The following is a 42,867-nucleotide window of genomic DNA, read 5'->3' as shown; positions in this document are numbered from 1 at the left end:
TTAATCCTAGTAATTTTCGTATACAATAGTCCATGAGAGAAATCCTCCTTTGATTTGTTTTGGTCGACTTAATCATAACCTGGATTTCTCTTTTTTGCATGTAAAAAATCCTGTCGGTGATTTCTCACCAACAGGATTTGTCGAACAACCTTTTTTTATCGAAATAGGTGTAGAATTTCCCTATGTTTGTGATAAAATGATGAAAATGTAATCAAATATGAGTAGTGGATGTGAAGTTATGAATCAATACGGTTATTTACTAAAAACTTTAAGAAAAGAAAAAGGAGTTTCTCAATCAGAATTATCAGAAGGAATTTTATCCAAAAATCATTTATCAAAAATTGAACGTGGTGAAAATGATATCTCTTTTCAAACTTTATTAAAACTATTAGATAGATTAAATATTTCCCTTTTTGAATTTGAATTACTCTTAGATAAGACTCAGAATAACCAATTTACTTTTTTAAAAGACTTATCTATTGCAGTAGTAAATAATGATTTGTACTTATTAAATGAATTATTAACTCGGGAAATTGAATTAAAAAGTAAATCAAATAATATTCGACATAAACATAATGTCATTCTATTGAAGGCTTATATTGATAAATTTTCTAACACTCCATTTAATCATCATGATATTCAAGAAATTATACAGTATATTCTAACTGTTGACGAATGCGGACGATATGAAATAAGTTTATTTGGTAATTTTGTAGGATTTATGTCACCAGATATGAGACATAAATTAGTGAAAATGATTCATCGAAAGAGTCAATTATTTTATTCAGATAAAAATTATACAGAGATTTTTTCTCGAATTTTATTGAATGTTTGCTATGCAGATTTGATGGATAAAAATTTTAATTCTGCAATAGAAGTAATAGACATTATTGAAAAGCATTTAAATCATACAGAATTATATTATGAAATAAATCAATGTAAATTTTTCAAAGGACTCTATTTAATTGGTACACAAAATAAAGACGAAGGTGAAAAATCATGCAAGAAGGCTATCGAATTTTTCTATTTCATGAATGATATTTCAAAAGCTATTGAACATCAGAAAGTGTTGAAAAAGTTTACGGAAGAGAATGTTTAAGTTCTATATCCATAAATTTGATTACATTATAATCTTTTTTCGGAATTACTGATAATATTTAATTGTAAATATAATCTTTATGAGAAAGAAGAGTTATTTTATGAAAATAATTAAAGAATATGCATCATTATTGTTACATTCTAAAAGGTTCTTACTTATAACAGCTACAAATATTATTATCATTTTCTTGGCGTATTTTACTGAATACTTTAAAAATCGAATTCCTAGTCAAATTTATTTACAAATTTTTTATACAGGTTTTGAGCTGTATAGATTAAACAAGGAGAAAAGGAAACAAAATAATAAAAAATAGTTTCTTAAAATAAAAGAAATTCGCTTCTGTTTCCATTTCTACTATCCTATGTTACACTAGCAAAAAATGAATAAGAGGTGATAGAGTTGAAAATTGCAGTAATGGGAGGAACTCCTGTTGATTCAAGATTAGGAAAGGAATTATTAGAAAAGCGTGGATTTGTAGATGTTTTGCCAGTGCCTATTTCGAATAATCCGATTGAACAAACAACTTTTCAATCTTCATCTAGTGAATATCGAATGGCTTTTATGAGAGAAAAGGTTGAAGAACTACGAGCGGAATATGATGCTATTTTTGTTTATTGTAATTCTCTTAGCTCAGTAGTAGATTTTGATCAATTATCTCAGGAGTATGAGATGCCTATGATTACGCCAATGCAAATGTATCGTCAATTAGCAATGGATTATCAACAAGTAGCTGTAATGGCAGCAAACTCTCATGGTTTAATGGGAGTGGAGAATAATTTATATAAAGCTAATCCTAGGTTACAAGTCATCGGAATTACGTTGCTTGAATTAGTCAAATCGATTGAAGCCAATCTCTCACCAAAAGAAATTGCGACTAAGTTTGACTTTAGTAGTTTATTTTCATTTTTCAATGGAAGCAATGTAGAAGCAGTTATTTTAGGATGTACTCATTTTCCATACATCAAAGAAGAATTAGAAAGTTTGACCAAACTCCCAATTATTGACGTAGGAGAATATATGGTCAGAACATTAAAAGAGAAGTTAAAGTAAAAATTACAAATATGTTTTAAAATAATAAGACTTATATGTAGTAGCAAACTATAGGGAAAAATTAAGACCTTAGGCTTAATTTTTAGCAATGAGACAGCGTTAGCTGGCTGCTTGCGACCTTGTTACTACATAACATAGTCTATATATTTTTAGATAATTTAAGGCTATGTAAAGGAGAAATCCCGATACATAGCCTTTTTTATTATATAAAAAATATTTTAAAAATCAGACTAAAGTCCGAGTGTTTTATTATTGACTTACTTTGACCAATATGATAAATTATACATGTGGTTAGCACTCGTCTTAGTCAAGTGCTAAAGAGAGGTGACCAAAATGTTAACCGATAGACAATTGCTAATCTTACAATCGATTATTCAACTATATACGGAAACATTAGAACCAGTTGGATCAAAAAAGTTGATGCAGCAAACGGGTTTAGCAGTTAGCTCTGCAACCATTCGAAATGAAATGATGAAACTAGAAGAGATGGGATATCTTGAAAAGAACCATTCCTCTTCAGGACGAGTTCCATCGAATCAAGGGTATCGCTATTATTTAGATAATATTTTACCCGTTCAGAACAGTCCAGTTTCATTAAGTATTCGAAATCAAATTCGTGAAACTTTCCAACAATCGACCATGGAAATTCAAGATGTATTTAAAGTTTCGGCAGATATTTTGTCGACACTGACGAATTACACAACAATTTCTATTGGACCCGAAGTAAGGAGTGCTACATTATCCGGATTTCGACTCGTTCGACTAGGGCTAAACCAAGTGATGGCAATTTTAGTTATGAGCAATGGTTTAGTTGAAAATAAAGTTTACTCGATTCCAAGTGCGATTGATGATTCTGACTTAGATAAAGTTGTTCGAATCATTAATGAGGAATTGATTGGCTTGCCACTAGAAACAGTTCTCCAACGTTTGAAGTCTGATTTACCAGCTTTAATGAATCGATATATGAATTCTCAAATTCAAATTGTTAAAGTGATTCAAGATATGATGAACCAATTTGAACAAGATAGACTCCATGTTGCAGGAAGAAGATATTTATTAAACTACTTCGACTCACATGCCAATGTCCATCATTTAAAAGAAATTTATCGATTAATGGATGACCAATCGAAGATGCACGAATTAGTGATGCCTTCTAACCGAGATATCCAAATTCGTTTAGGGTCTGAGATGGATGATCCATTATTAGGAGAATTTAGTATTATTACAGCAAGCTATGAAACTCCAAAACACGATAAAGGAATCATTGCTTTATTAGGACCTAAAAATATGCCGTATTCGAATGTCCTATCGATTGTCAAAGGATTACAAGAAGAGCTCACAACAACAATGGAGCAATATTATAAAAATTTATAAAAGGAGATGGAAGCTTGGAAACAAATGAAGAAAAAGACGTTCAACAAACTCAAGAAGTAGAAGAAGAGAAATCTCCTAAAACTGAAGAGTTTGAAGAAACTGTCGAAGAAACCGAAGAAGTTGAACCTTCTGTTGAAGAAAAATTACAACAAGAAGTTTCTCAATTAAATGACCAAGTATATCGCTTATCTGCAGAAATTGCGAATATTCAAAAGAGAAATGCAAAAGAAAGACAAGATGCAGCGAAGTATCGTAGTCAATCTCTAGCACAAAACTTATTGAATGTCATTGATAATCTAGAAAGAGCGATTGCCTCACCTAGTGAATCAGAAGAAGCGAAAAATCTTAAAAAAGGGATTGAAATGGTATATGAAGGTTTCTTATATGCCCTAAAAGAAGAAGGTATTGAAGAAATTGAAGCATTAAATCAACCATTTGACCCTAATAAACATCACGCTGTTCAAGCGATTCCAGCTGAAGAAGGACAAGAAAGTGATGTTGTTGTTCAAGTATTTCAAAAAGGCTATATGTTGAAAGACCGTGTCTTAAGACCAGCGATGGTTATCGTCTCTCAATAAGCCAATTAAAAAATTTAAAATTAAAATTATAGGAGTGTATGAATTATGAGTAAAATTATTGGTATTGACTTAGGAACTACAAACTCAGCAGTTGCTGTATTAGAAGGAAATGAATCTAAAATTATTCCAAATCCAGAAGGAAACCGTACAACACCATCAGTTGTAGCGTTCAAAAATGGTGAAATTCAAGTAGGGGAAGTTGCAAAACGTCAAGCTGTAACAAACTTAAATACAATTTCATCTATTAAACGTCATATGGGTGACGCATCATATAAAGTTGAAATCGAAGGTAAACAATATACACCACAAGAAATTTCAGCAATGATCTTACAATACTTAAAAGGCTATGCTGAAGAATATTTAGGAGAAAAAGTTGAAAAAGCAGTTATTACTGTACCAGCTTACTTCAACGATGCTCAACGTCAAGCAACTAAAGATGCAGGACGTATCGCAGGTTTAGAAGTAGAACGTATCGTGAATGAACCAACTGCAGCAGCTTTAGCATACGGTTTAGATAAAGTAGACCACGAAGAAAAAATCTTAGTATTCGACTTAGGTGGTGGTACATTCGACGTATCGATCTTAGAATTAGGAGACGGCGTATTCGATGTATTATCAACATCAGGAGACAACCACTTAGGTGGGGATGACTTCGATAACAAAATTATTGAATTCTTAGTTGCTGAATTTAAACGTGACAACGGAATTGATTTATCACAAGATAAAATGGCAATGCAACGTTTGAAAGATGCTGCTGAAAAAGCTAAAAAAGATTTATCAGGTGTAACTTCAACACAAATCAGCTTACCATTCATCACTGCAGGTGAAGCTGGACCTTTACACTTAGAAGTAACATTAACACGTGCTAAATTTGATCAATTAACATTAGATTTAGTAGAACGTACAAAAGAACCAGTTCGTCGTGCATTAAGCGATGCAGGATTATCAGCAAGCGAAATCGACCAAGTAATCTTAGTTGGTGGATCAACTCGTATTCCAGCAGTTGTAGAAGCTGTTCGTAAAGAAACTGGTAAAGAACCAAACAAATCAGTAAACCCTGACGAAGTAGTAGCGATGGGTGCTGCAATCCAAGGTGGAGTTATCTCAGGTGATGTGAAAGATATCGTATTATTAGACGTTACTCCATTATCATTAGGGATTGAAACAATGGGTGGTGTATTTACTAAATTAATTGATCGTAATACAACAATTCCAACAAGTAAATCACAAGTATTCTCAACAGCTGCAGATAATCAACCAGCAGTAGATGTTCACGTATTACAAGGGGAACGTCCAATGGCAGCAGACAACAAAACTTTAGGTCGCTTCCAATTAACAGATATCCCACCTGCACCTCGTAATGTGCCACAAATCGAAGTAACATTCGATATCGATAAAAACGGTATTGTAAATGTTCGTGCAAAAGACTTAGGTACTGGTAAAGAACAAACAATTACAATTAAATCTTCATCAGGTTTAACAGACGAAGAAATCGAACGTATGGTAAAAGATGCTGAAGCGAATGCTAAAGCAGATAAAAAACGTAAAGAAGAAGTAGATTTACGTAATGAAGTAGATCAATTAATCTTCACTGTAGATAAAACATTGAATGAAATAGAAGGTAAAGTAGACGCTGAAGAAGTTAAGAAAGCTGAAATAGCTCGTGATGAATTAAAAGCAGCTGTAGAAGCAAATGACTTAGAAGCAATGAAAGCTAAACGTGACGCTTTAAATGAAGTTGTTCAAAACTTATCTGTAAAATTATATGAACAAGCAGCAGCAGCTAGCCAAGCAGCTCAAGGAGCAGCAGGAGCTGAACAAGCAAGCTCTCAACCACAAGATGGCGTAGTAGATGCTGACTTCGAAGAAGTAAAAGACTAATATAGAGCAAGTAAGAGTGGGAGAACTTCTTCCACTCGCTCTTTTGTAAAATGATATGATAAGGAGGGATAATGGTGGCAAAACGTGATTTATATGAAGTACTCGGAGTCTCCAAAGATGCCTCCGATGCAGATATTAAACGAGCTTATCGTAAATTATCCAAACAATACCATCCAGATATTAATAATGAAGCTGGAGCGGAAGAAAAATTTAAAGAAATAGCAGAAGCTTATGAAATTTTAAGCGACAGTCAAAAACGTGCTGCGTATGATCAGTATGGTCATGCCTCATACGATCCAAACTCAGGATTTTCTGGTGGCGGTTTTGGTGGCTTTGAAGGATTTGGTGGATTCGGAGGACAAGGATTCTCTGGAAGTTATACAGGTGGATTTGAAGATATTTTCGATTCTTTCTTTGGTGGCGGCGGAGCTCGTCGTGGAAATCGTGCCAATATGCCACGCCAAGGGGCAGATTTACAATATGTCATGGACTTAACATTTGAAGAAGCAATTTTTGGTAAAGAAGAAGTGATTCATTACCATCGTAATGCAGAATGTGAAACTTGCCATGGTTCTGGGGCAAAACCTGGTACAGACCCTGTAACATGTTCTAAATGTCATGGTGCAGGTGTAATCAATGTTGAAAGAGCTACTCCATTTGGTAGAATGATGTCTCAAACAACATGTGATGTCTGTGGTGGTACTGGTCAAGAAATCAAAGAAAAATGTGAAACTTGTCATGGTCACAAACATGTGGAAGAAACACATAAAGTGAAAGTGAAAGTACCGGCTGGTGTTGAAAATGGAAACCAAATGCCATTACGTGGACAAGGGGAAGCTGGAGTAAATGGCGGCCCTTATGGTGACTTATATGTGATTTTCCGTGTTGGTAAGAGCGATACATTTGAACGTGAAGGGGCAGATATTTTCTATGAACTTCCAATCAACTTTGCTCAAGCTGCATTAGGAGATGAAGTGGATGTTCCAACGGTTCACGGTAAAGTAAAATTAAAAGTTCCTGCGGGAACACAATCTGGTACTGTTCTTCGTTTAAGAGGAAAAGGTGCGCCTAGACTTCGTGGTGGCGGAATGGGTGATCAACATGTAACGGTACGTGTTGTAACGCCTAAGCATTTAACGGATAAACAACGTGAGGCGATGCAGATTTTCGCTAAAGAAGCGGGTACTCATGTTGAGAGTGAAGGCAATTTCTTCGATAAAATGAAGGATGCGTTTAAGGACAGTTTTAAATAATACAAATAGAGTTTCGAATGACTTCCTAACATAGTAGTATTAGGACGGCAGCAGCCTCGTAGAACGAGTCTCATGCCTAAACTTTGAGCCTAAGGTCTCAAAGTTTCCTGTAAGATAAGCCAGACAGGCTTATCTTACTCATACTACTATAGGAAGTCTTCTTTGTTTACGTGACCTGATGAGAGTGCTTATATGATGTGAATGACTTCCTGTTATAGTAGTATTTGGACGGCAACAGCATTGTGGAACGAGTCTTATGTTTGAGTATACTACTATAGGGAGTCTTTTTTTGGTAGTTAGGCTGATTTTTTCACAATGTTATTGTATTTCCCTAAAAAATCCATATAATTGTAATTAGAAGGAGGGTAGCGTTTTCAAGTTTTATTTTAAGAATTACGAAAGATGATTAGGGGGAGTTAACAATGAAATGGTGTAAAAATTTAAAATTTATTTTATTAGCATTCCTTATCTGTTCTGTTGCTCTGTTATCAAGTTGTTCTAAAGAAATAAAATATGCTATAAATCCTTATACGAACCTAACAGTTGACTCTGAAAATGATGAGAGCGATGAATTATTATTTGAACGAGAAGGCGAAATTGATTCAACCTATTTAGAAAGAGCTAAGCAAGTATTTTTAGTAGACTATCCAAAAGAAGAAAAGGAACAATTAGTGGATAAGGTGATAACAATTCGTGAACCATATACTCTTTTTAACAATAATGAGACCACTTCTTATCACTTTACGGTTTATGTAGATGATGAACCGTATGCTTATATTGGTTTAAGAAAAGTTGATGAAGATAAGTTTGCTACATCATTTATGCAAGCGAAATATTTACCTGAGAGATTTCCGATGAAACATGGATGTTATCGTTTTACAGCAGTTAAAAATGGAATGCATATTGAATCTGTGAAGTATGATTCTACAAAAGAATATGGGAATTTGAATCATGTAGTTTATACTTTTGATCCAACAGAATTGTAAGATATTTTTCGAATGACTTCCTGTCATAGTAGTATTTGGACGGCAGTTGCCTCGCAAATGCGAGTCTCATGCTTAGCCTACTACTATAGGGAGTCTTTTTTTGAATAAAAATTTTTTTTCATCGATTTTCTGAAATTATTCTGAAGTTGTTACTCTACAATACATTTATAAAGAGTACGAGGAGTGATTTTATGGAAAATAGTATTGAAATTAAGAATTTATGTAAAGGATATGGACATACGACTATATTGGACGATATCAGTTTTGTGGCAAAGGAAGGGAGAGTTACTGCTTTTTTAGGTCCCAATGGAGCAGGGAAAAGTTCTACCTTAAGAATATTATTAGGATTAGATCAAGCCACTTCTGGTAGTGCAACCATTGCAGGGAAAAACTATAAGGATATCCGTAATCCTTTATTTGTTGTCGGAGCAACTTTTGATGGATTAGGTTCACCAAGTGATCGAACGGTTTATCAACATTTAAGAATCGTAGCTGCCAGTAATGGAATTGAGAAAAGTAGAATTAGCGAAGTACTAGCAATAACGGATATTGCTCATAAAAAGAATGAGTCCATTGGACATTTATCTCTTGGGGAAACACAAAGGGTTAGTCTTGCAACAGCATTACTTGGAAATCCACAATTTCTGATATTGGATGAACCGACAAATGGGTTAGATCCTAGCGGCATTCGTTGGTTAAGAAATTTTATTAAGGAACAATCTGAAGCAGGAAAGACGATATTATTATCCTCACATATTTTGTCTGAAGTTGAAGCAGTGACAGATGATGTGGTATTCATTCATAAAGGGAAAATTATTGCAAATGGTGAATTAAAGAACATCATGAAGAATGCCGCAACTTTAGAAGAAGTCTTTTTCAACTTGATTCAAGAAGGGGGAAAAGAAGATGAAGTTATTTTATAGTGAATTATTAAAGATTAGCTATTCAAAACTTTTCAAGATTGTTTTGTTATTAATTTTTATCGTACAACCATTTTTCGCTTATCTTGGAACAAAGGCTGTCTTAGAGTTTGGTTTACAAGCAACTCCCGAGAATACACCTATATTGGCAGAAGCAATACCTCCAATTGAATATTTAGGATTTGATACAGTTATGCTAGGGCTGATGCCGATGATTATTTTGGGAGCTGTTTATGGAGGCAGTGAGTTTAAAAACCATCAACTGAGAACATCTTTACTAGCCTATAGTGATAAGAAGAGTTTATTCTTTTTTAAATTGATGACGTTAACTATTTTATCACTTGTTCTTTCATTTCTATCGATTATAGTCACAATTGAAGTGACTCATGTTACATTAGGGAATTTAGGACTAAGTGTTTTATTAAGTTCGAAAGTTTGGTATTTTATTTTATTTGCGACACTAGCATGGGTAAGTCTCACGATTTTATCTTACTTTATGGCTTTTCTATTTCGTACAGCCATTGTTTCGTTATTATTTTTAATTCCTCAAGTTTATAATGTTGGAGAGTTTCTCTCTACTCATTTTGAATGGGGAAAGGTTCTTCCAGTTGCTTTGGGAAATCATTTAATTGCATCATCGGATACTAGATTTTCACCTCATCCATTTTGGACGGCTACTTTATTGTTCCTTTGGGTGTTCATTTTGGGAATAATTGCTTATTGTCAATTTGAAAAAAGGGATGTAGGAGGGAAATTTTAATGCTAGGAAATCAGATAAAAAGTGAATATTTGAAAATGATATATTACAAAGGATTATCGGTAACGTTAGTATTTTCTATTTTATTTCTATTAGCAATGTTACTGGTATTAAATCCTTCTTTTCTAATGATTAATGGAGATTTTATAGTGACACAGTTTTTGCAAAGTATCTATTTAGCTCAAACAGTTTTTGTAGTTTTTTCTGCGGTATTTTGGGGAAGAGAGTTTCTTAAAAGATCTTTAAGGACAAGTTTATTATCGACCCCTAGTCATTTGAAATTTTTTTGTATCAAGGTAATCGTAACTTTGTTATCGATTTTATGTTGTTTTTTTATAGCCATTGGAGTGGGGATTGGATTAGTATCGTTTTATTTTAAATTTCAATTAAGTCTAGAATTTCTAAGTATACTATTGTCAAAACTTATTCCACCTATAATTGCTACGATTCAAATTAGTATAATTACATTCTGCTTAACGATACTTATGGAATCGATGATTTCTTCTTTAACAATTGTATTATCCATGATATTAGGACTAGGGCAGTTATTATTACAATATTCTTCTAAGATGAATGTACTTCCGGTATTAGTGACTATGAATAGTTTTTCTATCAAAGAAATTTCAATTTATCCAAGTGTTACAGAAGGACTTTTGATTCAATCATTATGGACAATAGTTTTTATTGGATTAGCCTATTACCATTTGCATCTAAAAAGTGTAAAATGAAAGCAAGATAGGAGTGTTGGGGTATGTCATATAAAATTCTAGTCATTGATGATGACGAAACTATTTTAAGATTAATCAAAAATATATTACAGTTAAATGATTATGATGTTACTACTAGAAATGGTATTGAGGAAGTAAATATCTGTGACTTTGTCGACTTTGATTTAATATTATTAGATATTATGATGCCACTAGATGGCATAGCGATTTGTAATGAAATTAGAGAACAGATTAAAGCGCCAATTCTTTTTATTACAGCTAAAGATATGGAGGAAGATTTAGTGAATGGATTATTAGCTGGAGCAGATGATTATATTACTAAACCATTCTCAGTAAAAGAGTTTTTAGCAAGAATTAAAATGCATCTTAGACGTGAAGAACGAAATAGACAAATTGCCAAACGATTAGAATTTGGTTCGATTTCAATTGATATGAATTTAAAAACAGTTTTTGTTGAGGAAAATGAAATCAAACTAACTAACCGTGAATTTATGATAATACAGTTATTAGCTAGTCAAACATCCAGAATATTTACAATTGAAGAAATCTATCAATTTGTATATCCTAACAGTTCTAATACTCAATTTCGTTCTATTTCTGAATATATGTATCAAATACGTTCAAAATTCAAACCTTATCATTTAAATCCGATAGAAACAATGAGAGGAGGTGGGTATAAATGGAAAATAAAATAAGCTTTAAACAACTTGTTCAAAAGACTTGTCTTAAAATTATAGTGGAGTTTGTGATTGCTATTTTAGTGTTATACCTGCTTCCATTATTGTCTATTTCAATTAAAGTGCCAGGTGAAGAAACAACTTATCCTGTATTTTTAAATATTTTTTCTTGGATCTATATCTGTATTGCTTTATTAGTGATTGTTAGTTTGAATATACGACAATTACTATTAAAAATTCATAAAGAGATGAACATCGTTTACCATAAATCCATGTGGTTAGAATCAACTGATTTAACAGAATCATTAACGATTTTAGAATTTCTTGAGACGAATCAAAAAATTAATCACATGCAACAACAAATTGAAGGGATGCTTGAAAAGGAACGCCGACAAAAGGAAGCATTAGCTTTTAAAGTGTCAGCAGCTTCCCACGATTTAAAAACACCATTAACAGTCATTCAAGGAAATTCTGAACTCTTATCTCAATCAGCTATTGAAGGGAAATATCTTCCTTATATTCAAGATATCCATATAGCAAGCAATCGTATGATTGAATATATTAATCGACTACTCTTGTATTCAAAAACTTACTATGAGAATGAAAATGAATGGAAAGAGTATTCCTTACAAGATGTGATTGAGTCCATTGATCAAGAAATTCATTATTTGCTGAAGGACAAAAGTATTGTTACATTCCAATATGATGAACAGATAGATAATAATGCCACAGTATATTTTCATTTGAATTATGTTTTAAGAGCAGTAATGAATATGATGCAAAATGCACTGGAATATAGTCAGGCAGATAAAAAATCAATCAAAGTGTATTTACAATACACTCATCAACAGATAGTGATAAGCGTTTGGAATAATGGTGCGCATTTAACTAATGAAACATTAAAGAATGCTGATTCATTATTTTACCGGAAGGATAAAAATCGTAATCTGAATGATGCACATTTTGGAATAGGATTAGCATTTGTTAAAAGGGTGTCAGAATTACATAATGGAACTTTAGAAATTAAAAATGAAGATGATGGAGTGAAAGTAACAATTAGTATTCATACAGGATTGAGTAAAAAGTAGTAAGGTAAATTATTGAGGTTCATTTAAAATTAATTTTTTCACAAACATATTGTATTTCCCTAAAATTTCCATATAATTATAATTAGAAGGAGGATAGCGTTTTCAAAGTTGATTTTAAGAATTACGTATCAAGAGAATGATTAGGGGGAGTTAACAATGAAATGGTGTAAATCTGTAAAGTTTATTTTATTAGCTTTACTTGTCTGTTCGGTTGCTCTGTTATCAAGTTGTTCGAAAGAAAGAAAATATTCTATAAATCCTTACGTTAATCTAACGGTTGATTCTGAAAATGATGAGAGTGATGAATTATTGTTTGAACGTTTAAAAGAAGTTGATGCAGATTATTTAGAAGAAGCTAAGAATGTATTTTTAACTCACTATCCTAAAGAAGAAAAGGAACAATTAGTGGATAAGACGATAACAATTCGTGAACCGTATACTCTTTTTTCTCCAAATGACAATTTTAATAAAGTAGCTCTTCACTTTACGGTTTATGTTGATGAAAAACCTTATGCTCATATTGGTATTTTAGACAAAAATAGTAGCGGTAGTTTTGCAACCTCATTTATGGAAGCTAAATCTTTCCCAAATAGATTTCCGATGAAACATGGGTGTTATCGTTTTACATCGGTTAAAAATGGATTTCATATTGAATCTGTGAAGTATGATTCTACAAAAGAATATGGGAATTTGAATCATGTAGTTTATACTTTTGATCCAACAGAACTTTAATATATTTCGAATGACTTCCTGTTATAGTAGTATTAGGACGTAAGCAGACAGCATTCGCTGTCTCATTACTAAACTTTGAGCCTAAGGTCTCAAAGTTTCCTGTAAGATAAGCCAAACTGGCTTATCATACTCATACTACTATGGGAAGTCTTCTTGTTTTACATGACCTAATGCGAGTCTCATGCCTAAGCATACTATTATAGGGAGTCTTCTTGTTATTTGTGTTTTTTTTCAAGCAAAATAATCTTCTAAACAAAGAGATATCTTGAGGGTATCTCTTTTTTTATATCAATAAAATATGGTATACTATGAATAGTATGTTTACAGAATGGAGTGATAAAACGATGGATATGTCCAAAATCATTGAACAAATGGTTGAATCGAAAGATGTCAAAAGAATTAGGGAATTGTTCAACCAGAATTATCCAATCGATATTGCTCTAGGATTGGAAGAAGTTACCGATGAAGTGCTTAAAAACTTCATGTATACCATTTCCAATACACGATTAGCTTCCATTTTGGAAGTTAGTGACCCCGAACTTCAAATTCGAATGTTAGAAAAATTACCATTCCGACGTGTAGGATTATTATTCCAACAAATGTCCAATGACGATGTCGTGGATATTTTAGGAAATCTGCCAATTGGAATTCGTAAAAAATATTTGAATATGATGAAGGGTTCTTCTCAAGATGAAATTCAAACGATGTTAAAATATCCTCAAGATTCTGCCGGAGGGATTATGACGACAGAATTTATTTCCGTGAAGGAACATTTAACCGTTGAAGAAACATTGACAAAGTTAAGAGAAATTTCTCCAAATACAGAAGTCATTCATACGATTTTTGTGACAACATTCCAAAATCAATTAATTGGTTGGATTGATATTCGTGACTTATTTACGAATGAATTAGATGTCAGTTTACATGATTTAATGCATACCAATATTATTTCTGTAGTTCCTGAAGAAGACCAAGAAGAAGTAGCTCGTCTATCTTCAAAATATGACTTATCGGTTGTTCCCGTAGTTAGTACAAAGGGCGTTTTAATTGGGATTATTACAATTGATGATATCGTCCACGTTCTTCAAGAAGAGCATCATGAAGATATGCTTTTAATTAGCGGGGTTGAAGGGTCTGAAAGAATTGGTGGTCCATTTATGGAATCCATTAAGAAACGGACTCCTTGGTTATTAATTAATTTAATTACAGCCTTTATGGCTTCAGCTGTTGTTGGGATGTTCCAATCAACGATTGAACAAGTAGTTGTTCTTGCGGTTGCCATGCCAATTATCACGGGGATGGGAGGAAACTCAGCTTCTCAAACTCTAGCTCTGGCAATTCAAGAAATTGCTTTAGGACAATTATCATTGGAAAAAGATAAAAAGTATGTTTGGAATGAAATTGTTTTAGGCTGTATGAATGGACTTATTACCGGAGTTGTAGCTGCTATTGCGCTATATATTCCTTATCAAAACTTTTATTTATCGATTATTGTAGTTTTAGCGATGGCTATGAATTTAATGGTAGGAGCAATTTTTGGATTCTTTGTACCTTTAGTATTAAAAGCAATGAAATTAGATCCAGCCATTTCATCGACCATCTTTGTAACAACGGCAACAGACGTTCTAGGATTTTTCTTTTTCCTAGGAATTGCTCAAGTCTTTTTACCGTTATTAATTTAGACATGAAGGAGATTATGAATGAATTTAGAAGAAATGAGAAAACGACAAGAGCGCATCAGAAACTTCTCGATTATTGCGCATATTGACCATGGAAAGTCAACTTTAGCAGACCGTATTTTACAAGCAACAGATACTGTAGCAGACCGTGAAATGCAAGATCAATTATTAGACTCTATGGACTTAGAACGTGAACGTGGAATTACAATTAAATTAAATGCAGTAGAGTTAACGTATGATGCTAATGATGGAACAGAGTACATTTTCCACTTAATTGACACTCCAGGGCACGTGGACTTTACGTATGAAGTGAGTCGTAGCTTGGCAGCCTGTGAAGGAGCAATTCTTGTAGTAGATGCTGCTCAAGGGATTGAAGCTCAAACATTAGCGAATGTGTATTTAGCCATTGATAATGACTTAGAAATTGTTCCAGTTATTAATAAAATTGACTTACCTGCTGCTGATCCTGAACGTGTTCGTACAGAAATTGAAGACGTTATTGGAATTGATGCCAGTGAAGCCGTTCTTGCAAGTGCTAAAGTGGGGATTGGGATTCCAGAAATTTTAGAACAAATCGTACAAAAAATTCCTGCACCGACTGGTGATTTAGAAGCTCCTCTACAAGCATTAATTTTCGACTCAGTTTATGATGCTTATCGTGGGGTAGTGTTAAATGTTCGTATTCAAAACGGAATTGTAAAACCTGGTGACAAGATTCAATTAATGAGTAATGGAAAAACATTTGATGTTGTAGATGTTGGTATTTTCTCTCCTAAACCAATTAGTCGTGATTACTTAATGGTTGGGGATGTAGGGTATATTACTGCTTCTATTAAAACAATCCAAGATACTCGTGTAGGGGATACTGTTACATTAGCGAACAATCCAGCAAGCGAACCTTTATCAGGTTACCGCAAAATGAATCCAATGGTTTATTGTGGTTTGTATCCAATTGATTCTTCTAAATATAATGATTTACGTGATGCATTAGAAAAATTACAATTAAATGATGCAGCGTTGCAATTCGAAGCAGAAACATCTCAAGCGTTAGGCTTTGGTTTCCGTTGTGGATTTTTAGGATTACTTCATATGGACGTTATTCAAGAACGTTTAGAACGTGAATTTGATTTAGACTTAATTACAACAGCTCCATCGGTAATTTACCATGTTCAAAAAACTGATGGAACAGAAGTAGTAGTTTCTAACCCCGCAGAAATGCCAGATCAATCAAGTGTTCAATCCATTCAAGAACCTTATGTAAAAGCATCGATTATGGTACCGAATGAGTATGTCGGAAGTGTAATGGATATTTGCCAACGTAAACGTGGAACTTTCGTCACAATGGATTACTTAGATGAATATCGTGTCAATGTTATTTACGAAATGCCTTTATCTGAAATTATTTTTGATTTCTTTGATTCATTGAAATCAAGTACAAAAGGATATGCATCATTAGATTATGATTTAATCGGCTATCGTGAAAGCAAACTAGTGAAGATGGATATTATGTTAAATGGTGAAGTAGTCGATGCCTTAAGTATTATCGTTCATAAAGATTTTGCTTATAATCGTGGTAAAGCCATTACTGAGAAATTAAGAACATTAATCCCTCGTCAACAATTTGAAGTGCCAATTCAAGCAGCAATTGGAAACAAAATTTTATCTCGTACAAACATTAAAGCATTACGTAAAAACGTGTTGGCGAAATGTTATGGTGGGGATGTTTCTCGTAAACGTAAGTTATTAGAGAAACAAAAAGAAGGTAAGAAACGTATGAAACAAGTGGGATCTGTTGAAGTACCACAAGAAGCATTCATGTCAGTACTTAACCTTAACGAAGAAGAGAAATAACCTTTTAATAAACTTTTCTATTGTAGCAATGGAAGGCAGCAGACCTACGGTCTCATGCCTAAAAATTGAGCCTAAGGTCTCAATTTTTCCAGTAAAAGAAGTCAGGAAAGACTTCTTTTACTTGTGCTACAATGGAAAGTTTTTTTGTTTATCATTCATTTATGGAATACGTATAAATACGGTCTTTTGTCATTTTGAAATCTATTTAAAAATATTTTTAAATAACTCTTGCATTTTAATTACAGTAGGAGTATTATCTATTTAAAGAAAATTTTAAATAGAAAGAGATGAGGATATGTCAGTTAATGATATTTTGTCAGCATTATCGGATGAAAACCGTCGTAAGATTTTGGAAATTTTACGACAGGGACGAACGAATACTGGGGACTTAGCACAGAGCTTACAAATCACACCGCAAGCATTGTCGTATCATTTAAAGAAGTTAAAACAGGCGGATTTAATTTATGAAACAAAGGAAAAAAACTTTATTTATTATGAATTAAATTTAACCGTTTTAGAAGAGGCAATTGTTTGGATGAATTCAATTATTGGAGGAAATTAATATGTTAGTTGAACAAAGAAAAATTTATTTATTAGATGTCATTTTAACTTTTTTACCGATTTTACTTGCTTTATGTGTCGTTTGGTATGCACCTGAGACCATCGCATCTCGTTTTGACTTAGAAGGAAATGTTGTTGCAACAGCCTCACGTTGGACGATTCTAATATTACCAATCCTCATACTATTATTTTCAGGTTTGATGAAATGGATTGATGATAAAGAATTAGTTGGAAGTCAAAATAAAGAAATTAGCCGTTATATTTTTAGACTCACATTATTATTGTTTAATGCTATTGCCTATTTTCAATTTGTCTTAATTTTGACAGGAGTTAGCATAGGTACACAAAAGGTACGTTTTCTTGCATTTCTTATAGGGTTATTTATGATATTTATTGGAAATGTTAGTCCTAAAATCAAAGAAACGAATAAACACTTTGGGTTCCGTGTTCCATGGATTATGAATAAAGATGAAGCTTTTCGAAAAACACAACGATTCTTTGGATTTGCGAGTATGGTTTCTGGTGTAATCTTTATCTTAATTTCATTATTTGCGGGGAACAAATTAGCATTGTTTCTTGTAAGTATTGTTTTAGTGCTAACGATTGGCATTACTATGGTGTATTCGTATAAAATTAGCAAATAAAGGATAAATGACTTTTCTTCGTAATAGTTTTGGGCAATATTCTCAATTACTACGGAGAAAAGTCTTTTTTCACATTGATTTTTAATTTAATGAGCAGTATACTATACGTGAAAACGATAACAAGTTGAAGAATGGAGATTATGATGCAAAAAGGACAAAAATTATTAATGGGTATTTCTATTGTAGTAGGTGTAATTTGTATTGAATTAAGTATGTATGTCATACCTTTTATAGAAGAAGTTAAGGAGTTTGAATTCCCTATGTTTATCGTAGGTGTTATTCTTTGCATCATCTCCATTATTTTTGGAATTAGACATCAAAAAAAGTTAAGGAGGGTAGAAGAATTGGGTTACATTCATTTATTTAACAGTAATAGGGGGAGTCTTTATGTTAGGAAAATATAGAGTAGTTAGTATTGTATTGTTAAGTATTTGTTTAGTTTCTTGTGGTCAACAGAAAAATACTCAAGAAACGACGGTTCAAGAAAGTATTACAACGGTGGAACAAAGTAAAACCACTAACTTTCAATTAGGAAAAGGAAGTAATCAGTTTAATACTGTTTCATTCAATGAAACGTTTAGAGATAAGAGTGTAGTTGCTCATTATGCAGAAGAGTATCCAGACTTTATTCCGCAAGTGTTGTCAGATGATGGAAAATTATATGGTAGTGTAAATCATATTGGAATTTTGGAAATTGATTTAAAAACAAATACCCATTCATTGGTTCATGAAATGAGTGATGCAACAGTTTCACATCAATGGGTTCAAGCAGTCGACAAAAATTGGGTATTTTTTGAGGAATATACAGACTCAAAAGAAAATGCAAACTTCTACTTATTGAATCGTGCAACGGGTGAAGTTACAACTGTCAAAGAGAATGAAAAGATGCCACTAGTTCATTACATTATAGCATTCTTTACAGAAGATTCGCAGCTAGTATTTAATATTGTTAAGGATAGTAAAGAAGATACATCTTTAAATATGCTTCATCAATTGGAAACAACAACGATGAAAGATCAAGTCGTTGATCAAAATACTTTTTCACCGATTCAATTCAATGGAAAACTCTATTATATTCGCTACGATGCAGCTACTAACCATTCAGAAGTTGTTCAATACGATATGAAGAGTGGAGAGAAAGAAGTAACGTTGACGCATCAAAGTGCAACAGAACATTTGAATCAATTATTTACGGATCAACATGAATTATATGTTTCACTAGGCACAGATTTAAAGAGTGGAACCATTTACCACGTCAATCAAGCAGAAAAGAAATATGATTGGGTCTATGGATATACAAGCACAGGATTTATCCAACAAAATCACCTTGGATTCATGAGTTTCTCAGCAACTGATACTGAATCAGGACGATACAAAACACCTTATCGTTTGATTGACTTACAACATCAACATGAATATGACTATGATGGAAGCATGGTATTCCTATCAGAAAAAGGCATGGCATGGATAGCTTTCAAGAAAGATACAAAAGACATTCCAAAAGGTGAAACATTCCGAAACGAAAATTCAGAAATTCATTATGTTGAATTTGAATGAAGATGAAAAGTGATATACAACTACAAGCTCCTAGAATGAACTAGGGGCTTGTTTTGTAATTTAAAGCAATTATTCGTATTGATGATTGACTTTTGTTCTTAATAATATTATCTTTTTAAGAGTAAAAAAATTTTAAATTAAAAAAATAAGGAGGTAACTAGTTATGAACATCACACTTTTTGTCTACAGTTTATTGTTATGTATATTAGCATTTTTTGCTTATAAAAATGAGTTAGGAATATCTATTACTTCAATTCTACTAGTAGTATTGTTAACATTATTTGCAGGGATTCATCTGTTATATACACATATCATTATTAAAGTAGTAATTTCCTGTTTGTTGTTATTGATTTCGTTCATGTTTTTTGTGGATAGAAGGAAGAGTCTTAAGGAAGTACATTTGTCGCATCATATTATTAGATTACTGCTTCATTTAGTTTTAATAGTTAATTTATGGGTAGTTTAGATTTAAAGAAAATAGTAGCGTAATGGATCATACTAATGAAATTGGTAGTAATTGGAAAGAGATTCGAAAAGAAATATTCACACAAGAAGAAATTTATAAAAGTGATGAAAGAGTTGCAAGTATTAGTAAAATAATTGAAGAAAAAATGAAAGAACAGCAAAAAAAGATTAGAAATGTCTATAAGTATTTTGTCTGTCTTTTAAAAGAACATTATCAAATTCTTCTATATGCTTATTTATATTACATCGTTTTTGAATTCTTTTAAGATCTATTTTTAATTGATTGCTTGTCACTAATTCTAGCATATTATTCACCAATTACTTCGTTAAATAATTTGTCAATAGAATGGTAAATCTTTGAATGAACTTTGCTATTCATAATCTCTAGCTTCTTGAATCGCTAATTCAGTTTGATGATTATAACGTGGTTGTTTAATTTGAAAAGGAAATCCACCTTCCATTATTGAAGTTCTTAAAAAATATTAATAGCATCAGTTACCGTTATTCCAAAGCTAGAAAATAATTCTTGAGCTTTAATAGACGGTTCAATTCTTAAATTTATATGCATAATTTTTTTAGTCTACTGTAGGTCTTTTTTGTTTGAATTTTTTTGAGATTATGATACAATGAAAGCATAAAAGGAGCCTAGCACCAACTAGACTCCAATGTAGAACCGTTAAAAAGACGGTGGCTTAAGTTAAAGTTTTTTTAATAACTCGTCCTACTCGCCAAAAGTGGGGACGGGTTATTTTTTGTTTTGGTTTTTAAAGATTTTATAGCACAAACCTATCAGTGCGATCACAAATGTACCGAACAAAAATAAAATTTGTACAACTTCAAAGGCTGTCAACTCAAGGCCCCTCCTTTCTATCAGATTTTAAGAATATGCCCATAGGCATCAGCTACTTTCTGAAAAAGAGTAGCCACCGTTTTCACTTTTCTACAATTTTCATTATACAATAAAAATGATTTTTTTCGACTGATAGAAGGACTTACTACAGATTTAATCTATAGTAGGTCTTTTTTGTTTAAGGGGGTTCATTTTGAACAAAATTCTTTGCCTATAGATTTAGGAGGGATAACATTAAATCAATTTTGTGCTTTTTTAAATTCCTGAATATGTGCATTATTATAGTAGCATTTATACATACAGTCAATTTCAAGACAAGAAAGCATTTCAAGGACTAGAGAAGTAAAAATGTATCGGAAGATAACTGGCTTATTTTTGAAAACACGTATGAACCAATCATATGACAATGTGCAAAGGATAAGAGGAAATGTAAAAAAGTATCCTGACGGTTGGGGAGAATATCACCCACTCACAGGACTAATGTATTGTGCAGATTCTGAGAGCAAGATGTATGTTCATAGAAAAAGTAAGTATAAGAATATTTCATATTACACTTGCAGTGTCTATACCAAAATCCCTTGCGGCACACTTTGCTCATCAGCACACAGAATAAAAGCAGAAGCGGTCTTAAACCTTATTAGGGAAACACTAAAAGATATTAAAAAATACCTTGATGAGGATAATGAAGCCTGTTCCATTCAAAATGAAATGAAAGAAAAGGAAAAAAATAGAGATAAAAAAGAAAAAGATAAGATTAACGGAAAGCCAAAACAGAATTCAGGAACTTGAACGACTTATGTGCAGAATTTACGAAGATATAATCCTGAATAAAATACCGAATAATCGCTATGAAATCCTTAATAAACAATATGAAACGGAGCACGTAGCTTTAAGTTAAGAAATTAAGGATTTGGAGCAGTAGGTATCAAGATATGAAAAAGAAACAGACAGAGCAAGAAAATTTATATCTCTTATCAATCGTTATGAAAACTTTGATGAACTTACAACTACAATGATAAATGAGTTTGTAGAAAAAATTATCGTACATGAAAGAGACAGAAAAGGAAGTCAGATATCAAAGCAAAAGATAGAAATTTACTTTAATTTCATAGTAAATTATGAATTGCCATAGGCGGATTTAAGCGAAGAGGAAAAACAAAAACTTGAGGAAGAAGAAAGAAAAATCGAAGAAAGAAAAGACAAGCTACACAAAAATTACCTGAAACGAAAAGTAAGCAGAAAACAGAAAGAGTATGAGGATAAATATAAGGCAAGGAGAGAGCAGAAGAAACGGGAGAAAATAAAGGGTTTGAAAAGAGTTGGGATACCTTTAAGTGAGTATAAAGAGTTAAATACAAAAGAAGCCCTCAATTAGGCTTCTTTATGTATTTAATCAGAAAAATTATTTTTTGCATATTTTTTTATGTCTTTGGGATAAAATCCCTTATATTTTTTGAAGCATGTACTAAATTTACTGTGAGAGGAATATCCTACAGCCTCTGCTATATCTTGAATTTTAAGGGTAGAGTTCAGTAGGAGTAATTCCGCCATATTCATTCGCCGTCTTTGAGTATATTCTGTAATTGTACATTGATATTTTTGCTTAAATAATTTTTTTAGTTTTGTGCCGCTCATAGTGGATATTTTTTCTAAAGTATCCTGTGAGATAGATGTTGCATAATGATCGTCTATATAATTGGCGACATTTTTCAAAGCCTCATCATCGGCAATAGATAGTGGATTGCTGTACTTATTTAAAAAAGAGTCTATTGTAATACTTAACCATTCCTTTACCTTTGACTCAAAAAAGATTTCAGCAGCAGGAGATACCATCTTGCAATTAAGGATATCTTTTGCGATTCTTTCTAAAGGCTTGTTTATTATAGTGCTGGTATTAAAAAATAAATCTTCATAGTTACAGACTTTATTCTTATAAGAGGACAGGCATTGCTCTATCATGGACTGATTGAAATTTATACCGATTCCTAAATAAGGAGAGTTTTTGTGAAGTATAAACCTATAGTCTTTAGAATTTTTTGTATTTATTATATAAAGTGAATTTGAAGAAAGATTTTGATAAGGATTAAAACATTCACCGTTTGCTGTAACTAAATAAGATGAATAAAAGGAATAGAAATTATCTAAACCAGAAAAACTTGTATGGATAATTTCTTTTTTTATGAAAACATCATAAATATCAATAGTGAAATTATCGCCCTCGTAAAACCAATATATGCCTTCTGAATTATCCGTGCTAAAACGGAATTCATGTCCTACAGTGGAGTATTTTGTATTATCGATAGATTCATCTGTAGAAAAAAAGTTTTTAACAAAGTTATAAAAATCACTCATATTATACCTCCGTGCTTTATATTTTATCCCGAATAGACATTATCCCGAATAGACTTAGTTAGCCATATCTAATTGATTGAAATTCTCATTTATTATAAGATAAATAATAGATAGAAACAAGAAAAAAACTATACGTATTGCAAAAGAGTTTGAAAACAAACTTCTAAAATCAGTCTAAAAAGGCTATTTATAAGGTTTGCTAATTTTAAGAAAAAGGAGGAGTTGTTCAGTGAAGAATAAGAAGAAATCAATACTGGAAAGACTAATGCCTTACGGTGGTAAAAAAAGTTTTTTACTCTATATTGCTATGGTTATGTCTGCTATATCAGGTGTCATGGTTTTGATGCCTATGGTATATATTCATAGAATTGTAAATAACTTAATTTTAAATGGGATGGTGAATTTTGATTATGTAAAGGAAAATTCAATTTATGCAGCAGCCTTTGCCGGTTTGGGGCTATTCATATACCTAATAGGTTTAATTTTATCCCATATTTTTGCATTTGAAGTGGAAGATAACATTATTAAGACTTCCGTAACAAAACTAATAAACAAACCGCTTGGGTATTTTGATGACAAAGAAAGCGGAAGGATAAGAAATGTAATTGTGTCCGGAGCGTCTGAAACCCATTCTTTTTTAGCGCATCAACTTCCTGATATGGCGATGACCATTATATCGCCAATCGTTCTGCTTGTATTTTTCTTCGTGTTTAACTGGAAGTTAGGACTTGCCAGTATGATACCGATGATTATCGGTATGACATTGATGTCATCTATGATGACAGCCGAAACAAAAAAAATGAAAGATGAGTATTATGCAGGACTTTCCAATTTATCTTCTCAGACAGTTGAATATGTTCGAGGAATTCCTGTTGTTAAAACATTTGCACAAAGTGTTGAGAGCTTTGATAAGTTATATTCGTTGATCATAAAAATAAAAGACAATGTACTTAAGCTCACTATGAGTTATACTAATAAAATGTCGTGGTTTGAAACTGTTTCTACATCGACGGCATTTTTCTTGGTACCTGTGGCATTACTCTTAATAAAATTTAATGGAAACTTATCTAATGTAGTTGCAGATTCTGTTATTTACTTCCTAATAGGACCGGCATTTGCTACTTTTATTATGAGAACTGCGACGATTACACAATCCAGTTATTTTGCGGAACTTGCTTTAGATAAAATTGAAAATATACTTGAGTTTGATGATTTTGTTTATGGAAATAAAACAAGTTCTGATGTTGGGATAGAGTTTAAAAATGTAAGCTTTTCTTATGAAGATGAAAATGTATTAGACGATATTTCATTTAAGGTGAATAAAGGAGAACGAGTTGCTTTAGTCGGATCGTCAGGCAGTGGTAAAACTACTATAGCAAGGCTTGCTGCACGATTTTACGATATTAAAACAGGTGAAATTTATATTGGAGGAATTAATATAAAAGATTTTGAAAAAGAGGCTTTAATGAGAAAAATTGCTTTTGTTTTTCAAAACTCTAAACTATTTAAAATGAGTTTAAGAGATAATCTTTTAATCGGAAAGCCTGATGCAACTAATGAAGAAATTGACAATGCCTTAATCAATTCAGGGTCTAAAGATATTATTGAAAATTTAGATAAAGGACTTGATACTGTTTACGGAACTAAAGGCACATATTTTTCAGGAGGAGAAGCTCAAAGGATTTCTATAGCGAGAGCTTTTTTGAAAGATGCAGATATTATCATTTTAGATGAAGCTACAGCCTTTGCAGATCCTGAAAATGAATATTTGATTCAAGAGTCTTTTAAGAAGCTATCAAAAAGCAAGACAACATTGATGATTGCTCATAGATTATCTACAGTAATAGATGCGGACAAGATTCTCGTTATTGATAAAGGGAAAATTGTAGAAGAAGGCAAGCATGCAGATTTAATAGATATAAATGGGCATTATAAAAAGCTTTGGGAAGAATATCAAAAATCCGTAAATTGGAAGATAGGAGGTTAAACATATGGTTTCTTATTTTATGAAAAAATATTCGATGTCAGAAAAAGGCGCTCTTAACTTAAGAAAAGCCATATTTTCACACACGCTTGTTAATTTAACTAAATTGTTCGCACCAATGATCGGTTTTATGTTTCTATTCCAGTATATAGGCATTTTAACAGGCATTGAGAGCTACAATTTTACTTCTGTTTATTATATTGCACTAATTGTAGTAATGATGATTGTGATGTTCTTAGTAGCGAGGTGGGATTATGTAAGACTTTACACCAATGTGTACAACGAGAGTGCAAATTCAAGAATTGAGTTAGCGGAAAGGTTAAAGAAATTACCTCTTTCTTATTTTGGTAAAAGAGATTTGGCAGACCTTGCGGAAACCATGATGAATGACATGAACTTATATGAAACAATTTTCTCTCATGCTGTACCTCAGATATATTCAACGGCTATATCCACAAGTATTATTGCTTTAATGCTTATCTTCTATAATTGGAAACTTGCACTTGCAGCCCTTTGGGTAATTCCCATTTCTATTTTGATTATATTTTTATCAAAGAAAAGTCAGAAAAAAATAGTACAGGGCTGGATAGATGATAATCGTAAGGTTTTCGATAATCTACAGGAAAATATAGAGCAGATAGAGCAAATAAAATCTTACAACTTAGAAGATAGGGTGTTAAATGATTTTTTTGAAAAATTAAATGCATCCACAAAACAGAAAACGAAAGGTGAAGTTGTTGCCGGAACACTTACAGGAATAGCTACTGCAATTTTAAAGCTTGGAATTATAAGTGTTGCCGTTATCGGCGTCAACATGCTTATGGCAAGGGAGGTAAGTGTGCTGGTTTATATCGCATTTTTAATGCTTACAGCAAGTATTTATCTTACTATAGAAGGAATAATCACCTTTATGTCAATGATAGTTATTCTTGATGCGGTTGTAGGGAGAATAAAGGAAATAAAGACCATGCCTGTTCAAGAAGGCAAAAAAGATATTGACATTAAAAATTACGATATTGAGTTCAAGGATGTTTATTTTGGATATGATGATTATTCTGTAATAAATGGTGTGAGCTTTACTGCAAAGCAGGGTGAAATCACTGCGCTAATCGGTTCAAGCGGAAGCGGAAAAACAACTCTCACCAAGCTTGCTGCAAGATTTTGGGATATAGATAAAGGAAAGATTTTGATAGAGGGAGAGGACATCGGTAAAATTGATCCGGAAACACTCCTTAAAAATTTCTCTATCGTTTTCCAAGATGTTACTCTTTTTAATTCAAGCATAAAAGATAATATAAAAATCGGTAAAAAAGATGCTACAGATGAAGAGATTATAAGAGCGGCTAAAATAGCTAGATGTTATGAATTTATAGACAAAATGCCGGATGGAATAGATACAGTAATAGGTGAAAACGGACAAAGACTTTCAGGCGGAGAAAGACAAAGAATCTCAATAGCAAGGGCAATACTAAAAGACGCACCAATCATATTGCTTGATGAGGCTACAGCATCTCTGGATGTTGAAAATGAAAGTCTAATTCAAGATGCTTTATCTGAACTTATAAAAGAAAAAACGGCAATTGTTATTGCTCATAGATTAAGAACAATAAGAAATGCAAACAAAATCATTTTATTAAATGCCGGAAAAATAGAAGCGATAGGGACAGATGAAGAACTTTGTAAAAGCTCGGAATTTTATAAAGCAATGCTTAGAAAATCAAATATTCAGTGAAAACTTATTTAGGAGGAAAATATAAAAATGGAAAAATTAAGAATTAAAGATTTAGTTACGATAGGTGTATTTACAGTAATATATTTTGTACTTATGTTTGCTTCGGGAATGATTGGTATTGTACCGATTTTATACTTGGCATACCCTACACTGGCAGGCATTATAACAGGAATAGTTATAATGCTCTTTATGGCAAAAGTTCAAAAATCATGGGGATTATTTATACTTGGGTTGATTTGTAGTCTTGTAGCAATTGCAATGGGAAATACATATGTAATATTGATACATGCTGTAATCAGTATGGCAATTGCGGAACTTTTAAGAAAAAAAGGAGAATATAAATCATTTAAATTTAATATGCTCTCATTTGCCGTATTCAACACTTGGATTTGTGGTTTCCTTATGCAAGTTTTGTTGGCTAAAGACAAGGTTATTAAACTGGCTGAAACAGGCGGTATGGGTCACGATTATATAATGAAGCTCATAGCACTTTTGAATTATCGTAGTATGGTATTAGTATATATCGGTGCTGTTGTCGGCGGGATACTCGGCGCATATATCGGTAAAGTCTTTTTGAAAAAGCATTTCGAAAAAGCGGGTATTGTATAATGCTCGTTTCTTTAGACAATCCATATAATCCCAATCCAATTAGTAAAATTTTAGTAAGTTTTTCACTTGGATTTGCTGTATTTTATAAAGTAAATACCTATTTTGAATGGGGAATTGTGCTTCTTATTTCATTTCTTTTTTTTATGAATGGATTTAAGAAAGAAGCCTTAAAAAACATATCATTTTTTGGGGTTCTTTCTTTGATACCTAATCTTGATGTAATTAGAAATATGAATGCGATTTTAATGATGTTTTTTATGCTATTTGCTGTATGTAAGATGTTTTATCTTCCATTTAGTGCGGGAAGTTTTTTTTTAAAAACATCGGATGTAGGAAGTGTAATATCCTCTATGGATAAAATGAATTTGCCTCGTACTGTTTCTATACCAATTGCTGTAATGTTTAGGTTTTTTCCTTCATTTAGGGAAGAAAGTCACAATGTAAAACTTGCTATGAAAATAAGAGGTATTACATTTAAAAATCCATTTTCATACATCGAGTATGTAATTGTGCCTTTACTTGTTATATCTTCTAATATTTCTGATGATATTGCAAAGGCAGCAGAAACAAAATGTATTGAAAATCCTGTTAAAAAAACAAGGTACATATCCGTCAAAACGAAAATAGTTGATTTTGTTTATGTGCTTTCAATACTGATTATGATTATAGGAGGAGCTTTATGGTAGAAATTGAAAATTTATCTCTATCTTATGGAAATTCTCCTAAAGTGTTAAAAAACATTTCTTTAGATGTAAAAAAAGGCGAATGTGTATTATTTACTGGGAAAAGTGGTAGCGGAAAATCTTCAATTATAAATTCTATCAATGGGTTAGCTGTACGATATGATGGAGCTTATATGTCTGGAACCATCAGGATTGATAATAAAGATATTAAAAACCTCGAATTATACGAAATATCGCTCTTAGTATCAAATGTATTTCAAAATCCAAAGACACACTTTTTTAATATAAATACTACACTTGAATTACTTTTCTATTTGGAGAATATAGGACTTTCAAAAAAACAAATGGATGAAAGACTAAATGATATGTTGGATTTGTTTCCGATAGAACATCTTTTAAATAGAGATATTTTTAAGCTTTCGGGTGGAGAAAAGCAGATTTTATGTATTGCTGCAAGTTATATATCTGGAACGGAAATCATTGTTTTAGATGAGCCTTCATCAAATCTTGATGAAGAAAACATTTTAATCATAAAAGAAATGCTTATAAAACTTAAAGATAAGGGGAAAACTCTTATAATCTCGGAACATAGAATATTTTATCTAATGGATATTGTAGATAGAGTTTTTTTGATTAAAGATGGGGAAATTCAAAAGGAATATACTCAAATAGATTTTATGAAAATACCGTCTGAAAAGCTAAAGAAGTTAGGTTTAAGAAATAATAATAGAGTAAAACTTGCAGTACCCGAAAATCAAAATAAGGGAAATTTAGAAGTAAAAAACATTGAATTTAAGTTTAATGGCATAGATAAAAAATTGCATTTAAAAGACCTCTCTTTTGAAATGGGTAAAATTTACGGCATAGTAGGAACAAACGGACTTGGTAAATCCACTTTGCTCAGATGCCTTATAGGCTTAGAAAGAAAAGCGAAGGATGAAATCTATTTGGACGGCAAAAGACTTTCAAAATCAGATAGGCTAAAAATATCATCTCTTGTAATGCAGGATGTTAATCATCAGCTTTTTACCGATTCTATTGCAAGTGAAGTAGGTCTTGGAATAAAAAATATTGAAAGTAGTTATGTTGAAAATATTCTGAAAAAACTTGATTTATATGAATCAAAAGATCGTCATCCAATGAGCTTGTCAGGTGGACAAAAGCAAAGGGTAGCCATTGCATCTGTACTATGTAAAAAATCTAAACTTATGTTTTTTGATGAGCCTACCAGTGGAATGGATTATTGCAATATGATGAATATATCCCATCTGATCAACGAATGTAAAAGCGATAAGAAAATAATATTTATTGTTTCACATGACCAAGAATTTTTAAATTCGATAGCTGACAATGTTATATATTTGTAAATATCCATAGAGATACTCATATTTGAAAAATCAAGATAAAAGAGATTTAAAGATGTAAGGAGATAAAAATTTGAAATATCATGATATGATAATAGAAAATATAAGTGTATGTGAATTTCTTTTATCGTGTGAAAGTAAGATATTTTGTTTAGGAAAATTTTTATGCGTTATTAAATAATTTAATAGAAAAAGAATACATTTCTAAAAGAGGACTTTTAGGCTCATCGACAAATTCTGTTGGTGGATTAAATGTAACAGCAAATTAAGTCTTTAATTTTAAATGAACAAGGTGGCTGAAAATTAATGATTTAATCAATTTAATAATTAACCACAAACATAACTATGAACGAAATCTAGTTTTAACTTTATAATGAGCAGGGGCATGTTATCCGCGATTAGCGGTTTGGGGGCTGTGAAATTTAATCTTATTTTTCGCTTCCCCCAATTCAACATGCCCATGGAGGCTCATTGTCAAGTTAAAACGACTCTATACAACCTTTCTTAAATCATAATGACTTTCTATTGACCGGGGTAAAGAAACACCCTTTGATAATCTTAATTCTTAATTTCATATTCTCAAAATTTCGATATCCATATGCCACACGTTTAATCACTTTAATTAAATTATTCGTTCCTTCAATAGCTCCGTTGGAATATCCCGTCATAAATGCTTGATAAATCCCATTCTTAAAACGTTTAAACACTTCAAACTTTTTCTTAAATTCATAAGGTAATTGTTTTGGAATCTCTTTTATACATGTCATAAATGCCTCATAATCTTTCTTCTTGTAAGCTTTTCTAAGTTCTTGAATAAAATCATATGCATCTGATAATTCTTCATCAAAATTCAATAATTTTTCTACCAATTGAGCTTGAGTAAGATAGGTTTTGAAGTGATAATTGTACCTTAGTTTTTCTTCATCTAATTCATCACTAGGTTTTAAAAGTACTTTCCAGTAACGTTTTAATGTTTTCTGCTGTGTGGATTTAGCAGAAAATTGCTTCATAATCACAACTCGAAGTTGATTAAAGTTACGATTCATATGTTGAATGATATGGAATCGATCTACTACGATAACAGCGTTTGGAAATACAGTTTTAATAAGATTTTGATAAGAAGCATTCATATCCATCACTAAATATTTCACTTTTAAACGTTGTTTACGGGAAAACTTCATAAAGAAAGAAATCAATTCATGAAGTGTTCTACCTGGTAAAATATCAATTAATTGGCGATTTTCTCCATCTAAACAAATGAAATTCATTTTCCCTTGTTGTGTTTTAACGCCTCTAAATTCATCTAAACAAAGCACTTTAGGTAAATAGTGATACTGATCCATTGTTTTTATTTTAAACTTCTTCATCACTCTTTCAACAGTCTTATCAGAAATTGAAAGAAGTTTAGTGATTGTTTTTCTAGAGAAGTTTTCTTTTAATTACAACATAATTTGACACTCTAAATCATAAGAAATATTACTATTTTTAGGAACAAGAGGGCAATCTACCACCCATGTTTTATGACAAGCTTTACAGATGAATCGTTGTACTTTAAGGTCTAAAATAGTCTTATGTCCAAATAGGTGTGGAATTCTAATTTTATGTTCCATAGGAGAATGTTTAATCACATTTTCGCTAGAACAATATAGACAAGAAGTACAAGTATTTGTCCAAGTTCCATTAATTTTATGAACTGTTTCATTGTTTTCTGTTACGATTTCTAACCAATTTTCATCCGTAATAAAATTTTCTTCTGTTAATCCTAGTAATTTTCGTATACAATAGTCCATGAGAGAAATCCTCCTTTGATTTGTTTTGGTCGACTTAATCATAACTCGGATTTCTTTTTTTTGCATGTAAAAAATCCTATCGGTGATTTCTCACCAACAGGATTTGTCGTACAACCGAATGAACTAGGGGCTTGTTTATGTTATGGGGAATCCTTTTTCAAATGCTTCTTTAGCTTCGGCTAGAGTCATTTTATTTGGTCCTCCGTCAATATTAAATCTTCCAGTATTTTGCCAATGGCAGGTATCGCATATATCGTAAGTTTCTACTAGATTGCCACAAACAGGGCAATGAACGTGCTCCCAACCGTCAATGAATATTAATTCCTGTTTTTCATTCTTACTCATCTTTATCACCCATCAATAGATTTTGGACTTCTATAAATTACTTTTTCAATTTCATCGATTGTAATAGTAATCGTATCCCAATTTTCAGGAGAGTCTCCAATATCAGCTATAAACGTATCTTCACTTAACTTATCTACAATTGCTGCTGTTTGTCCATCTTTTAAAAGAACAGTATCAAATTCTTCTATATGCATATTAACACTGCCTTCATACGTATTTTCAGGCTTATTATATCGTAAATATCTAAATAAAGCATTGTAAAACATTAGCTATAGTTACAATTGAAAAATAAAAATTTTAACTACACCATGGTATTTTCCACAAAGCGCAAAAATAACAAATCATAGAGGCATCTACTGAGAAGTAAGTGTCTTTTTGCATCATTCATTGAAATCGAACATCGACTATGTTAACGTTAAGGTATTAACAAAAGTTAAAGGAAAATGACATGAAAAAGAAAACAACAAGCATCATAGAAGAACAATTACAACGACTAAACCGTTCCCCATTATTTGCCATCTCATTAAGTGGGAAGGAATTATCTCACTCTAATTTTTGGGCATGGTTATTAGAACAAGAAGTTGAAGGAAAACATCCATTTATCGAAGTATTTATCCCTGATTTTTATCAAAATGGATGTACCTTCATATCAGTCGAAAGAGAAAAGAAACATGTGGATTTAACGATTACTTTTAAAAACAAAGCCAATGAAACAGAAGTACTGATTATTGAAAACAAAATCAAATCTATTCCAACAAAAGAACAATTGATGAGATATGAAGAAGAATTAGGAAAACAAGACTTAACGATTACAGGAATTCTAACAGGATTATACGCCTCATTAGATATCCAAGAGCTAGGAAAATGGTCATTCTTAAGTTACCAAGAAATTGCTAAACGAATCATGAATATCCAAGAACTACATGCAACAATGGATTTTGCAGACTATATCAGACAATATGCTGAGGATATCGAAGTACTCTATGACTTATTCCAAAGTAAAATAGAGCAAAATAAAGGAAAATACATTATTGGAGACAAAGACTTAGAAAAAATCCGCTATTCTGATATTTATGTAAAACTTAAAGGATCAGAATTCATGGAAGAAATTAATAAACGACTCAATTTTGAAGCTTACAAAGATTGGGTAAAACCAGTTTGCGGACTTAGCTTCAATCATAAGAAACCAACTCTCAGTATCGTTTTTTCTCAAAGAATCGATGGAGATCCAACAAAAAAAATTGGCATGATTGGTGTACAGATAGAAGGAGACCAATTCAGAATTTATGGAGGAGCTTCGCAAGAAGGCAATTATCATGAGAAAACAGTGATTGAAAAACTATACGATTGCGATTATTTCAAGAGAAATTTTTCAGAAGAAATTATCAAACAAAATCGCACTTCTAAAATGAGAAACAACTATTGTAAGTATGGGAATGTTGCAGCTAAATATTGCCATTGTTACCAATACTGGAAAATAGAGGACTTTAGCTATGATGCCATTATTGATGAGTTGATGAAGCAAATGAGAATTGCGGAAGAGAAGATTAAGGACGGCTTGACGTTTTTGCATAAAAAATAGTTATTCTCTTAAAATACACTATATATTGTAGGCGATGTATTGAAAATAGCTATATACAGTATTATAATTAATGTAATTAGTGTAGAAGTACATTTTATAAATTAAAGAAAGATGAAAATATAACGACAGAAGTGTTATTAAAAATATGCGAGGAGTTTAATTGTGATATATCTGAAATTATGGAATGTATAGATTAGGGAGGAGTTTTATATCGAAAATGAAATATGATATTACAATACCTGGAGATGAGGATGGATTCATTCAAATGAAATGCCCACCATGTGGTGAAAAGTTTATGATTTCTATTGATGATTATGAAAATGAAGATTTAATTGAATTATGGTGTCCTCAGTGTGGCTTGATTCATGAAAGTTATATTGATGATGATATAGAAGAATTAGCAAACAGGATTATAGAAAATTCCGTTAAGGATCTATTGAATGGCTTTTCAAAGGATTTAGAGAAAACTTTTAAAAATAATGAGTTTATGAAAGTTAAAGAGGGGAAAAAATTAAAAAAAGAAGCAGAATTGCCTATTGGAAGAAAGTTTTCGGATTTAACTGTAAAATATTTTAAATGCTGTAATAAAGATGCTAAAGTTTCGCTGCAACAAGAGTTTAGTGGATGTTATTGTCCGTTTTGTGGGGAGTTATATATTGATGAAGATAAGTAAAAACGAATTAAAAAAAATAAGTAGAAAGCTAAGAAAAATTTCATCTGATGTAATAAATGCATATTATTTAGAACAAAATGGCTTTCTTGACGAGCTAATTGCGTATATTAATAATACTGAGTTATTGAAAAATTATATTGATAGTATAGAGTATGATGTAGGTAATTTAGAAAGTAATATGACTGAAATCAATGGCTCTTATGGGCGTATGACATTAGATTTAGGAAGTGATAGTAAAAAAAGAGCCTTTTTGTTATATAAAGCGTTTATAATTATAAAAGAAAATAATTATCCAACTTATAATTTTGGATGGTACTATGCTGGTGGAAATAAATATCAAGATATGGCAAAGGCATTTGGGAATCGATTAGTTTATCCATTTGTTTCTGAGTTAGGAGAGTATATGAAAGATATTGCAACAGATATGGGATATGACGAAAGCAATGTATTGTATAATATCAATGTTAACAGTTCTGGGGTTCAGGTGAATATTGCAGAAAAGAATTCTTCTATTTCAGCAAGTCAAGTAAATAATTGGGCGACACAAGAAGTAGTAGATAATATATCGAAAATAGAGGAAGAAGTATCGAAGATTGAATATCAAGAGTTAAAAGAGAATTTGACAGAAAATTTAGAAATTATAAAAGCTGAATCAATTAAACCTGATGGAAAAAGATTGGAACTGAAACCTATATTGAAGAATATGCATTTTTTAGCTACAACTGTTGCAATGTTGCCAGATTTAGCTCAAGGTATAAAAATGTTAGCTAATACCATAGGTATTAACATATAAATAAGGCGGTATTATGATTAATAATATTGAAAAATCTTATTTTAATGAATTACTCATCAGAGGAGGATATGTACTTGATTTTTCAACGTCATCTTTTGATAAATTTACTTTTGAAAGTATTGGAGTACGATTGTGTGAAAAATATTGTCTTTCTAAAGGGAAGTCCCTAAATGCTTTTATGGATGAAGGATCAAATGAAAAAATAGTAAAGCTTTTGTCGGATCTTTTAGAGTACTATGAAGTTTATTTTCAAGAAGAAATATTAAGTACTCAAAAAAGCTATAGAGGTATGGCATTTTCAGAATTGTATAAAAAATGCAAAAGTATTATCTTGCGTGAAAAAGAAATAGTGACTTCAAATATATGCAGAGAAATTGTTGAAGATGTAAAAGAAAAATTTTCAAGTGAATACTTAAAAAATCAAATTGATTTGATGATGAAAATGTGTGATGAAAGTCCAACTGATGCTATAGGTAAATCAAAAGAATTGATAGAAAGTTGTTGCAAATCTATTTTAAGTAGACTAGGAGAATTTGAAGGAAATACATTAAAAACTTCTCAATTAGTAAAAAGGACAATGAATGCTTTAAATATACCGGATGATACATTGTATTATGATAAAGAAGAGGAAGATACAACTAAAAAAATTATAGGAAGTTTAAATGGACTTTCAAGTAGTGTTAATGAATTGAGAAATCAATATGGGACAGGGCATGGAAAATCTGAAAAATTCAAGTCGTTAAGTAGGCGTCATGCTAATCTATCTGTAGGTGCTAGTGCAGTTCTGGTACAGTATTTATGGGATACATATTTATATAAAGCAAGGATGAAGAAATAGCACCTACCTCTCCATCTCCTTCCTCATATATTTCTCATAATTTTTTCTGATTTGATATTGTTCTTTCGGATCTTAGTCAAATAGGCTTGATGAAACAATTTTAGTGAAGGAATTAAGCAGCGTAAGATTACTTAATTCCTTTTTTACATTTTTATCTTTGATTTGTAGCACGACTTCTTGTATAGTAGTCATCGGGTTTTCATTTCTTCTTAAATACTTAGGAAGCTGTCAATATAAGGGAAGCCCCTCTTTTTGTATACACTAAAATAGGGTTGGTGGATTCTCTCCATCAACCCTATAAATTATAGAACCATAAAAATTGCAGAAGAGAACATTAAGAACGGCTTGACGTTTTCGGAGTAGGAAGACGGCGTGAGCCGTTTTTTTTGCGTAAAGAATATTTTTATTATTTACATAATACAGTTATCATAACCTTATGATATAATAACCTTAAAAAATAAAAGGAGGAATTATATGAAAGCTGAATTATCGAATCTATTAATGAATGTTGAAGATTTTGTAGTTAATGAAACATTAAATAAGAATAAATTATCAGAACTCGCTAGAAAATATGATGCAAAACTTCTTAATCTATTGATGAAGGAAGAGAATGTGAAAAATCATTTCTTTACTACTCTAGAAGATGGAGTTCTTGTGTTCAAAAAAGATGTCTTTTTACAATTTTTAAATAATAAAGAGTTTCTTCCAGATAGTTATACAGCATATAAAACTAAAATTGGATTAGGAACTGATAATGGAGACTATATATCAGAAAATAATGATGTTGTATTAAACTTTCCTTACAAAGATTGTATTCTTGAAGGTGGACAAACAAAGGAAGATACTAAGAGGCAAGAAGTATTTTTCAATAAAACTCTTGCTCTAAATGAAATTAATCGTTTATTAGATAATAAGGTATTAACAAACTTTAAACGTTACGATAAAGATGGCGAACATGAAGTTGATAGTATTGAGGAGAATGATAATTTTATTATTAAAGGTAATAATCTAATTGCTCTTCATAGTTTAAAAAATAGATTTGCAGGAAAAATTAAAACAATTTTTATTGATCCACCATATTATTTTCAGAAGAGTAAACCTGCGGATACATTTTCATATAATTCTAACTTTAAATTGTCCACTTGGTTGTTATTTTTAAAAAATAGATTATTAGTAAGTAAAGAATTGTTAAAAGAAAATGGAATTTTATTTTTATCTATGAATGATGATGGGGTTCATTATCTTAAGGTAATTGCTGATGAAATATTTGGTATTGATAATTTTATTGCAGATATTACTTGGGAATCTAGAACATCAATTTCTAGTGATGGTTTGATTTCTTATAATAGTAACCATATATTAATATATTCAAAGAATAAAGAAACGATTCATAAAAATGATTTTAGATTAGCACTAGATATTGAAAATTTTAAATTTGATGATGGTGATGGAAGAGGAAAATATAGAGTCGAGCCATTTGATGCTCCAAATATTAGAAAAAATCTTTCATACTCCATAAAAAATCCAAATACTGGAGAAGAATACTACCCACCAAGTGGTAGATGTTGGAGAACTACTGAAGAAGAGTATTTAAGGCTTCTTTCCGATAATAGAATTAAGTTTGGTTCGTTAGGCGCGAGTAAACCTCAACTTAAAGCATATTATGAAGAGGTAAAAGAATCTGGTAAAGGAAAAGCCGTTGGTACAATATGGAATCTTGATTGTAATTAGATACTATGGAAAGATACTAACACTAATACTTCAGCAACAAAACATCATCAAGAAATGTTTAATGATAACTTATTCACTGCTCCAAAACCTGAGGAATTAATTCAAAGAGTTATTGAATTATCATCAGAAAAAAATGATATTGTCTTAGATTTTTTCATGGGAAGTGGTACTACACAAGCTGTTGCACATAAAATGAATCGTCAATATATTGGTATTGAACAAATGGACTATATTGAGACAATATCAGTAGAACGTTTGAAGAAAGTTATCGCAGGTGAACAAGGAGGTATTTCTAAAGATGTAGAATGGCAAGGAGGAGGTTCCTTTGTTTACTGTGAATTAAAAAATGATGCACAAGATTTCTTAAATAAGGTTGAAAATGCATTAAGTTCTGAAGAATTGGTAGAATTACTTGAAAAAGTAAAAAAATCTTCATTCCTATCTTATAGAGTAGAGGCAAAGAAACTGAATAAGGAAGAATTCAATAATTTGAGTTTATTTGAGCAAAAACAACTGTTAGTAGAATTAATAGATCAAAATAATTTATATGTTAATTATTCTGATATAGATGATGTTGATAATAATATTTCTGAAAAGGAAAAACAATTAAATACAATGTTTTATTTTTAATTTGGTGAAATTTATGACTTTAGATAATAAAATTTTTATAACAGATATGGATTGTGATGATGCTAGATAATATTTTTTGAAAAAAGATTCTTACTTTTCTGTTAATTTACCTAATTATTTTAATTTTAACTATTTATTAGATTATTCTATTAACATAGATTGAAAAGAAAAGGTTAATAGAGAAAAATCATATTTAAAAGAATTCAAAATATTCTAATGTTCCAGATATAAATTTTATTTTACAGATGATATAATTAGCAATTTATCACCTTGAAATAAATAATGAGTTCTAGAACTGTTGCCATTGCTTAAGAATTTACATCAGAGTATCATGTCATAATTATGACAGAGGCAGATAGTAACGATGAACGCTAGATTTTAAGTCCTTTACTAGAAAAAAATAATTTATATAAAAGATAGTACAAAACTGAAATTAAAGTGTTTGGTTTAAATTTTTCATGGTAACTGAGTTTAATTGAGTTAATAATCTAATGTAAATATATTAGAAAGTAATATTTTGTAGGAAGTGATGTAAATGGATGAAAAAAATTTTTATAAAAAAATACACCCAGATTTATTTTCAGATTCAAAAATTATTAAAAAAGGAAAATTTTCAGAAGATTTCTTCTCTTATTTTTTAGACTCTTTAACTAGTCAGAGTCGAGAAAAAGAATTTGAAAAATATTGTAAGGGTATAGCAGAAGTTACTATTTGTCCTAATTTACTTCCTCAAACTGGACCAACAGGAGGGGGAGACAGCAAGGTAGATTCTGAGACTTTTCCAGTTTCGGAGACAATAGCAGAGGGATGGTTAGTAGGATATAGTGACTCAGCAAATAGTGAAAGATGGGCTTTTGCAATTAGTGCAAAGAAAGATTGGAAACCGAAATTTAAGTCAGATGTAAAAAAAATAATTGAAACTAATGTAAATATGGAAAGAGGATACAAAAAAATATTTTTTATGACCAATCAATTTGTTTCTGACAAAATGAGAGCAGAAGCAGAAGATGAATTAAGAAATAAATATGGTATAGATATACGTATATTAGATAGGACTTGGTTATTAGATAACACATTTAAAAATGACAATAAAAAAATAGCAATTGAATCGTTTAATATGTCTGAAGATTTATATGATACGATAGATGAGGGATCAAAAGATAAAGAACGCAAGAAAGTATTAGCTGATATTGATAAAGAATTTCAAAACCTAGCAGAAATGAAACCTGCGAGAATAGTAAAATTGTCAACAGAGTATATTGAGATTTTAAGAGAGCTAGAGGTTGATAAGTTTACAATGGTTAATGGTTTGGATAGAAACCTCAGATTAGCTAAAAAATATGGTAGCATAAAGAATTATGCAAATGCTATTTATGATTATTGTTGGACAATAATATGGTGGTATGAAGATCGTGATAGATATTATGAAATGTATCTTGAACTTGAGAATTTATATAAAGAACACTCTGAAAATTATTCAATTTTAAAAAAATTAAGTACTCTTTGGATTACTTTGAATTCTAATCACAATACAGGTAAAAAAATAATTAATGAAATGGAAAATCATACTCAGTTTTTAGTAGATTCATTTCAGAGATTCATTCAAGATACTGAGAATCCCAAAAGAGGTAAATTAGCTAAATTTGATTATCAAATGATGAGGTTACAATATCCTGAAACATGGGATAATATAGTACAAACATATATCGAGATTCTTAGTGATTTTAATTTTAATAATGATATTGATTTATATCAATTAAAAAATGTTATGGAACTTAATATATTGAAGGAATGTCCTCAGTATGATGAATTACTTGAACTTCTTATTGATTTACTAGGAAAGCAGTCAAATAATAATGTATCTTCACAATTATTATTAAAAAGAGGAGATGATTATCTTAATAGTGATGTATATAAATCAATTAAATTCTATAGTCGAGCTTTAACAAAGCTTTTTCATAAAAACTCTAAAATAGATTTAATTCAAACTTATATACGATTAGGTCGAGCTTTTGAAGAAATTGGTCTGTTATGGAGTGCAAGAAGTTATTATATAAGAGCGTTTATGGATTCAATGGATTTATATTTCTTTGATGGAAATGCAATTCCAGGTTTGTTTTTATCTGCGCGGTCATTAAAGTATTTGGAATTACGTTTAGGGAGAATTGAGCCTTCATTAAAATATAATGAATTAGAATTCATAGGATTAGAGCTGTACCCATATGACACTGATGAGAAAATAGAAATGGAGAGCTATACACATTACGATGCATTATTGGCTATTGCATTATTAAATTTAACAAATAGGAGTATTGAACAATATATAAGTTTTCCAGATTTTCTAAAAAAGCAAGGATTAGAGATATCATCAGCTGCTTTAAAATATAATCTGGGATATTATGATGACGATTTTGTTGAAGCTTTTGGAACAAAAGATTCTGTTGATGAATATATGGAACAATTACTTGAACAACCAGAATCTAAATACTTTCAAGATAAATTTAGTGAGGAAAGCTCTTCTAAAAAGGTTGAGTTAAAAACGAAGGTTATGGGTTGCAACATATGTGTTAATTATGAGAATCATAGTTATTTGAGAGAGTTTGGCTCAACTATTTTGGCACTGTTTGAAAATATATTTGCTACTTCTATTTACAATCAAATGTTTCCCTTACTACCAGAATTTATAGTAAATATAGAGGAGAAATATGGACAAGAATTTGGAATAGAAATTAAGCAAAATGATAATGTTATCGACGTATATATTTCAAATGTTTCAGAAATAGGAGAATATTCCAAAAGAGATTTTGTATTAGAAAAATTGACTATTATTGTATCAATATTTATTATGCAAATGATTCCATATGAGAGTGAGTTCAAAAAATTTCATAATTTTGTTGAAGATGAAGAAATAATGTTTAGAACATTATATTGCTCCAGTACATTAGATACTTTTGTTGCATTTGATGAAGATTATTATTTATTAGATCGGTTAGAAAATGAAAAAAAATATAAATTATCTAGAAAAAACAGTTTAATAGATAAAGAATATCAAATGCAAGAAGATTTAGAAAAGATGGATCAATTTAATGAGATTATCTATGGGGAAAAACCAGAAGATATTGAAATTTTTAATGTATCGCATGAAAAAATCTACAGTAGTAATGTGATTTATATTCCTTTATGGGAAAAAGCGGGCTGGAGGGGACTCACAGTTATTAGTGACAAAGATTATGACAATCCACCTGTTGTAGGATTATTATTTGATAATAAAGAAGGATTAGATATTTTTAAAAAGTGGAAGAAGGAAATAAAAGCCGAAAAAATTACTCTTGGTATTATCACGGGGATTAACAAGGCTAATCCATATTGGTATAGAGTCATTATTGGTGAAGATTTTATTAGATCTAAAAGTATAGAGAAAAATAGTACACCGAGAATTTTTACCCAATTAAATAGACTTCATACTATGGAGGCAAAAAATCAAACGAATCTGAATATTTTAAAAAAATCTCTTGCAAAACATAAGATATTTCATTTTTTACCAGTATTGTTGGAAGACTTAAAAACAAATACATTAAGAATGGATTTATCAATCGAAAAAAATTCTAAAGACATTATCATTAAAGATATTATTGAAATTGAAGAGCAAGATGTATTTTTATTAAACGGATTAATGCCAACAGATCAGCCAAATAATAACTCAGGAAAAGAACTATATGCTGAAAATATTATAAAGATGAAAAGAAAATAAAAGCATATATTTGAATCAAAATTATATCAAATGAAAATTGTGAAATCTTCGGTACTTACGGTGAAAACATTGATGATCGTATAAAGTTGATAGAACATTCATTATCAGCATTAAACGATAAAAAGTTAATGTATTATTTCATAGAAGATTATGTCGAAATACAAGTATGTGAAAAACTAGGCTTCAAGATACATGGATATTACCAAGCGTAGGAATATCATCTGAAAAATTATTAGTGATATTCTATTAGATTTACAGTAATCCTCCTGAACTTAAACTAAAAAAATATGGAAGCATTGATTTTACTTACGATTTTTCATCTGGAAGTCGAACAACATAAGCTGTTGCACATAAAATGAATCGTCAATATATTGGTATTGAACAAATGGATTATATTGAAACTGTATCAGTAGAACGTTTGAAGAAAGTTATCGAAGGTGAACAAGGAGGTATTTCTAAAGATGTTGAATGGCAAGGTGGAGGTTCTTTTGTTTACTGTGAATTAAAAAATGATGCACAAGATTTTTTAAATAAGGTTGAAAAATCAACAACTACTGAACAAGTGATTGAATTACTTGAACAGGTTAAAAAATCATCATTCCTGTCTTATCGAGTAGAAGTAAAGAAACTTCATAAAGAAGAATTTAATCGTTTAAGTTTAGCAGATCAAAAACAATTATTAATTGAATTAATTGACCAAAATAACTTATATATCAATTATTCAGATATTGATGATGCTGATAATGAAATTACAGAAAAAGAGAAAGAATTGAACAAACAATTCTATAAGGAGGTATAACATGCGATTCACATATGAAAAGTATGATACTGCTCAAAAAGATGGATTTCGTAATTTTAGAGAAGATATACCTGACTACATTACAAAGAATCTTCGTTATCCATTAAGACCATATCAAGAAGAGGCGATTGGTCGTTATTTATATTATAAGGATCATGATGCAATTTACCCTGAACAAGTATTATTCAATATGGCAACAGGTTCAGGAAAAACATTATTAATGGCAGCTATAATACTTGAAAAGTATTATCAAGGAGAAAGAAATTTTATTTTCTTTGTTAATAACGATAATATTTTAACGAAAACTCGTAGTAACTTTATTACAAGTAGTGATAATAAGTATTTATTTGCCGATAAAATTGTAATGAATCATCAAGTAGTTAATATTAGAGAAGTAGAAGATTTTTCAGATTCACAAGAAGATAGTATTAATATTGTATTTACTACGATTCAAAAGTTGCATCAAGATTTAAATACGCCT

Annotated in this window: 39 protein-coding genes and 4 pseudogenes (1 of these 43 cut by a window edge); 36 read left to right on the top strand and 7 right to left on the bottom strand. The window is 31.1% G+C overall.

Annotation, left to right across the window (positions count from 1 at the left end; translation table 11 throughout):
• The first annotated feature begins 217 nt into the window (after positions 1 to 217).
• From RYK07_RS01255 to RYK07_RS01160, 20 genes are all read left to right on the top strand, one after another.
• Positions 218 to 1,099 carry a helix-turn-helix domain-containing protein gene (locus RYK07_RS01255; RefSeq protein WP_314852012.1) on the top strand — a complete coding sequence of 294 codons (882 nt, stop codon included), beginning with the start codon at positions 218 to 220 and terminating at the stop codon, positions 1,097 to 1,099.
• Between the two features lie 390 nt (positions 1,100 to 1,489).
• Complete coding sequence (locus RYK07_RS01250) at positions 1,490 to 2,149, top strand: aspartate/glutamate racemase family protein (RefSeq protein WP_314852011.1); 660 nt, start codon at positions 1,490 to 1,492, stop codon at positions 2,147 to 2,149.
• 333 nt (positions 2,150 to 2,482) lie between these two features.
• A complete protein-coding gene (gene hrcA / locus RYK07_RS01245) occupies positions 2,483 to 3,523 on the top strand; it encodes a heat-inducible transcriptional repressor HrcA (RefSeq protein ID WP_314450417.1) in 1,041 nt (346 codons plus the stop codon).
• 14 nt (positions 3,524 to 3,537) lie between these two features.
• Positions 3,538 to 4,101, top strand: a complete 564-nt coding sequence (gene grpE, locus RYK07_RS01240; protein ID WP_314852010.1) for a nucleotide exchange factor GrpE — start codon at positions 3,538 to 3,540, stop codon at positions 4,099 to 4,101.
• Positions 4,102 to 4,146: 45 nt separating this feature from the next.
• Positions 4,147 to 5,982 carry a molecular chaperone DnaK gene (dnaK, locus tag RYK07_RS01235; RefSeq protein ID WP_314852009.1) on the top strand — a complete coding sequence of 612 codons (1,836 nt, stop codon included), beginning with the start codon at positions 4,147 to 4,149 and terminating at the stop codon, positions 5,980 to 5,982.
• A 71-nt stretch (positions 5,983 to 6,053) separates the two neighbouring features.
• On the top strand, positions 6,054 to 7,235 hold the full coding sequence (gene dnaJ / locus RYK07_RS01230; RefSeq protein WP_314852008.1) for a molecular chaperone DnaJ: 1,182 nt from the start codon (positions 6,054 to 6,056) through the stop codon (positions 7,233 to 7,235).
• A gap of 422 nt (positions 7,236 to 7,657) precedes the next feature.
• Complete coding sequence (locus tag RYK07_RS01225; protein ID WP_314852007.1) at positions 7,658 to 8,221, top strand: hypothetical protein; 564 nt, start codon at positions 7,658 to 7,660, stop codon at positions 8,219 to 8,221.
• 191 nt (positions 8,222 to 8,412) lie between these two features.
• Positions 8,413 to 9,144: an ABC transporter ATP-binding protein gene (locus tag RYK07_RS01220; RefSeq protein WP_314852006.1), complete on the top strand. Its 732-nt coding sequence runs from the start codon at positions 8,413 to 8,415 to the stop codon at positions 9,142 to 9,144.
• Entirely contained in the window at positions 9,128 to 9,901 is a 774-nt protein-coding gene (locus RYK07_RS01215) for a hypothetical protein (protein WP_314852005.1), read from the top strand. The genes RYK07_RS01220 and RYK07_RS01215 overlap by 17 nt, the downstream gene beginning before the upstream one ends.
• Complete coding sequence (locus RYK07_RS01210; RefSeq protein WP_314852004.1) at positions 9,901 to 10,626, top strand: hypothetical protein; 726 nt, start codon at positions 9,901 to 9,903, stop codon at positions 10,624 to 10,626. Before RYK07_RS01215 ends, RYK07_RS01210 begins: the two co-directional genes overlap by 1 nt.
• A gap of 23 nt (positions 10,627 to 10,649) precedes the next feature.
• Positions 10,650 to 11,321, top strand: a complete 672-nt coding sequence (locus RYK07_RS01205; protein WP_314852003.1) for a response regulator transcription factor — start codon at positions 10,650 to 10,652, stop codon at positions 11,319 to 11,321.
• Complete coding sequence (locus RYK07_RS01200) at positions 11,306 to 12,391, top strand: HAMP domain-containing sensor histidine kinase (RefSeq protein ID WP_314852002.1); 1,086 nt, start codon at positions 11,306 to 11,308, stop codon at positions 12,389 to 12,391. The genes RYK07_RS01205 and RYK07_RS01200 overlap by 16 nt, the downstream gene beginning before the upstream one ends.
• A 156-nt stretch (positions 12,392 to 12,547) precedes the next feature.
• On the top strand, positions 12,548 to 13,123 hold the full coding sequence (locus RYK07_RS01195; RefSeq protein ID WP_314852001.1) for a hypothetical protein: 576 nt from the start codon (positions 12,548 to 12,550) through the stop codon (positions 13,121 to 13,123).
• Positions 13,124 to 13,473: 350 nt separating this feature from the next.
• A complete protein-coding gene (mgtE, locus tag RYK07_RS01190) occupies positions 13,474 to 14,805 on the top strand; it encodes a magnesium transporter (RefSeq protein WP_314852018.1) in 1,332 nt (443 codons plus the stop codon).
• 18 nt (positions 14,806 to 14,823) lie between these two features.
• Positions 14,824 to 16,653, top strand: a complete 1,830-nt coding sequence (gene lepA, locus RYK07_RS01185) for a translation elongation factor 4 (RefSeq protein ID WP_314852000.1) — start codon at positions 14,824 to 14,826, stop codon at positions 16,651 to 16,653.
• Between the two features lie 295 nt (positions 16,654 to 16,948).
• Positions 16,949 to 17,215, top strand: coding sequence for a metalloregulator ArsR/SmtB family transcription factor (locus tag RYK07_RS01180; protein ID WP_314404289.1), 267 nt, complete (start codon positions 16,949 to 16,951; stop codon positions 17,213 to 17,215).
• Position 17,216: 1 nt separating this feature from the next.
• Positions 17,217 to 17,858, top strand: a complete 642-nt coding sequence (locus tag RYK07_RS01175) for an SdpI family protein (RefSeq protein WP_314851999.1) — start codon at positions 17,217 to 17,219, stop codon at positions 17,856 to 17,858.
• A 143-nt stretch (positions 17,859 to 18,001) separates the two neighbouring features.
• Positions 18,002 to 18,262 carry a hypothetical protein gene (locus tag RYK07_RS01170; protein ID WP_314851998.1) on the top strand — a complete coding sequence of 87 codons (261 nt, stop codon included), beginning with the start codon at positions 18,002 to 18,004 and terminating at the stop codon, positions 18,260 to 18,262.
• Positions 18,246 to 19,415 (top strand): hypothetical protein, encoded by a 1,170-nt coding sequence (locus tag RYK07_RS01165; RefSeq protein WP_314851997.1) that lies wholly within the window; start codon positions 18,246 to 18,248, stop codon positions 19,413 to 19,415. Before RYK07_RS01170 ends, RYK07_RS01165 begins: the two co-directional genes overlap by 17 nt.
• A gap of 488 nt (positions 19,416 to 19,903) precedes the next feature.
• A complete protein-coding gene (locus RYK07_RS01160) occupies positions 19,904 to 20,146 on the top strand; it encodes a hypothetical protein (RefSeq protein ID WP_314851996.1) in 243 nt (80 codons plus the stop codon).
• A gap of 41 nt (positions 20,147 to 20,187) precedes the next feature.
• Here the strand turns inward: RYK07_RS01160 and RYK07_RS01155 are convergent.
• Together RYK07_RS01155 and RYK07_RS08945 are read right to left on the bottom strand one after the other, a co-directional pair.
• A pseudogene (locus tag RYK07_RS01155) lies at positions 20,188 to 20,448 on the bottom strand (type II toxin-antitoxin system RelB/DinJ family antitoxin).
• Positions 20,449 to 20,625: 177 nt separating this feature from the next.
• Positions 20,626 to 20,682 carry a hypothetical protein gene (locus tag RYK07_RS08945; RefSeq protein WP_399546193.1) on the bottom strand — a complete coding sequence of 19 codons (57 nt, stop codon included), beginning with the start codon at positions 20,680 to 20,682 and terminating at the stop codon, positions 20,626 to 20,628.
• Positions 20,683 to 20,942: 260 nt separating this feature from the next.
• Between RYK07_RS08945 and RYK07_RS01145 the strand changes: the two are divergent.
• Positions 20,943 to 22,105, top strand: a pseudogene (locus RYK07_RS01145) (DUF4368 domain-containing protein); the annotation flags it as partial.
• A gap of 14 nt (positions 22,106 to 22,119) precedes the next feature.
• On the opposite strand, the gene RYK07_RS01140 reads toward RYK07_RS01145, so the two are convergent.
• Complete coding sequence (locus RYK07_RS01140; RefSeq protein ID WP_314851995.1) at positions 22,120 to 23,082, bottom strand: AraC family transcriptional regulator; 963 nt, start codon at positions 23,080 to 23,082, stop codon at positions 22,120 to 22,122.
• 229 nt (positions 23,083 to 23,311) lie between these two features.
• Here RYK07_RS01140 and RYK07_RS01135 point away from each other — a divergent pair, with 229 nt between their 5' ends.
• The 5 genes from RYK07_RS01135 to RYK07_RS01115 are packed head-to-tail and all read left to right on the top strand — an operon-like array spanning position 23,312 to position 29,457.
• On the top strand, positions 23,312 to 25,069 hold the full coding sequence (locus RYK07_RS01135; RefSeq protein WP_314851994.1) for an ABC transporter ATP-binding protein: 1,758 nt from the start codon (positions 23,312 to 23,314) through the stop codon (positions 25,067 to 25,069).
• 4 nt (positions 25,070 to 25,073) lie between these two features.
• Positions 25,074 to 26,798 carry an ABC transporter ATP-binding protein gene (locus tag RYK07_RS01130; RefSeq protein WP_314851993.1) on the top strand — a complete coding sequence of 575 codons (1,725 nt, stop codon included), beginning with the start codon at positions 25,074 to 25,076 and terminating at the stop codon, positions 26,796 to 26,798.
• Between the two features lie 21 nt (positions 26,799 to 26,819).
• Positions 26,820 to 27,407, top strand: coding sequence for an MptD family putative ECF transporter S component (locus RYK07_RS01125; protein ID WP_049489415.1), 588 nt, complete (start codon positions 26,820 to 26,822; stop codon positions 27,405 to 27,407).
• Entirely contained in the window at positions 27,404 to 28,093 is a 690-nt protein-coding gene (locus RYK07_RS01120) for an energy-coupling factor transporter transmembrane component T (RefSeq protein ID WP_314852015.1), read from the top strand. The genes RYK07_RS01125 and RYK07_RS01120 overlap by 4 nt, the downstream gene beginning before the upstream one ends.
• On the top strand, positions 28,087 to 29,457 hold the full coding sequence (locus RYK07_RS01115; RefSeq protein ID WP_314851992.1) for an ABC transporter ATP-binding protein: 1,371 nt from the start codon (positions 28,087 to 28,089) through the stop codon (positions 29,455 to 29,457). Before RYK07_RS01120 ends, RYK07_RS01115 begins: the two co-directional genes overlap by 7 nt.
• Before the next feature lie 506 nt (positions 29,458 to 29,963).
• Here RYK07_RS01115 and RYK07_RS01110 read toward each other — a convergent pair.
• The 4 genes and pseudogenes from RYK07_RS01110 to RYK07_RS01095 all read right to left on the bottom strand — a co-directional run.
• Positions 29,964 to 30,875 (bottom strand): annotated as a pseudogene (locus tag RYK07_RS01110) (ISL3 family transposase); the annotation flags it as partial.
• A gap of 18 nt (positions 30,876 to 30,893) precedes the next feature.
• Positions 30,894 to 31,244, bottom strand: a complete 351-nt coding sequence (locus RYK07_RS01105) for a transposase family protein (protein WP_314851991.1) — start codon at positions 31,242 to 31,244, stop codon at positions 30,894 to 30,896.
• 135 nt (positions 31,245 to 31,379) lie between these two features.
• On the bottom strand, positions 31,380 to 31,589 hold the full coding sequence (locus tag RYK07_RS01100) for a CPCC family cysteine-rich protein (protein ID WP_314851990.1): 210 nt from the start codon (positions 31,587 to 31,589) through the stop codon (positions 31,380 to 31,382).
• 5 nt (positions 31,590 to 31,594) lie between these two features.
• Positions 31,595 to 31,855 carry a hypothetical protein gene (locus RYK07_RS01095; RefSeq protein ID WP_314851989.1) on the bottom strand — a complete coding sequence of 87 codons (261 nt, stop codon included), beginning with the start codon at positions 31,853 to 31,855 and terminating at the stop codon, positions 31,595 to 31,597.
• A gap of 182 nt (positions 31,856 to 32,037) precedes the next feature.
• Here RYK07_RS01095 and RYK07_RS01090 point away from each other — a divergent pair, with 182 nt between their 5' ends.
• The 10 genes and pseudogenes from RYK07_RS01090 to RYK07_RS01045 form a co-directional block, all read left to right on the top strand.
• The gene (locus RYK07_RS01090; protein WP_314851988.1) at positions 32,038 to 33,171 is read left to right on the top strand and encodes a PD-(D/E)XK nuclease family protein; all 1,134 of its coding nucleotides are present in this window, start codon (positions 32,038 to 32,040) and stop codon (positions 33,169 to 33,171) included.
• Positions 33,172 to 33,254: 83 nt separating this feature from the next.
• Positions 33,255 to 33,368 (top strand): annotated as a pseudogene (locus tag RYK07_RS01085) (helix-turn-helix domain-containing protein); the annotation flags it as partial.
• 20 nt (positions 33,369 to 33,388) lie between these two features.
• A complete protein-coding gene (locus RYK07_RS01080; RefSeq protein WP_314851987.1) occupies positions 33,389 to 33,844 on the top strand; it encodes a TFIIB-type zinc ribbon-containing protein in 456 nt (151 codons plus the stop codon).
• On the top strand, positions 33,831 to 34,637 hold the full coding sequence (locus tag RYK07_RS01075; protein ID WP_314851986.1) for a conjugal transfer protein: 807 nt from the start codon (positions 33,831 to 33,833) through the stop codon (positions 34,635 to 34,637). The genes RYK07_RS01080 and RYK07_RS01075 overlap by 14 nt, the downstream gene beginning before the upstream one ends.
• 13 nt (positions 34,638 to 34,650) lie before the next feature.
• A complete protein-coding gene (locus RYK07_RS01070; protein WP_314851985.1) occupies positions 34,651 to 35,475 on the top strand; it encodes an abortive infection family protein in 825 nt (274 codons plus the stop codon).
• Positions 35,476 to 35,949: 474 nt separating this feature from the next.
• Positions 35,950 to 37,206, top strand: a complete 1,257-nt coding sequence (locus RYK07_RS01065; protein ID WP_314851984.1) for a site-specific DNA-methyltransferase — start codon at positions 35,950 to 35,952, stop codon at positions 37,204 to 37,206.
• Entirely contained in the window at positions 37,207 to 37,836 is a 630-nt protein-coding gene (locus tag RYK07_RS01060; protein WP_314852014.1) for a site-specific DNA-methyltransferase, read from the top strand.
• Between the two features lie 535 nt (positions 37,837 to 38,371).
• Positions 38,372 to 41,587: a hypothetical protein gene (locus RYK07_RS01055; RefSeq protein WP_314851982.1), complete on the top strand. Its 3,216-nt coding sequence runs from the start codon at positions 38,372 to 38,374 to the stop codon at positions 41,585 to 41,587.
• Positions 41,588 to 41,942: 355 nt separating this feature from the next.
• Positions 41,943 to 42,386 carry a hypothetical protein gene (locus tag RYK07_RS01050; RefSeq protein WP_314851981.1) on the top strand — a complete coding sequence of 148 codons (444 nt, stop codon included), beginning with the start codon at positions 41,943 to 41,945 and terminating at the stop codon, positions 42,384 to 42,386.
• A 1-nt stretch (position 42,387) separates the two neighbouring features.
• On the top strand, positions 42,388 to 42,867 hold the 5' end (the start) of the coding sequence (locus tag RYK07_RS01045) for a DEAD/DEAH box helicase family protein (protein WP_314851980.1). 2,184 nt of this gene lie beyond the right edge of the window; 480 of the gene's 2,664 nt are visible here — the first part of the coding sequence; the start codon lies at positions 42,388 to 42,390; its stop codon lies beyond the right edge, outside the window.

It is taken from the genome of uncultured Granulicatella sp. (assembly GCF_963528315.1).
In the GTDB taxonomy this organism is placed as follows: Bacteria; Bacillota; Bacilli; order Lactobacillales; family Aerococcaceae; genus Granulicatella.
The sequence above is the reverse complement of the archived record's forward strand: the minus strand, read 5'-3'. Positions and strand labels throughout refer to the sequence as shown.

Bases quoted from the DNA above. Each gene is read 5' to 3' on its own strand.
- RYK07_RS01255 (WP_314852012.1), top strand. From the start codon at position 218: ATGAGTAGTGGATGTGAAGTTATGAATCAATACGGTTATTTACTAAAA.
- hrcA (WP_314450417.1), top strand. From the start codon at position 2,483: ATGTTAACCGATAGACAATTGCTAATCTTACAATCGATTATTCAACTA.
- dnaK (WP_314852009.1), top strand. From the start codon at position 4,147: ATGAGTAAAATTATTGGTATTGACTTAGGAACTACAAACTCAGCAGTT.
- dnaJ (WP_314852008.1), top strand. From the start codon at position 6,054: ATGGTGGCAAAACGTGATTTATATGAAGTACTCGGAGTCTCCAAAGAT.
- RYK07_RS01225 (WP_314852007.1), top strand. From the start codon at position 7,658: ATGAAATGGTGTAAAAATTTAAAATTTATTTTATTAGCATTCCTTATC.
- RYK07_RS01220 (WP_314852006.1), top strand. From the start codon at position 8,413: ATGGAAAATAGTATTGAAATTAAGAATTTATGTAAAGGATATGGACAT.
- RYK07_RS01215 (WP_314852005.1), top strand. From the start codon at position 9,128: ATGAAGTTATTTTATAGTGAATTATTAAAGATTAGCTATTCAAAACTT.
- RYK07_RS01210 (WP_314852004.1), top strand. From the start codon at position 9,901: ATGCTAGGAAATCAGATAAAAAGTGAATATTTGAAAATGATATATTAC.
- RYK07_RS01205 (WP_314852003.1), top strand. From the start codon at position 10,650: ATGTCATATAAAATTCTAGTCATTGATGATGACGAAACTATTTTAAGA.
- RYK07_RS01200 (WP_314852002.1), top strand. From the start codon at position 11,306: ATGGAAAATAAAATAAGCTTTAAACAACTTGTTCAAAAGACTTGTCTT.
- RYK07_RS01195 (WP_314852001.1), top strand. From the start codon at position 12,548: ATGAAATGGTGTAAATCTGTAAAGTTTATTTTATTAGCTTTACTTGTC.
- mgtE (WP_314852018.1), top strand. From the start codon at position 13,474: ATGTCCAAAATCATTGAACAAATGGTTGAATCGAAAGATGTCAAAAGA.
- lepA (WP_314852000.1), top strand. From the start codon at position 14,824: ATGAATTTAGAAGAAATGAGAAAACGACAAGAGCGCATCAGAAACTTC.
- RYK07_RS01180 (WP_314404289.1), top strand. From the start codon at position 16,949: ATGTCAGTTAATGATATTTTGTCAGCATTATCGGATGAAAACCGTCGT.
- RYK07_RS01175 (WP_314851999.1), top strand. From the start codon at position 17,217: ATGTTAGTTGAACAAAGAAAAATTTATTTATTAGATGTCATTTTAACT.
- RYK07_RS01170 (WP_314851998.1), top strand. From the start codon at position 18,002: ATGCAAAAAGGACAAAAATTATTAATGGGTATTTCTATTGTAGTAGGT.
- RYK07_RS01165 (WP_314851997.1), top strand. From the start codon at position 18,246: ATGTTAGGAAAATATAGAGTAGTTAGTATTGTATTGTTAAGTATTTGT.
- RYK07_RS01160 (WP_314851996.1), top strand. From the start codon at position 19,904: ATGGATCATACTAATGAAATTGGTAGTAATTGGAAAGAGATTCGAAAA.
- RYK07_RS01140 (WP_314851995.1), bottom strand. From the start codon at position 23,082: ATGAGTGATTTTTATAACTTTGTTAAAAACTTTTTTTCTACAGATGAA.
- RYK07_RS01130 (WP_314851993.1), top strand. From the start codon at position 25,074: ATGGTTTCTTATTTTATGAAAAAATATTCGATGTCAGAAAAAGGCGCT.
- RYK07_RS01115 (WP_314851992.1), top strand. From the start codon at position 28,087: ATGGTAGAAATTGAAAATTTATCTCTATCTTATGGAAATTCTCCTAAA.
- RYK07_RS01105 (WP_314851991.1), bottom strand. From the start codon at position 31,244: ATGGACTATTGTATACGAAAATTACTAGGATTAACAGAAGAAAATTTT.
- RYK07_RS01100 (WP_314851990.1), bottom strand. From the start codon at position 31,589: ATGAGTAAGAATGAAAAACAGGAATTAATATTCATTGACGGTTGGGAG.
- RYK07_RS01095 (WP_314851989.1), bottom strand. From the start codon at position 31,855: ATGTTTTACAATGCTTTATTTAGATATTTACGATATAATAAGCCTGAA.
- RYK07_RS01090 (WP_314851988.1), top strand. From the start codon at position 32,038: ATGAAAAAGAAAACAACAAGCATCATAGAAGAACAATTACAACGACTA.
- RYK07_RS01080 (WP_314851987.1), top strand. From the start codon at position 33,389: ATGAAATATGATATTACAATACCTGGAGATGAGGATGGATTCATTCAA.
- RYK07_RS01075 (WP_314851986.1), top strand. From the start codon at position 33,831: ATGAAGATAAGTAAAAACGAATTAAAAAAAATAAGTAGAAAGCTAAGA.
- RYK07_RS01070 (WP_314851985.1), top strand. From the start codon at position 34,651: ATGATTAATAATATTGAAAAATCTTATTTTAATGAATTACTCATCAGA.
- RYK07_RS01065 (WP_314851984.1), top strand. From the start codon at position 35,950: ATGAAAGCTGAATTATCGAATCTATTAATGAATGTTGAAGATTTTGTA.
- RYK07_RS01055 (WP_314851982.1), top strand. From the start codon at position 38,372: ATGGATGAAAAAAATTTTTATAAAAAAATACACCCAGATTTATTTTCA.
- RYK07_RS01050 (WP_314851981.1), top strand. From the start codon at position 41,943: ATGAATCGTCAATATATTGGTATTGAACAAATGGATTATATTGAAACT.